Raw genomic sequence first — 55,563 nt, 5'->3', positions numbered from 1 at the left:
ACCGGCACCGCCGAGCACCGGGTGCTCGACCGCGCGGCGTACGTCATCCTGCGCCACCTGGCCGACGCCGGCCCGCAGAACGTCTCCGCGCTCGCCGCCCGGCTCAACCTGGACGGCTCCACGGTGACCCGGCAGGTCTCCGCCCTGCAACGCGATGGCCTCATCGTCCGCGCCCCCGACCCGACGGACGGCCGCGGCACGGTCATCTCCCCCACCCCGGCCGGCCTGCAACGGATGGCGGCCGTGCAGGCCGCCCGCACCCGGCTCTACGGCGACATGCTGGCCGACTGGAACGCCGAGGACCGGGCCGCCCTGGCGACCCTCCTGGGCCGCCTCAACCAGGCCCTGATAAACCGCAACCGCCCCCGCTGAGCGTCAAGATCCGCGCAACTTCACCGATGTTGCTGCCTCCGGCACGGCTGAGGCAGCAACATCGGTGAAGTTGCCCCCACCCCACCTCAGCCTCGCCCGGCCCCTGCTTTCACCGCCACTGCCCGGCTGCCGTACCCATTCGCCGCCAAGATCGCGCAACATCCTGGATGTAGTGGCATCCCCGCCGCCCGACACCACTACAACAAGGATCGAGCACGATCTTGATGGGTGGTGACGCGCGACGGGCGCACACAACAGGCGACGGGCGAGTGCGACCCGCGACGGGCGACGGGCAACGCGCGACAGGCGACGGGCAAGTGCGAGGGCGACGGGCGACGGGCGACGCGCGACAGGCGACAGGCGACAGGCGACGGGCAAGTGCGAGGGGCGAGGGGCGACGCGCGACAGGCAACCCGTCGCGGGCGGCGGGCGCCGACGCGCAGCGGGACTGCCGAGCGCCCCCGGGCGCCGGCCTCGCGGCGGGCGCCCGGGGAAGGGGAACAGCAACAGGAGACGGTGTCAGGCGACCGGTTCGCGGGCCGACTCGGCGTCGCGGTCGGTGCCCGGGGTGACGCGGGGGTCGCCCTCGTCGGCGAAGTAGTCGTCCGGCTCGGTGCCGTCGACGCCCTCGTCGACCTTCGCGGCCCGCAGCGCCAGGGTGACAAGCGCCGCGACGGCCAGGTTCACCAACACCGCCACGATGCCGACGTAGATCGTCCCGGTGGTGTCGAAGCCGAACTCCGACAGCGGGAACGCCGACCCACCGAAGTGCTTCTTCGTCGGGCTGGCCACCTGGTAGAGCATCCACATGCCCAGTCCCATGCCGACCGCCCAGCCGGCGATCAGCCCGGTGCGGTGGAACCAGCGGGTGTAGAGGCCCAGCGCCACCGCCGGCAGCGTCTGAAGGATGATCACGCCGCCGATCAGCTGGAGGTCGATGGAGAACTGCGGGTCGAGGAAGACGATGCAGGCCACCGCGCCGACCTTCACCACCAGCGAGGTGATCTTCGAGACGTTTGCCTCCTGGGCCGGGGAGGCGTCCCGCTTCAGGTACTCCTTGTAGATGTTGCGGGTGAACAGGTTCGCCGCCGCGATCGACATGATCGCCGCCGGTACCAGCGCGCCGATGCCGATGGCCGCGTACGCCACACCGGCGAACCAGTTCGGGAACTGCTGGTCGAACAGCAGCGGGACGATCGTGTTGTTGTCCACCGAGCCGGCCGAGTTACCGGGCAGCGGCTTCACGCCGGCCGCGATGGCCATGTAGCCGAGCAGCGCGATCAGCCCGAGCAGCAGGCTGTACGCGGGCAGCGCCGACATGTTGCGCTTGATCACGTCGCGGTTCCTGCTGGCCAGCACACCCGTGATGCTGTGCGGGTAGAGGAAGAGCGCCAACGCCGAGCCGAGCGCCAGCGTCACGTACTGGAGCTGGTTGTTGCCGTTGAGCAGGATGCCGTCGTTCGGGTTGGGTGACGCGTCGAACTTCGCGTCCGCGGCGGCGAAGATGTCTCCCCAGCCGCCCAGCTTGTACGGCAGGTAGACGACCGCCACCAGGATGACGATGTAGATCAGGCTGTCCTTGACGAAGGCGATCAGCGCCGGGGCGCGCAGCCCCGACTGGTAGGTGTACGCGGCCAGGATCGCGAACGCAATGATGATCGGCAGGTGCCGGGCCAGCGCGTTGTCGCCGGTCACGCCCATCGTCTTGAGCACCGCCTCGATGCCTACCAGCTGCAACGCGATGTACGGCATGGTGGCGACGATGCCGGTGATCGCGATCAGCAGCGCCAGCACCGGCGAGTCGAACCGGTTGCGGACGAAGTCCGCGGGCGTCACGAACCCGTGCCGGTGCGACACCGACCAGAGCCGGACCAGCACCAGGAAGACCAGCGGGTAGATGACGATCGTGTACGGCACGGCGAAGAACCCGGCCGCGCCCGCGCCGAACATCAGCGCCGGCACCGCCACGAAGGTGTACGCCGTGTAGAGGTCACCGCCGACCAGGAACCAGGTGATCCAGCCGCCGAAGCTGCGCCCGCCCAGACCCCACTCGTCCAGGTGGGCCATGTCCTTCGGCGCCCGCCAGCGGGCGGCCACGAAGCCCATCACGCTGACCAGCAGGAACAGGAACGAGAAGACGATGATCTCGGTGAGATGGTCGCGCCACATCAGCGTCCTCCCCGCTTCTTGGTCATCTGGTACACAAGCGTCGTGGTGCCGACGCCGAGCAGGATGAACGCCAGTTGCAGCCAGTAGAAACGCGGGAAGCCGAACACCCGGGGCGAGTCGCCATTGAAGAAGACCGGGATCAGCGGCACCACGATGGGGATGAAGAGCAACCAGTTCCAGGGGCTGTGATCCTTAGCCCTGGTCGGCGCCGTGGTGGGCGCCTCCGGTTCCGGTGCAGCCATCTGACACACCTCCGGGGAGTCGAGGCTCTCGATGTAACGGCCGGAGGCTACGACTCTGTGATGGCGGTCACTGCTCCCGCCCGGAGGGTGCTGCGCCGAGCGGCCGGCCGGCTGCGCCGAACGGCGCGACCGACCGGCCGGGTGGAGGGGGAGGTGGGCGGGCTCAGCCGGCCGGGAGGTGGGCGGTGTCGTTGACCGTGCGTACCGCGACGCCACCGTCGGGCCACATGTCGACAAGTGAGATGCCTGCCGCGTCCAGGAAGAGCCGGTGCAGGAAGCCGTCGCCGGCCGCGAGGGCGTCGCGCAGCACCAGCTTGATCGGCGACACGTGCGAGACGACCACCACGGTCTCCCCGGGGTACGACGTGACGAGCCCGGCGATCACGCGGTGCGCGCGTTCGGCGACGTGGGTGAACGACTCACCCCCGGGCGGGGCGACCCGGGGAGAGGCGAGCCAGGCGTCCATCTCCCCCGCCCACCGTTCGCGTACCTCGGCGAAGGTGCGCCCCTCCCACTCACCGAAGTCGCACTCGATCAGGTCGTCCTCCGTCCGCACCGGCACGCCGCCGAGCGCTTCGGCGATCGCCGCGGCGGTGGCCGTACACCGGGACAGCGGTGAGCTGAGCACTGCCGCGACGGACGGGGCCAGCGCGGCCACCCGGGTGGCGGTGGCCGCGACCTGGGCCCGGCCGCGCTCGGAGAGCGGCACGTCGCCCCGGCCGGAGTACCGCCGCTGCTCGGTGTACTCGGTCTCGCCGTGCCGGACCAGGATCAGACGGGTGGCAGTGAAACTCGGACGCGGTTCCCAGGACGCCGGCGCGGTCGCCGGGTCGCTGCCGGTGGCCGGTGTCGCCGGAGGTTGACCAGTCGTCGGGGTCCGCGCGGGCCGACCGGCGGCGGCGTCCATGGCGGCGTTCGCGAGCGCGTCGGCGTGCCTGTTCTCCTCGCGGGGAATCCACGCGAACCGCACCGCCGTGAACCGGCCCACCAGCCCGGCCGCCTGGGCGGCGAGCGGACGCAGACCGGGGTGCTTGATCTGCCAGCGGCCGCACATCTGCTCGACCACCAGCTTGGAGTCCATCCGGACGTCCACCTCGGCGGCACCCAGCTCGGCGGCGGCCGTCAACCCGGCGATCAGGCCCTGGTACTCGGCGACGTTGTTCGTCGCCGTGCCGAGCGACTCGGAGCGCTCGGCCAGCACCTCGCCGGTCTCCGGGTCGCGCACCACCGCGCCGTAGCCGGCCGGCCCCGGATTGCCCCGGGACCCGCCGTCGGCCTCCACGACGACCACGCGCGGCGCCACGACCTACAGACCCGACTCGTTGGTACGGACCATGATCCGTCGGCAGTCCTCGCAGCGGACCACGTCGTCGGGGGCTGCCTTGCGGATCCGGGCCAGGTCGGCGCCGGACAGCTCCAACCGGCAGCCGCCGCAGCGGCCCGCGGTGAGCAGCGCGGCGCCCAGCCCGGTGTCCTCGCGGATCTTGTCGTAGAGGGCGACCAGGTCGGCCGGGAGGTCGGCGGCGAGCGGCTGACGGGCGCCCCGCTTGAACTCCTCCTCCTTAGCGATCTCGGCGAGCGTGTCGTCGCGACGCTGCTCGGTGGCGGCCCGCTTGTCCCGGGTGTCGGCCAGTCGCTGCTCCACGCCGTCCAGTACGCCCTGGGCGGTTTCCCGCTGCTCCATCAGCTCCAGCTCGGCGTCCTCCAGGTCACCCTGGCGCCGGTTCAGCGAGACCAGCTCGTGCTGGAGCGCCTCCAGCTCCCGGGCCGGGCCGGTGCCGGCCGCCAGTCGGTTCTGGTCCTTCTCCTTGCGGGCACGGACCTGCTCGACGTCCTTCTCCAACCGGGCGATGTCCCGGTCCAGGTCGTCGACCGCCACCTGGGCGCGGACCCGGTCGTCCTCCAGCGACGACAACTCCCGGGCCAGCGCCTCCAGCTCGGCCCGCTCCGGCAGCGAACGCCGGCGGTGGGCGAGCTGGGCGAGATTGGTGTCGATCGCCTGGAGGTCGAGCAGGCGGCGCTGCACCTGGGGGTCAGCCTTCACGGTCGGGCTCCTTGTCGTCCACAACGGGTGCGGCGGCGTGCACGGTCCACGGGTCGGTGTCCAGGTCGGACACCAGCGTCTCGACGTCCAGCGCTTCCCGCAGGAGAGCGGCCAGGTCGTCCAGCCACGGTCGTTCGGTCGCCCAGTGGGCGGCGTCGATCAGGGCGGGACCATCGGCGGCGAGGTGCTCGCCGGCCGGATGGTGCCGCAGGTCGGCGGTGAGGAACGCGTCCACCCCGGCGGCGGTCGCGGCGCCGAGGAAGCTGTCCCCCGACCCGCCGCTGACGGCGAGGGTACGAACCATACGCCCGGGATCCCCCGCGGCGCGAACTCCCCAGGACGTGACGGGGAGCACGGCGGCGGCGTACCGGGTCAGCTCGGCGAGGGTCATCGGGCGGGGCAGCTCACCGATCCGGCCGACGCCCCGGTCGTCGCCTGTCGCGGGCGAGCCGGGCGCCGGCCGTTGCAGCGGGCGGAGCCCGGTCAGGCCGAACCGGGCGGCGAGGGCGTCGGAGACACCCGGGGAGGCCACGTCGGCGTTGGTGTGCGCCACGTGCAGCGCCACCCCGGCACGGATCAGCTGGTGGACGATGCGCCCCTTGAACGTCGTCGGCGCCACCGAGGAGACCCCGCGCAGCAGCAGCGGGTGGTGCGCGACGATCATGTCGGCGCCGGCGGCCAGGGCCTCGGCTACCGTCTCGGGCACCACGTCGACCACGCAGAGCACCAGGCGCACCGGGGCGGCCGGCTCGCCGAGCACCAGGCCCACGCGGTCCCAGTCCTCCGCCCAGGCCGGCGGGTAGCGCCGTTCCAGCTCGGCCACCACGTCGGCCACCGTGGGGGTGGTTCCGATTGTGCTCACGGCGGGCCAGCTTACCGGCGTACGGGCCACCGGGCGGCGACGCCCGGCCCGGCCGCGCCGGGTGGGGCACGCCGCCGGGTGGTCAGGCGACGCGGCAGGAGACGCCGCGCAGCGCGGTCAACGGCAACTGCCACGGGAACGCGTGCAGGTGCTGCTCGCCCGTCCCCGGCGGGTGCAGGGCGACGACGTGGTCACCGAAGAGCACCGTGACACCCCAGTCGGCCAGCCGGGCCACGCCGGCCCGGAACGCCGGATGGGCGGCCATCGCCGCGTTGGTGTACGGCACCGCGATGATGGGGATGCCCTTGCCCTGCGCCTCGACAAGCAACCCGAGGGCGAGTGTGTCGGCGATCCCGGCCACCCACTTGTTGACAGTGTTGACGGTGGCCGGGCAGACGATCATGGCATCGGCCGGTGGCAGGACGTCCGGGTCTCCGGGATTCTTGTAGTGCGTCCGCACCGGGTGGCCGGTCTGTCGGACCAGGGCGGCCTGGTCGACGAACTTGGCCCCGTCCGGTGTGACGACCACACAGACGTCCCAGCCGTCCTGCTGGGCCAGGTCGACCAGGTGCCCCACCCTGCTGGCCAGCGGTGAACCGCAGGCGATGACATAGAGCACCTCGCGGTGCCCGCTGGTGTGCGGTGAACCGGCCATCAGACCGGCTCCGCGCTCATACCCCTACTCCCATGTGCTCAGCCAACTCCGCAATCGGAGAAGGCGGCGCACCACGTGTGCGACGAAGGATGTCCGACATCACCTCGTGCGCGATGGGCCGGCAGCGGATCTCCGACGCGGCGAGCCGGTCACCGCGCAGCAGCGCCTCGCCCGCGTTCGCCACGTCGCCGATCTGGGCGTACCCGCGGGCGATGTCGAGCAGGTGGTGCGCGCGGCGTTCGGGGAGCAACGCGTTGAAGGCGGGCTCCGGGATGCGCAGCTGGTGCACCTCCACCGCCCGACCCCCGTCGCCCAGTTCCACGGCGGCGGCGGCCCGGTGCAGTTCCACGTTCGTCGGGCCGAACGAGGTCCAGTAGTGGTTGTGGTCGCCGCCGAGCCGGGCGGCAGCCTCCGCGGCACCGTTGATCAGGTCGTCGACGCTCGCCGAGTCACCGATGCGCGAGGCCGCCATCGCGCCCTGGAGAAGCAGCATCCCGTAGACGGAGAGCTGGGCCGGGGACACCATGGCGCTGCCGGTGGGCGCCAGCCGGTTGGCGATCTGGACGTTCAGCTCCAGCGCCGGCCGGGCCCGGCCCATCGCGACGAGCGCGTTGCAGACCCGGGTGGTGGCGATGCCGGCCAGCAGCGGGTCGTCGGCCCGCTGGGCAACGGCCATCGACCTGTCGGCGGCCAGCCAGGCCAGCTCGCACTCGCCGAGCTTGCGCAGCACCGACGACGCGATCTGGTAGACCTGCCCGAGCAGGTGGGCCGCCTCCGCCGCGTGTTCACCGCCGTACGCGGCGTCGGCCGCCTGGGCGTCGCGCAGCAGCTTCGGCAGCGCCCGGGTGAGCATCCCGTAGCGGCCGTACTGGTAGGTGAGCCAGGCGTGGTTGACGGCCTTGCGCATGTCGTCGAGCGGCGGCGGGTACGGCGCCGCGTCGAAGTACGCGCTCATCGAGTCGTAGCGTTCCAACGCCGCCCGGATCTCCTGCACCTCGACCTGGTCGATGCAGTTCAGCGCGTCGGCCCGGCGCTCCGGATCCTTGCCCAGGAGCAGTTGGACGTCCATCTGGAGGATGTCGGCGATCTCGTAGAGGACGGAGAACTTGTCCAGCCGGCGGACGCCCCGCTCGACCTTGTCCACCCAACTCTTCGACTTGCCCAGCCGGTCGGCGAAGACCTGCTGCGACATCTTGCGCCGACCCCGCCAGTAGGCCACTCGCCGCCCTATGGGTAGCTCGTCCATCTCCCCATCCCTCCCCTGCCGCCACCGACCCAGGGGGCCGGGACGATGTCCGCGGGTGCGGCGATCCGTCGTGCGTCTTCAGGTTTTCGCTGGTCGCACAGAGTGTGCGTCAGCCGTACAGCCAGTCCTCGTACTTTTCGTGCAAGTTGCATGAGCCGTTCGTCAACCTCAACGATCGTGGGTTACGGCAGTGACGGTGCTCGAACTGCGACCTGGCGTCCGCCGGGCCCGACGAGGGGAGATGGCACACATGTGGGGGAACGTCGGACCGCGCGTCGCCGAACTGTCGCCGTTGGAACGCGTACGGCTGCGCCGGGTCGCCATCCGGTACGCCGTACACGGGTGGGAGGTCACGCCCGGCGCCTGTCTGGCCCGCAGCCGCTTCGTCTGCGGCCGGGCCGGCTGTCCCACGGTGGGTTGCCACCCCGCCCTGGAGAACTGGGAGCTGGCCGCCAGCGCCGACCCGGCCCGGGTGGCGACCTGGTGGCGTAACCGCCCGCACGGCGTACTGCTGCCCACCGGTCGCGCCTTCGACGTGCTGGAGGTGCCCGCCAACCTCGGCCGGCACGTGCTCGACGCGGTGCAGATCCACCCGGCCGGCACCGGCGTCCGCGGTCCGGTGCTTGTCACCCCCACCGGGCGGTGGATGTTCCTGGTCCGCCCCGGCGACCCGCTGCGCCCGGAGCTGGAGCACTGCTTCCACGTGGTCCGGCACGGGCCGGGCTCGTGGATTCCTGCGCCGCCCACCCGGCTGCCGGAGGGGACGGTCCGCTGGGCGGTCGCCCCGGAGCAGGCCCGCTGGCAGCTTCCCGACTCGTACCTCGTGCAGAACACGCTCATCGAGGCGTTGCGGGCCAGCGGCGTGACGCTCGCACCCGACCTGTTCCCCGGTCACCTGCCGCTGCCCCGGCGCGGCATGTGACACCGGCCGAGCCACCGATCCATCAGGTGGCCGACAGCGTCGCCGGGGCGCCGGTCCTCGTTGACAGGGGGACGGCGCGAACGAGCGCCACGAACGGGGGAATGATGTCCACCAACGACAGAGCGTCGCATCCCGGCGGGACGGAACCGCCCCGGCGCGGCAACCCGCGCCACCGCTGGGCCGGCACCCGTCCTTCCGGCTCGCGGCCGGGCCGTCCGCGCCCCACCGGCTCCCGACCCGCTGGCACCCACCGCCCGCTGCGCTAGTCGGTCACGGGCAGGCCGGCGGAGTGGTACTGCCGGGCGTCGTCGGTGATGACGGCATGGGTGTGGTCGTCGAGGCGGTCCAGCCAACCGATACCGGTGACCCCCATGGCCAGGGCGGCGGTCGCGTACGCGTCGGCGACTCCCAGGTCGGTGCCGACAACCGTCACCGATCGCAGCCCACCGGCCGGTGCGCCCCGGCGCGGGTCCAGCACGTGCCGTCCCCGCTCGTAGACGCCGGACGTGGCCACGGCCAGGTCGGTGCCGCTGAGCACCAGGCAGGCCGCCATCGCGTCCCACGGGTGCCGGACGCCGATCCGCCACGGCTCCCCGGACGGGGACAGGCCCCGCACCCGCACGTCGCCGCCGGCGTTCACGCAGTGGTTGCCCGCCCCGGCGGCGAGCAGCCGGTCGGAGGCGACCTGCGCCGCCCAGCCCTTCACGAAGCCGGACGGGTCGAGCCGTCCGGTGGCGTACGCGTCGAAGAACCCGTCGGTGTCGCCCCACAGGTCGGCGCACGCCTCCAGCACGAACCGCAGGTCCGCCGACGCCTCGGAGAGCAGCACCTCACCCCTGTCGAACCGGCACACCTCGCTGTCCGACCGGTACGTGCTGAACCGGGCGTCCACCTCGCGCATCCAGGCGAAGACGTCGTCGGCCAACTCGCGCAGACACTCCGGGGGAAGGTCGTCGGCGAGGTCGAGGGTGATCGTCGTACCCATGATCTGCTCGACCCGGCACAGACCCGGTCGGGTCAGCGCGGCCCGCACGTCAGAACGCCTGCTCGATCGCGGCCCGCAGCGACTTCTTGTAGGCGTCGCTGGTCGAGGTGGCACCGGAGACGGTGTTGAGGTTGGCGCTCTGCTTCTTGACCACCTCGCCACCGCTGCCGTCGTAACTGCTCCGGACGTCGGCGCTGTGGATGTCCGACTCGTCCCCGCTGGGCAGGGACAGCGCGACAGCATCCACGATGCGGGTACCGGAGATGACGATCTGGACCTGGACGGCCCCGTACCTTCCGGACGTGTCGACAGGTGGCCCGGTGACCCGGCGGGTGGTCGACTGCGGCGCCTTGGTGGTGGTCTTCGGCGCGGAGGGTGCCTTCGTGGTCGTCTTCGTGCCCGACGGGCGGGCGGTGCTCTTGCTGGGTTTCGGCGACGTGGGCGCCTCGGGGGCCACCGACGGTGTCGCCGCCCCGTCCGCCTGGTCGGCGGCGGGCGCGACGCCCTGGTCGGCGCCCTGCGGGGTGGGGTTGACCGGTTGGGCGGTCGGCAGGTTCTGGGCGACCTGGCTGGTGCCGGGCGAGCCCTTGAACACCACCAGGGCGGTGGTGCTGGCGGCCAGGCCGGTGATCGCGAGGAGCGCGCGACGCATGGGATGCCCTTCCTACAGCTCGAACGTGGCCAGGTGGATCTGTCGGCGAGGCACTCCGGCCCGGCGCAGCGCGCGCACCGACTGCTCGACCAGCCCGGGCGGCCCGCACAGGTAGACGTCGCGCCGGGCCACGTCGGGCACGAGCTGACGCAGCCCGTCCGGGCTCATGAGCTGGCGGGGGCCGGGATCGTCGCGGGAGCCGATGACGTACCAGAGCGAGGTGTCGCGTTCCTGGGCCAACCAGTCCAGTTCGCGGCTGAGCAGCACGTCGGCGGGTGTGCGGGCCCGGTAGATGAGCGCGGCGCCCGGCGGCAACTCCTCGAGCATCGCCCGGATCGGCGTGATGCCGCTGCCGCCGGCGATCAGCAGCGCCCGCTCCCGGGTGCGGTGCGCGGCCGTGAAGGTGCCGGACGGGCCGGACGCCCAGACCCGGGTGCCCGGTTCCAGGTCGCGCAGGTCCCCGGTGTGCGTGCCTACCACCTTGACGGTGAGTCGCAGCCAGCGGCCGTTCGCGGCGGCGGAGACGGAGAACGGGTGCGACTGCCACCAGCAGCCCCGGGTGAGGAACCGCCAGCGGAAGTACTGACCGCCGAGCATCGCCAGCCGACCCAGCCGCTCGCCGGTCAGGTAGATGGAGATGGTGTCCGGGCTCTCCGCCACTACGTCGGCGACCCGCAGCTTGTAGCGCAAGTTGAACGCCAGCGGCGCGATCAGCCGGCCCCAGAGCAGGGCGGCGACCACCAGCAGGTAGAGGGCGATCCAGCCGGTGCGTACCGGGCCGGGCCGGTAGAGCTGCGCGCCGTGGGTGAACTGGTGCCCGTACCCGAGCAGCAGCACCAGATAACTGGACCGGTGCAGCAGGTGCCACGCCTCGTACGGCAGCGCCCGCCGGATGGCCCGGACGCTGCTGAACCCGACAGCCATCATGATGGCGGCGGCGACGAACGCGGACAGCATGTCCTCGTACTCGCCGAGCAGCAGGCCCACCTCGGCGAGGATCGAGTGGTTCCGCAGGTCGGCGTAGCCGACGAGGATCAGCGACATGTGCGCCAGCACGGCGACCAGCAGGGTGGCGCCGATGTCGCGGTGCCAGCGGGCGATCTGCTCGCCGCCGATCCACCGTTCCAGCACCGGCAGCCGACTCATCATCAACACGTGCACGAGCAGCAGGTAGCCGGCGACCAGACCAGTGATCCGGCCCGCCGCGGTGAGGGTGGCCGCGGTGCTGCGCAGCGACCCGGCGGGCGTGCCCAGCCACCACGGCAGCACGCTGGCGAGCAGGCCGACCACGAGCAGCGCGGCCAGCAGCCGCCGGCCGCCGGGTCCGCGCCGGGCCGGGATCTGCGGGGGTACGGGTGCAGCCGACCGGCCGCCGTGCCGGGACGAGGTCCCGGTGCGGCGGCCGGCGGCGTGGGTGTGCGGGTACGTCACGCGTACAGCTTCATCGGGGCGTACTTCATGCGGGGGAACACCTTCTGCACCTCCGCGTTGGTGAGCCCGAACCGGCCCTGTGCCAGGGAGCCGTACACGTTGAACATGTTGTTGTATTCCGGCACGTCGCCGGAGTCCAGCTTGTCCAGACCGTTCCAGGTGCCCAGCAGCGAGCCGGCCAGCTTCTTGCCGGACAGGACGGTGATCACGCCGCCGTGGCCGTGGTCGGTGCCGCCGCCGTTGGAGCCGACCCGCCGGCCGAACTCGCTGGACACCATGACCGTCACGTCGGCGGCCTGCGGGCCGAGGTCGGTGAAGAACGCGGCCATCGCCTTGGCCAGCTCGTTCAGCCGGCGGTGCAGCTGGCCGCCCTCACGGGTGCCCTGGTTCTCGTGGGTGTCGTAGCCACCCATGCCGACGGTCGCGACCCGGACGTTGGCGCCGCCCTTGATCAGTTGGGCGAGCTGCTGGAACGCCCGGCCGACGCCCTCGTACGTGACGCCCTCGACCGGCTGGTACGGCTTGGCGGCGAGCTTCTGCGCGGTGGCCAGGGCGCCCATGCCCTCCTGCACGGCCTCCTCGACGGGGTGGTTGATCCCGGTGAAGAGCCCCTTGATGGCCTTCTCGGTGGCGGCCCGGAACCGGTCGTCACCGTTGAGCCGCAGCGAGCCGACGTTGTTCAGCGAGATCGCGCCGTTGTTGCCGACGAGCGAGCGCGGCAGCGTGCTGCCGATGCCGACGCTGCGGAACGCGGTGCCCTTGCCGAGGTTGTCGACGAGGCCGTCGAGCCAGCCCCGGCCGCCCGTCTCGTTGGGCAGACCACCCAGGTTGCAGGCGTCCGCCGCCTGGAAGTGGCTGCGCGACAGCCGCTCGTCGGAGACGGCCGGGATGAAGCCCAGCTGGCCGGCCTTGAGCCACTGCTCCAGCGGCTTGAAGGCACTGGTCAGCTTGAAGCCCCGGCTCAGGGCCAGCGAGTCACTGCCGAGCAGCAGGTCGGGGCGGGCCTTGGCGAGCACCGGGTCGTTGTCCGGAGCCACCAGGCTCAGCCCGTCCAGCCCGCCGTAGAGGAAGACGTGGATCAGCGTGCCGGTCTTGGTCGCCGCGAACGACGCCGAGGTGGTGACGAACTGGGCGGTGGCCAGGGCGGTGGCGGTGGCGGCGGCACCGGCGACGAAGGTCCGCCGGGTCACGCCGCGACCGTCCTGCTGGGCCTCCTCCAGGTCCTCCAGGGTGCGGTACCTGTCGGCCTCGGCGGCGTTCTCGGCGGCGACGATGTCCGCCTCGGCACGCAGCAGCGCCTCGGTCGGGTTGTCGGCCAACCGCCGCAGGTCCGGGCATTCGGGGTGCAGGGGGAAAGAGTTGTACACAGTCTTCTCCATCGGGTGCCTCACCGGAGGTGGTGCTGGGGGGAAGCGAGGATCGCCCGCGCGACGGCGGTGATGGCCCCGTTGAACGTGGCGTCGACCTTGGCGGTCGCCGCCACACCGGCCACGCCGAGGATCAGGTTCTTCTCCCTGGTGCTCAGCTTCTGGCCCACCAGGCGCAGGGACAGCGCGTCCACGTACGCGCCGGCCGTCGCCGGCGGCTTGGCGATCAACTTCTCCGGCGCCGTGTACGTGAACACGGTGCGGTAGCCGGCGAGCAGCTCACCTGCCTCGTTCCAGCCGTTGAGCATGGTGCCGGCCGACGTCCACGCGACGTAGACGTCCGGGTAGCCGTCCGGGGTGGGCTGGCCCATCGGGAAGTGGCCCAGCTCGCGCATCTTGTCGTGGATCTGCCGCAGGCCCCTGGCGAACGGGGTGCGCTTGTTGTCGCCGTTGTTGTGCTTCGGCGACGCCTCCGGCGAGACGCCCAGGGTGCGGTACGTGGCGACCAGGTACTCCATCGGCCGGCGCACCTTCTGACCCACGGCCGCCCAGAACTCCGAGGAGCTGAACAGCGTCATCAGCACCGGCTTGATCATGCCGTTGTTGGTGGTGTACGTCTTGGCGAGCCGGTCCACAAGGGACTTCGGCGGGGTGTCCGAGACGAACCGGGTGGCCAGGCTCTGCGCCACGTACTTCGCGGTCGACGGGTGCAGCGCGATGTAGGTGATGTACGCGTCGATGGCCGCTTCGGCCTTCTTCGGGTCCGACGAGTTGTTGGCGTGGGTGAAGCCGAGGATCTTCACCTTGCCGACGTAGTGCTGCTCGGGCCGGAAGACGTACTTGCCGTCCTGGACGCCACGGCCGGTCTGGAGCATGGCGGCCTGCCGGACGTCCGGCTCCTTGTAGCCGCCGTCGACGCCCACCGAGTACAGCTCCAGGTTCTCCCGGGCGAGGTTCTCGTTGATGGCGTCCTTGCGGGAGTCCTTCTGGTTCAGGTAGATCAGCAGCGCCGGGTGCCTGTTCGCGGCGACGAGCATCTCCGGGTAGCTGCCCAGGGCGTGCTTACGCACCACGTCCTTGTCGAAGGAGTTCCGGTACACCTCACCGCCGTCGAAGTCGGCTGCGACGTGCAGGAAGTCGTTCCAGAAGTCGACCATCACCTCGAACAGCTGGCGCTTGGACCAGATCTGCCGGGCGATTGTCGCGTCGACCATCTCCCGCTCCGGCTGGGCGCCCTGGTCGTTGAGCTGGTCCCGCTGGGTGCGCAACTGCTGCACGTCGAGCTTCTGGGTGGGCAGCTCGGCGAGCTTCAGCTCGGCCTTGCTCGGTTCGAGCTTGTCCGGCTCCATCTGGGAGCGGATCCAACCGTCGATGCCGAGCTTCTTGATGTCGGAGACCACGGCGGGCGTGGCGCCGAAGGTGGCCCGCCGGGCCAGGTGCAGGATCGGGTCCTTCGCCAGCACCGTCTTGACCGTCACCTTGGTCTCCGCCGCCGCGGCGGCGGGGCCGGAGAAGGCACGGCCACCGGTGGGCGCGTTCTTCTTCAGCGCCTCACCGGCGCGCGAGCCCATGTAGCTCTCGTTCTGCTCGGTGTAGGTGCGCACCGTGCTGGGCTGCTGGCCGCTGGGCCGCGCCGCGGTGCCGTCGGTGACAGTGCTGCCGGTCGCGTCGCCGGCCGCGTCGTCGCCGAAGAGGCTGCGGATCTGCGGGGTCATGGCGAGCGCCGCGCCACCGGCCACGACGGCGGCGGTACCGCCGAGCGCGACAATGGCCTTGCGCCGGCCGACCTTGCGACCCGGCTCGTCGTCATCGTCCAGGGTGGGCAGTCCGGCGCCCGCGGTACGGGCGGGGGCCGGGCGTCCGAGGCCCTCCGGGCCGACCCACTGCGGCCCACGCGGGGCGGGAGTGGGCTGCGCGTAGCCGTCGGCGTACTGCTCGCGCGGGTCACCCTGCGCCGGGTATCCGCCCTGGTAGGGGTGGGGCGAGTCGTACCCGTACGGCGCGGACGAGGTGTGCTCGGCGTACCCGTCCGCGGTGTGGTGCTGGCGTCCGTCCCAACCGCGGTCGTCCCGCGGTCGACGTGGTGGCACATTCTGGTCGGCCATGTACCAATCCCGATTTCTGATGAGCGCCGGAAGCTGCGACCGGGCAGGTGCGGCAGGTGCGGCGACTGTTGCCTGAGGGGGGTTGCTACGGCAAGGTAACCAAGGCCCCAGGTGCCTTCAAGGCAGCCCGAACGCGCTCGTGGGGGCACTTAAGACAGCCCTCACCACGATGGCCGCCGCGCACGGCCGGCCGGGGTGGACCGCGCACCTTCTCAGCAGGGCGTACGCGCGGCAGCCGGGCACGGATCGGACCGTGGGGGCGTACCCGGCACTTTCCGCGCCGTTCACCACCACAGGCAAACTTAAGGTTCGGATAAGCCAGACGTGAGACGCCCTCGTGCGAGGCAAAAGTAGCAGCAGAGGGTGAGCGTGAGCCGCCGCCGCAACGGGTATGCCGCCGAACCGCTGAACGCGTGAGGGGAAGGCAGCGCCATGCTCAGCAAAGAGGATCAGCGCAGGTTCGACCAGATCACCCGTCAGCTCCGGGAGAGCGACCCGGCATTCTTCGCCCGGCTGGACCACCGGGTCCGGGCCCGGAGGGGCCGTTACCTGATGTTGTTGACGATCGTGCTGTGGGCGTCGCTGCCGGCGATGACCGTGTTCGCCGGCCGGCTCGCCGGGGCGATCTGCGCGGTGGTGCTGGTGGCGAACGCCGCGATCATGTGGCGGTTCCGTCGCCGGTGGACGTGACGGCTCACCTGTCGGCCGGGCCGAACGCCCGGTAGGCGCGGCGCAGCCGTTCGAGCAGTCCCGGCCCGCCGATGCTCGGCGCCGGTGGGCCGAGCTGACGCAGCAGCAGATCGGGACCGGTCGCCAGTCGGGGCGGCCGGTCGGGCAGCGGCACGGGCGGCGACCAGAACCGGTCCGGCGCCTCGGCCATCGGAGTCGCGGACAGGCCGGCGAGCGCACGGGCCGCGCCGGCCGGCGACGCCGGTACGTCCACAGCGGACGCTACGTCGTCCTGGGTGGACGGACCGTCCGGTTCGGGCGGTGGCGGTGTGCCGGTGGCCTCCGCGCGACGGGCGCGCAGCTGGTCGAGCAGGTCCGCCCGGGACCGGCCGCGCCAGTGCAGCAGCTCGAACGGGTCCGCGTCGAACGCCTCGGCCAGGAGATAGAACGTGGCCGCGAGGTGCTTGCACGGCACCGCGAAGTCGGGGCAGTTGCACCGCTGGGTCAGCTCGTCCACGCCGGTCGGGAAGAGCGGCGCACCGGCGGCGACGAACAGCTCCTCCAGTTCGTCGGGGAGGTCCCCGGCGAGCAGCCGCGCGCTGAAGAACGCCTGCCCGGCCAGCTGCGTCTCGATCCGGGACCAGAGCGCGGCCGGGAACGGCGTCAGCGCGATCGACACCTGGTACGGCTGCGGCCGGGAGCCCTGCACCTCGGCGCTCACCCGCCCCGGCGCGACGTCGAGGCGCAGCACCTGACCGGCCCGCGCGTACGACCGGCCCCGGGTCAGCCGGGTGCCGAGCGCGAACGACTCCAGCACCTCCAGGAAGCGCCGCGACCACCAGGACCTGCCGATGGCGCCCCGGGCGCTGCGTGCCCGCAGCCCTCCGTCCACCCGGCGGGGACGGCCGTAGTCGGCGAACCGGTCCGTGCTCATCACTCCACCACCGCGCCGGCCTCCAGGGCGAACAGCTCCCGCAGCTGCCCGGTGGACAGCTCGGTGATCCACTGCTCGCCGGTGCCGACCACCCGTTCGGCGAGACTGCGCTTGTCGGCGATCAGCGCGGCCACCTTCTCCTCCACCGTGCCGGCGCAGACGAACTTGCGCACCTGCACCCGCCGCCGCTGCCCGATCCGGAACGCGCGGTCGGTGGCCTGGTCCTCCACCGCCGGGTTCCACCACCGGTCCACGTGCACCACGTGGTTGGCGGCGGTCAGGGTGAGCCCGGTGCCGCCGGCCTTGAGCGACAGGACGAACAGCGGCGGGCCGTCCGCCGACTGGAAGCGCTGCACGAGGGCGTCCCGTTCGGCCTTGCCGAGCCCGCCGTGCAGGAACAGCACCTCCCGGCCGAACCGGGCCGACAGGTGACCGCGCAGCATCGCGCCGAACTCGGCGTACTGGGTGAACAGCAGCGCCCGCTCCCCCGCCGCGAGGACCTCCTCCAGGATCTCGGTGAGCCGGGCCAGCTTGCCGGAGCGGCCCTCCAGCGCCGAGCCGTCGCGCAGCAGTTGGGCCGGGTGGTTGCAGACCTGCTTGAGCCGGGTCATGGTGGCCAGCACGAGCCCACGTCGTTCGATGCCGTCGCTGGTCTCGATCCGGTTGAGCATGTCGTCGACCACCACCCGGTACAGGGCGGCCTGCTCGGCGGTGAGGTTGCAGAGCACCTCCATCTCCAGCTTCTCCGGCAGGTCGGAGATGATCGACGAGTCGGTCTTGAGCCGGCGCAGCACGAACGGGCCGGTGATCCGGCGCAGCCGCTCGGCGGCCTCGGCGTCACCGTTGCGCTCGATCGGCTCGGCGAACCGCTTGCGGAACGTCGCGGCCGGCCCCAGCAGACCCGGGTTGGCGAACTGCATGATCGACCAGAGGTCGGCGAGCCGGTTCTCCACAGGCGTACCTGTCACCGCCACCCGCTGCCGCGCGGGCAGCGCACGGACCGCCTCGGCCTGCCGCGTCGACGCGTTCTTGATCGCCTGCGCCTCGTCCACCACCACCCGGTGCCAGTCGATGCCGGCCAGGTCGACGGCGTCGCGGGCGGCCACCGAGTAGGTGGTGAGGACCAGGTCCGCGCCGTGCGCGGCCGCGGTGAACTCCGCCCCCCGCGCCCGCTCCGCCCCATGGTGTACGTGCACACGCAGCGTCGGCGTGAACCGTGCCGCCTCGCGCTGCCAGTTGCCGACAAGCGACATCGGACAGACAAGCAGAGTCGGCCCGGCGTCCGGCGGGTCACCGGCGAGCAGCGCCAGCAGTTGGACTGTCTTGCCCAGTCCCATGTCGTCGGCGAGGACACCGCCCAGCCCGAGCGAGCGCAGGAAGGCCAGCCAGGCCAGCCCGCGCCGCTGGTACGGCCGCAACGTGCCCACGAAGCCCGGCGGCGGGTCCAGCGGGGTGAGCCGACGCTCGACCGCACCGGCGAGCAGGTCGCCGAGTGCACCGTCGGCGGTCACCTCCAGCACCGGCAACGCCCCGCTGTCCTCGCCGTCGGTCAGCCCGAGGCGGAGCAGGTCGGCGACTGTCAGCTCCCCCGCCGAGCGGAGCAGACGCAGGCCCGCCGCGAGGCGACCCGGGTCCAGTTCGACCCACCGGCCGCGCAACCGCACCAGCGGGGTCTTCATCTCGGCAAGCGCCGCCAGCTCGTCGGCTGTCAACGGCTGGTCCCCGAGCGCCACCTCCCAGCGGTAGTCGACGAGGGCGTCCAGGCCCACACCGGCGTCGACGCTTGCCACCGTGCCGGGCGCGGTACGGCTGCGGGCGCGCAGCCGGGCGCCGAGCCGCGCCGACCGGCGCTGCCACCAGGAGGGCAGGAGCACCCCGAAACCGGCGGCGTGCAGCACCGGGGCACCCTCGCTGAGGAAGCGGTGCGCGCCGTCGACGTCCAGCTCCATCGCCTCGGGGGCGGCGGTCCGCAGCGCGGAGTCCAGGTCGGGCCAGAGCCGGCTGGCCCGGCCCAGCTCGGCGAGCAGCGTCTCCTGCGGGCTGTTCGTGCGGCCGGCCAGGGTGCCGAGGGTCTGCGGCGCCCGCCAGACCTGCCCGGCGTCGACGTGCAGGCCCGGTTCGTCGGCCGGCTGCAACCCGAACTCCAGCCGCCACCGCCCGCCGGCGGCGGAGTCCACCGGCGGCGGCGGGTCGCCGGCCGGGCGGGTGGCCAGGATCGGCTCGGTGACCTCCTCGGGCGCCGGCTCGACCAGCCGGAAGCTCGCCCGCACCGGGCCGCCCGCGGCGTCGCGCTGCCAGGCGTCCAGCTCGGCACGCAGCGTGTCCAGTGCCGCCGGCTCGACCGTGAAGTCGCGGTGCGGGCCGGCGAGCGCGGCCAGCCAGGCCGGCGCCGGGCCACCCGGGCGCAGCCCCCGCGCCAGGGTGGTGGTCGCGAGGGCGGCCCGCGCGGCGGCGTCGGTGAACGCGTCGAGGGCGTCCGCGACGAGCGCCCCGGCGGTCAGTTCGGCGCCGTCGGCGACGGCTCGGGCGGCGGGCGGCAGGGCCAGCGCCAGCGACCGCGCCCAGCCGGCGTCGGTGCCGGTCAGCAGCGGACGCCACACCGCCCGCGCCGTGACCTGGCCACCGTCCTCGGCCGACACCGGCGCGGTCGAGGAGGCGGTCACGTCGGCGGCAGACTGCGGCGTCGTGCCGACTCCCGGCAGGATCCGACCACGGGTCACCAGGTCGGCGGCGAAGTCGGCCAGCTCGGCCAGGTGGCGCAGGGTCGCCCCGGGCACCGCCGGAAGCTCGTCCAGGGCGCGTAACAGCGGCAGCGCGTCGTCCGGGGCGTACACCAGGACGGGCACCCGCCACGCGGCCAGGGTGAGCCGGCCACGGGCCGGGGGTGCGACGGCGGTCCGGATCAGCTCGGGTGAGTCGGTCGGCGTGCCCGCCCGGGTGGGCAGGGTGATGAGCGCGGTGTCCGGACGGGCCGGCTCGGCGGCGTCGGCGAGGGCGGCGGCCAGGTCGGTGTGGCCGGCGGCGAACGGGTGTGGACGCTCCCGGGGCGGCCGGCCGGAACGGGCCGCGGCGGGCGGCTCGGCGCTGTCCTCGGCCCAGAGGGCGAGGCCGCCGGTCGAGCCGTCGCCGGGCGACCACAGCCCGTGGATGACCAGCACGTACTCCCCCTCGTCGCCGCCCGCGCCCAGAATAGGCGGCCCCGATGATCAGGTGCCGGCACCCGCCTACCGACCACGCCCGGCTCCGGGGCTGCCGGGCGGCCGCACGAGGGCTAGCGTCGGCGCCATGGTGGACCTGGTGGTCATCGGCGGGCTCGGAGTGGATGTGCGGGTGCGGGTGCCCGCGCTGCCGTTGCCGGACGCGGATTCGCACACGGTCGATCCGATCGACCTGCGGATCGGCAACACCGGCGCTGGGGTGGCGCTTGCCGCGACGGCGCTCGGCCTGCGGGTGCGGGTGGTGGACACAGTCGGCGCGGACCCGGCCGGCGACGTGGTCCGGGCGGCGCTGACCCGGGCCGGGGTGTCGGCGGTGCTGACCGAGGACCCGGGCGGCACCCGCCGGTCGGTGAACCTGGTCGACCCGGGCGGACGCCGCACCTCGCTGTACGACCCGCGTCCCTGGCGTGGTGGGCCGCCGTTGGCGCCCGGGGAGGTGGCCGAGCTGGTCCGGGACGCCCGGCACGTCCACCTTTCGATCATGGATTGGACGGTGCCGCTGCTGCACGCCGTGCGGGCCGCGCTCCCGTCGGGCGTGACCCTCTCCACCGACCTGCACGACTGGGACGGCGCGAACCCCTACCACCTGCCGTTCGCCGAGGTCGCCGACCTGGTCCTGGTGAGCGGGGTGCGGCTGGACGGGAGAGCCCCGGCTGTCGCCGACACCTTGGCGCCCCGGACGGTGGTGGTGACCCGGGGCGCGGACGGCGCCGACCTGTACCCGGGCGACGGCTCGGCGGCGCCGGTGCCGCCCGCTGCCGCGCCGGGGCCGGTGGTGGACAGCAACGGGGCCGGCGACGCGTTCGTGGCCGGCCTGGTCGCCGCCCGGCTGCGGGGCCGGCCGCTGGCGGAGGCGGCCCGGTACGCGGCGCGGGTGGCCGCCGCGGCCTGCACCCATGACGGCATGGAGTATCCGGCGGGCCTGTTGCCCACCGACTGACGCGGCGGCCGGTTCAGAGCGCCCCGGTGGTGCCGTCGGTCAACTCCCGCAGGATGTCGGCGTGGCCGGCGTGCCGGGCCGTCTCCTCGATCACGTGCACCAGGATCCAGCGCACCGACACCTCGCCGAGCTGCGGGTGCGGCACCACGTGGTCGAGGTCGAAGCGCGCGACGACCTCGCGGGACACCTCGCAGGCCCGCTCGTACGCCTCGACGAGCCCGGCCACGGTGTCCTGTTCGCCGATGACGAAGCTCGCCACCGCGTCCTCGTCCGAGGTCAGGTAGACGTCGCCGGGTGCGGGCGCCAGCAGGGTCACGAACCAGTTCCGCTCGACGAGGGTCAGGTGCTTGACCAGCCCGGCGAGGGTCGTCGCCGACGGCACCAACCGGCGGCACGCGTCGGCGTCGGCCAGCCCGCGTACCTTGCGCAGCACCACGCCGCGGTGGAAATCGAGGAAGGCGTCGAGCACGGCACGTTCGTCGGCGGTGCGGGCCAGCACCGGGCCGAGCGTCGGATCGATCGTTCGCTCCATCCACCGACCCTAGCGACGCACCGTGCGCCTTCGCTGCCCCGCTATCCGCTGCGGGCGGGCGGCACGGCAGGCAGGATGGGCGCATGGCTTCATCCGTGCAGATCCTGCTCGTCGGCGGCACGGCGGACGGGCAGACCGTCACCGTCGAACTGGACAGCAATGGCCGCCCGCCGCTGACCCACCACCACATCGGGTCCGGTGGCCTGGCCCACGCCGAGATCTACGAGCTGGAGAACGCCCGGGAGGAGTCCCGCGACTGGCGCTACCGGTGGACCGGCCCGGCCATGTGACCGGCCGGATCAGACCCGGGTCAGGGTCTGACCGCGCAGGCTGTCCAGCACGCCACGGGTGACGTCCGAGGTGCCGCGGGCCTGCTCGCAGACCTCCGCGACCCGCCGGGCGGTGGCGTCGGCGCGCTGCTCCCGCTCGTCCCACAGCCTGTCGACCTCGGCCAGCAGCGGCCCCTCGACCTCCCGCTCCACGCCGCGCAGGGCCGGCACGCCGAGACGCTGGGCCAGGTCGAAGACCTTGCCTGCGTACGGCAGCGGCAGGAACGGTGTGCCCACCATCGCCGCGAAGATCAGGAAGTGCAGGCGCATGCCGACGGCCAGGTCGAAGTGGCGCATCAACCCGAGCACCTGCTGCGGCGAGTACGTGCCGTGCAGGATCCGCCCCCGTTCGGCGGCGACCATGTGCGACAGCACCCCGTGGGAGTGCCTGATGTCGTCGCGTTCCATGGGCACGAACAACACGTACGCGTCGATCCGGTGCACCAGGAAGTCACCGATCTGGGCCAGCAACCGGTGGTAGCCGTCCACGTCGAGGCGCTCGGCCGCCCGTCCCGGCTCCCGCACGCTGATGCCGACCAGCCGCTTGCCGGCCGGGACACCCTCCTCGCTCAGCAGGTGGGCGGGGAAGTCGGCCGGCTGGAGGAGGAAGGCCGGGTCGGCGGTGACGGTGATCGGGTTGAGCAGTCCGGCCTCCTCAAGCACCATCCGGGACTCCTGGTCACGGACGGTGACCTGGGTGGCGCTGGCGAGCGTCTCCCGGACCATGCCGGTGTCCACGGTGTCGCTCAGCGGCCCGACCCCCACCGCGTACGTGATCAGGGGCAGGCCACGTTCCTGGGCGACCCGGACGACCCGCAGGTAGCGGCGGGCCTCCCGGTCGTACAGGATCCCGCCGCCGCCCAGAATGAGCAGGTCGAGCTGGGCCAGCACCAGTGCGGAGTCGGTACGGCTGACGCCCTCCCACGGCACCGCCTCGACGTCCGGGTGGGCGGCCCGGGTGTGCTCCGGGTTACGAGAGAAGACGATGATCCGGGCATTCGGCTCCTGCGTCCGCAGATCGGTCAGCAGACCGGTGAGGATCGCCTCGTCGCCGAGATTCCGGCCTCCGTACGAGCCGAGCACACCGATGGTCAGTCCGGCGCCGTGCGTCATCCGTCGCTCCTCCCCAGGTGCGGTCCGCGCGGGTTTCCCGCTGGGCAGGTGAACAGTCCTGCCGGCCAGACCGCTCGGCTCAGCGCGCCGGGTCGATCCGCTTGGCCATCTGCTGCGCGGTGACCTCGAAGCCCAGACTGCGGTACAGCCCGATCGCCACGGTGTTCGTCCCGAAGACGTTCAGCCCCAGCTCGGCGACGCCGAGTCGGGCCAGTTCGTCCTCCATGAGCTGGATCATCCGGCGTGCGTGGCCGCGTCCCTGGTGCGCCGGATCCACCTCGATGTTGTGGATCCAGGCCCGCCGGGTGTCGGTCGCCCCGGCCGCCCCGGGCAGGGTCACCCAGATCCAGCCGACCTCGGTGTCGCCGACCCGGGCCAGGCGCAGCAGGGTCCCCTCGGTGGCCGCGCCCGCGGGCAGCAGCTCCCTCAGCTGGCGTACGGAGTGCTCCAGGGCGGCCTGCGGGGTGAACCCCCGGTGCGCCGCCAGGTCCTCGGCGTAGGCCTGCTCCAGCGGCCCGCGCAACCGGGCGAGGTCCTGCTCCGTCATGGGCGTCAACGTCAGCGTCACCCGACCAACCTTTCCAGTCGCCGTCCCGCACCGTCACGCCGGCCGCTGGGCCGGGTCGACCGCGCGGGGCTCAGGGCGCGGCAGGCGCCGACTCCAGCTGGTACGCCAGGTGTGCCAGGTCGTCGAGGCGCACGTCGCCGTCGAGTCCCTTGAGCGCGGCCGTCGTCGCGCCGGCGGCCCGGCCGGCCTCCAGCCCCACCTCGGCGTCCTCGACGACCAGGCAGCGCGCCGGCGACACGTCGAGCAGCGCGGCGGCGCGCAGGTACCCCTCCGGCGCCGGCTTGCCGACGCTGACGTCCTCGACAGTGACCAGTACCGCGGGCTCGATGCCCACGGCACCGAGACGGGCCCTGGCCAGGCGGGCGTCGGCGCTTGTCACCACCGCCCAGGGCATCCCCAGCCGGGCCAGCGTCAGCAGCAGCTCGTGGGCGCCGGGGGTTGCCGTCACGTCGGACAGGTCGTCGTACTGCAACGCCAGCTGGCGCGCCGACGCGGCGGCGACCGCCGCGTCGTCGAGCCCGGGCAGCAGGCGGCGGACGGTCCGCTCGGCGGGACTGCCGTGCGCGATGGCCAGCGCGGCCCTCGGGTCGGTGCCGTACTCGACTGCCCACCGCTCCCAGGCCCGCTCGACTGCGGCGTCGGAGTCGACGAGGGTGCCGTCCATGTCGAACAGGACGGCCTCGATACCGGACAGGTCCACGATCATCCTCCCCCACCTGCGCTGATCCCCGAGCATAGGCCGAGCGGATTTCGGACCTGGCGGTCCGAACGAGGGGTCCGATGACCGCCAGACGGCAGGCCGGCGTCCCCAGATGATCGTCTGCATGACGACGACACTCGACAACAGGGTCGCCCTGGTGACCGGCGGTTCCCGGGGCATCGGGGCCGGCATCGCGCTGCGCCTGGCCCAGGACGGCGCAGACGTGGTGCTCACCTACCGGCAGGACGCGGAACGGGCCGCGCTCGTGGTGAAGCGGATCGAGGCGCTGGGCCGTCGCGCCCTGGCGATCCGGGCCGACGGTGCCGACCCGACGGCCGTGCCGGGCGCGGTGGAGCGGGCCGCCGCCGAGATGGGCCGGCTGGACATCCTGGTGAACAACGCCGCGGTGTTCCCGTTCGGCGCCACAGCGGAACTCGACATGGTGGAGGTGGAGCAGACCATCGCGGTGAACGTCCGGGCGCCGTACGTCGCCGTGCGGGCGGCGCTGCGACACCTCGGCGACGGCGGAAGGATCATCAGCATCGGCAGCAACGTGGGTGAACGGGCGGTCTTCCCCGGGCTGGCGCTCTACGCGATGAGCAAGACCGCCCTGCTCGGGCTGACCCGGGGCCTGGCCCGCGAGCTGGGTCCCCGCGGCATCACCGTGAACCTGGTCAACCCCGGCCCCACGGACACCGACGCCAACCCGGCGGACGGACCGAACGCGGCGGCCATCGCCGGTTTCACCGCTCTCGGCCGATTCGCCCACCCCACCGACATCGCGGCGACCGTCGCGCATCTGGCCAGCCCCGAGGCGGGCTACGTGACCGGCTCGGTGATCAATGTGGACGGCGGCTTCACCAGCTGAGGCCACCTGTCGGCGCCGGGTGGGGACCCGGCGCCGACCGTCCGCTCGGCGGGGTCACCCGTCGCGGCCCAGCGCCGGACGGACGGCGTCGACGAACGAGATCCGGCGACTGGTCCGCTGCTCGATCGCGGCGAGCCACAGGTCCCGGTGCCTGTCGCGCAGCGGCGTCGCGGCGCCGTCCGGCTCGTCCCCGAACCGGCGCTGGTCGGCGTACTCGGTCGTGATGCTGGCCAGCACCGACCGGGCCGCCGCCGCGACGTCCGCCGGCCCCTCCAGCAACACCAGGTTGTACGCCTCGTCCACGCCGCGCGTCGCCGAGTACGCCTCGTCATAGCCGGATCCCTGCTCGTCCGCGCCGGCCTGTAGCCATCGCCTGTCCAACTGCCGGTACGCCCGGTCACAGGCGCTCAGGAACCCGACGTACGCGTCGCGGCGCAGCTCGTCCCGGCGCGTCGCCCGCGCGTCCGCGCTCTCCAGCCGGGCGACGGCGAGCTGGTGGGCCAGTTGCCGGCGGGTGCTGAACGCGCCGATCAGCCCGGTGAGGGCGGCGGCGGCCAACGTGGACAGCGCGGTGATCAGCGCGACGGCGACGGTGTCCTGCACGCGCCCATCATCGCGTCCACGCTGTCGGCGCCGGCAGGGGGCTTATCGAAAACGGGGTCACGTTCCGTACGTGGCCTTGATACAGTCACGGCTCCCCTTGATCAACAAAGGACGTCGCCATGACCGGTGCCGAACCTGCCGAAAGTCCGTCGCCGGACCCCACCCCGGCCGCGGATCCGACTCCGACACCGGACCAGTCGCCTGCCGCGGAGACTCCGACGGCCGCCGAGGCTGCGCCCGCCGCGACCCCCGGCTGGGCCGCCCCGCCGCCGCCCACCGGCTCTGACCAGACGACCATCGTCGCCGCCGTCGTCGGAGGCGCAGTGGTCCTCCTGCTCGTGGCCTGCCTCGGCCTGGTCGGCGGCATCTTCCTGCTGCGCGGCGACGACACCACCGCGTCCGGCCCGGAAACCACCGCGCCCGTGCGACCCCGCAGCAGCGGCGGCGGTGGCCCGACCGCGAGCATTCCGGCTGAGGAACCCGTCGTGCAGGGCCCGCAGGCCAGCGCGTACCCGGCGGAGAAGATCGAGGACCTGAACCGGGTGTGCGACGAGGACATCTACTACCCGGAGCTGCCCAAACGGGCCGGCAAGGCGCCGCACCCGGTCGTCCTGCTCCTGTCGGACACCCCGGGGATGCGCTACAAGGACGACGGCTACTACTACGACCTGGGTCTGTCCAAGAAGGTCGAACAGACGTGGGCGTCGGAGGACCCCCGCTCGGTGCAGATGGTCGCCTGCCTCGATCGGGTCAGCGCCGGCTCCACGATCCGCACCTGCAAGTTCGACGACCCGAAACCGCAGACCCTGACGCTGGTGCGGACGAGTTGGCGTCTGCGCGTGTACGAGGCAGCGACAGGCCGCAAGCTGCTGGAGAAGACGATGCCCGGCGACGACCAGAAGTGCCCGTACGTCGTCATGGTCGGCGCCGACAAGAAGATCTACGCCGAGGTCAGCGACCGGGCGGCCATCGCGGCGCTGCGCAACCTCGTCACCAGGTAGCCCTGTTCAGCGCGGCGGGTCCTCACCGGTGAGCCCGTCCACCGACTCCCGGATCAGATCGGCGTGCCCGACGTGCCGGGCGTACTCCGGGCCGAGCGTCGCCCGCAGACCGGCGGCGTCCAGCCCGCCGGTCTTCCACGCCAGGGTGGCCCGCTGGCGGTCCAGGGAGCCCAGCAGCCCGCGATCGGCGGCTCGCGATGAGCGTTCTCGTCCGCGTACGTCATGGGGTCCGAGGCTAGCGGTCCCGCTTGTGCTCAACCACGCTCAAGCCGACTGGTCAGCTCGGTCACGATCTCCTCTGTCGGGCGGGTGGCGTCGACGCTGATCAAGAGACCTGCGGCGCGGTAACGGGCCAGGACGGGGGTGCTGTGCTTGTGGTAGACGCCCAATTGATGGGCGACGGCGGCAGGGGCGTCGTCGTCACGATGGAACAACGTGCCACCGCACCTGTCGCAGACACCTTCGACGAGAGTCGGTGACGACTCGATGTGCCAGATCATCCCGCAGCCCCGGCACGTGCGGCGTCCAGTCAAACGCCGCGTTGCCTCGGCATCGGCCAGGACCAGCTCGACCGCTTGAATCCCCAATGTCTCCAGCGCCCGCATCACCGACAGCGTGGGGAACTCCGTCCAGTACACGAAGCCGTCGACCGCGTCGGGTTCGCCAAGCCGGCGCCGCACGATCGCGGCGATGAGCTCGGGCGGTGGCAACTGCTCCGCGTTCATGAACCGACGCAGATCGTCGCCGAGCTCCGATCCCGCAAGCACCGCTGACTGAATCGCGTCCCGAATGGAAATCGAGGGAAGTCCGAGCCGAGCGGCGAGATGACCGGCCACCTCGGCGGTCTCCGTACCAGGTGACCCGATCAGGACCAGCCTGGCCTTTGCCAATGCCACGACTCGATCCTATTCCGCTGGAGTCGACGGCACTGGATCCCCGCCGGTCGGCAGTCATGCCCAGGGCGAGCGCCGTTGCGCAGTCAGCCCAGGATCGCTCGGATAACCGCGGTGTTCCCGTCCAGTTCCAGCAGGTGTACGACCCACCCTCCCGGTTTGGGCTCGGCTCCGGGCTGGTCGCATCCGACCTGCCCGCCGCCGTCGGCGTGTATCGCCACACTGCACCCGGGGCCTGCCAGGAAACCGCCACCGCCGCCCCTGCCATTGGCGTCGGTCAGTCGCACCCTGACACCGCCATCCTCCACGGAGGACGACACCGTCCGCGTGCCGAGCGGGAATGTGACCGAACCGGAGAAGGACACTTTGCAGTCGCCGTCGGCACACGCCGTGTACTTGGTGCCGCCCCCGCTCGGCGCCTGCGTCCTCTGTGCCGCTTTGGGCTGCCGTGACTCGTGCGCGGTGGGGGCGGAAGATGCGGAAGGTTCGGCGTCACGGGGACTTGCGGGGGAAGCAGCGCGGGAGGCGGTCACGGTAGCGGCGGTGTCAGGGCCCGACCACGTGGCACCGGAGGACGATTCCGCCTTGGAGTTGCAGCCGGCTACCGCCAAGACCAGCAGGAGCGCCCCGATCGCCGTGCCGTTGGCGGAGGACAGTCGGCAATGCTGCATGCGCGGAGTCTAATGGCCCGAATTTGCCGGAGCCCTGACGGGGGAACGGCAGGCCGCGACCCGACTCGTTCGTCCCCCAAGGATTGATGCGGCATGAGAGGACGTTGCGTCAGTCTCGGATTTCCATCTCTGTCACCAGGCCCCTGTCCAGGCGGTAGACATGCGTGACGGTGTGGTCGGCGAGCTTCACGCCGCTTTTGTCGTGGACCGTCTGATGAACGGTGACCGCAATGCGGCCGTCGGCCTCCGTGGTGAACGCGGTCGGCGTGACCGTGGGCTCGATCTGGTCCCACTGTCGGCGCCAGTAGGCGCTCACCTCCTCGCGGCCGCGAACGACGCCTCCTTCCCAACCGTTGGGCCACGAGACATCCGGCGTCATGGCGGCCAGCAGCGTGGGAATGTCACGCTCGTTGAAGGCCGCGTAGAGGCTTGTGAGCAGGGCCTGGGAAGTAAGGCCTTTTGGCGAATCCATCGAGCCAGCATGACCGGCGGGACGAAGCCGCTGAAAGTCCTCTTCGCGGCCAGCAGAACACGCGAGAGTCTCACCACGCCGAGGAGCGATCTCCCCGGGGCGGCTTCTGCTGCCCGATGGTGGGCGCGGCAGGTTTCGAACCTGCGACCCCCCGCTTGTAAGGCGGGTGCTCTCCCACTGAGCTACGCGCCCGGAACGCCCCGTGTGGCGGGCCGGTGGCTGGCAAGCTTACCTGCTTGCCGCCGGCCCGGACGCACGGCGTACCCGGTCAGACGGCCGCTTCGGCGATGGCCTGGCGCCAGGCCTGCTGGTCGCGGGCCTCGCCCGGGCCGTTCATCTCGGCGAAGCGCACCACGCCGCCGCGGTCGACGACGAAGGTGCCCCGGTTGGCGATGCCGGCGACGTCGTTGAAGACCCCGTACGCCTGGGCGACGGCGCCGTGCGGCCAGAAGTCGGCCAGCAGGGGGAACTGGTAGCCCTCCCGGTCGGCCCAGACCTTGTGGCTGAACACCGAGTCGACGCTGATCGTCAACACCTGGACGTCGTCGTTCACGTACTGGTCGAGGTTGTCCCGCACCTCGGCCAACTCCCCCTGACAGGTGCCGGTGAAGGCGAAGGGGTAGAAGACCAGCAGCACGGTACGCCGACCACGGAAGTCGGAGAGCCGGACCTGCTGGTTGTTCTGGTCCTTCAACACGAAGTCCGGTGCCTCGGCACCCACCTCGATGGGCATGCGAACTCCCTCGGTCGGGTCAGGGACGGCACCAACCTGCCACACCCGGCGGTACCGACCGCCGGGCGTGTGGGCGGTTGGAGGCTACTTCTTGGCCTTGGCCCCGCGGCGCAGCACCAGGCGGGCGCCGCTCCAGTCCCGGCCGGCGTTGACGGTCGAGGTCTGCTGAAGGCCGGCGGTGGGCGCGGACTCCGCGACCTCGCTCGGCTCGACGTGCCCGTCACGCCCCGCCTTCGGCGTGAGGAGCCACACGACCCCGTTGTCGGCCAGCGGGCCGAGGGCGTCGACGAGAAGCTCGAAGAGATCACCGTCGCCGTCGCGATACCACACCAGCACCGCGTCGACCACCTCGTCGGTGTCCTCGTCGACAAGCTCTCCACAGCGGTCGGTCAGGGCGTCGCGGAGATCCTGGTCGACGTCGTCGTCGTACCCCATCTCCATGACGACCATCCCCGGTTCGATTCCGAACCGGTCCGCCAGGCTGCGTACCCCGTCGGCGGCCTGACCAGCGGTCGCGCTCACTGTCGCGTGCCTCCTCATCTCGTCCCTGCTCGCGGCGTCGGACCGACGCCGTCAGGCAAAGTCCACACACTTGTGCCTCTGCGCGCAAGTGGCGCACCGGGTGGAACGGAATTTACCGTGCCAGCAGCGTACGGGCACCGTCGGTAATGGCTTCCGCGGAGACCAGAACCTGACGTGCTGCCGGACCTAATGGTACAAACGAGTCAACTCCGGCGACTCGACGCGCGGCACCGACATATCCGGCGTCGACAAGCGCCGCGATGACCCCCTCGCCTACCCCACCGGATCGGCGCGTCTCGTCCACCACCAGCACCCGGCCCGTCGCCGAGGACTCCCGGATGATGTCCGCCACCGGCAGCGGCGCCAACCAGCGCAGGTCCACCACGCGGGTGCCCACCCCCTCCTCGGCGAGGACGGCCGCCGCCCGCAGCGACATCCGCACCCCGTTACCGAAGGTGATGATGGTCAGGTCGTCGGCCGAGCCCACCTGGTACACCCGCGCGCGGCCGACCGGTACGTGCCCGGCCACCCACGCCCCCGGCTCCGCATAGCCCGCCAACCACTCACCGTCACCGTCGGCGTAAAGATCACGCGTGTGGTAGAGCGCGATCGGCTCCAGGAACACGCAGACGCTGCCGTCCACCGCCGCGCTCGCCAGGCAGGTCCGCAGCATGGGCGCGGCGTCGTCCGGCCGCGCCGGCACCGCGACCACCAGACCCGGCACATCCCGGAGTACGGCCACCGAGTTGTCGTTGTGGAAGTGCCCGCCGAACCCCTCCTGGTACGCCAACCCGGCCACCCGCACCACCATCGGGTTGCGGAACGCGCCCCGCGAGAAGAACTGCATGGTGGCCGCCTCGCCGCGCAGCTGGTCCTCGGCGTTGTGCAGGTACGCCAGGTACTGGATCTCCGGCACCGGCAGCATGCCGGCCAGCCCCGCGCCCAACCCGAGCCCCAGCACCGACGTCTCGTCGAGCAGGGTGTCGAAGACCCGGGCCGCGCCGAACCGGTCGCGCAACCCCTTGGTCACCCCGTACACGCCGCCCTTGGCGGCCACGTCCTCACCGAAGATCGCCATCTGCGGATGGTCGAGCATCCCGTCGGCGAGCGCCGCGTTGATGCTCTGCGCGAGGGTCAACGGGCCGGCCAGCTCCGGCGGCTTACCCCCGAACGCCTCCTCCCGCGCCGCCGCGCCCGGCCCGCTGGCCCGGGCCGCCGCGTCGGCCACCGCCCGTGCCACCCGCACCGGACGCCGGGGCGCCAGCGCGGCCACCACGTCGGCCGCGGACGCCAGCTTCGGCTCGCCCAGCACCTCCTCGGCCAGCCGGCGTACCTGCCAGCCGGTCTCGTCGTACCGGCCCAGCAGTTCCTCCCCGCTTGCCACGCCGGCCTCGGCGAGCAGCCGCGCGGTGGCGACCACCGGATCCCGGGCCAGGTCCTCGGCAAGTTCGGCGGGGCTGCGGTACGCCGACTCCGCGTCGGCGCCGGCGTGCCCCATCAGCCGGACGGTGCGCAGGTGCAGCACGGCAGGCCGCCGGTGCCGGCGCACCCAGGCCGCCGCCTCGGTCGCCACCGCGTACGTCTGCACCGGGTCGGCCCCGTCGGCGCTGAAGTAGCGGATGCCCGGCCGGGCCCGCAGCGTCGCCTCCACCCAGCCCTGCGGGGAGCGCACGCTGATGCCCAGCCCGTTGTCCTCGCAGACGAAGAGCACCGGAATGCGCAGCCCGGCGTGGTCGTACCAGCCGGCGGTGTTGAACGCGGCGGTGGCGCTCGCGTGGTTGACCGAGGCGTCGCCGAAGGAGCAGACCACGATGGCGTCCGACGGCCACGGGGCGTGCGCGGCACCGGCGCCGCTGCCCACCCGCGCCTCGGGGCCGGTGCGCCGTCCGGCGCTGTCGAGGCGGCGCAGACGCTCCACGGCCAGTCCCATTCCGACCGCCCGGGGCAGGTGCGAGGCGATGGTGGAGGTGGTCGGTACGACGTTCAGGTCGGCACGACCGAACACCTTGTGCCGGCCGCCGGCGATCGGCTCCTGACTGGACGCGACCATGCCGCGCAGCACATCGCGGGCCGCCTCGGCGTACGGCGCGAACCCGCCGGCGGACGGCGCGAACCCGGCCGGCTCAGGCTCGGTGGCCGGGGCCGGGTCGGTGGCCGACTGCCCGTCGACGGCCTGCTCACGGTCGGCGGCCTGCTCACGGTCAGCGGTCGGCTGCTGGTCGGCGACCTGCTGCTGGTCGGTGGCCTGCTGTCGGTCGGCGGCCTGCTTCCCGTCGGCGGCCTGCTCACGGTCGGCGGCCGGTTCGGCGTGGGGGGTGTCGGTCGGCGCGGCATCGGCGGCGGCCTGGGCCGCCCGCACGCAGTAGAACGCCCCGGAGCGGTAGTGCAGCAACGCCGGATCGGTGGGGCGCAGCGCGGCGGCGACCGCCGCGTTGCCCTCGTGCCCGGCCGAGCCGATGGTGTAGAAACCCTCCCCGAAACTACGCAGCCAACGACCGGCGAGGTCGAGCTGGCGGCTGGTCACCTGCGCGTCGAACAACTCCAGCAGGCGCTCGCCGGTCAGCGGGGCGTCATCGGTGACCGGGTCGGCGGGGTCACGCCTGCGCCGCGCGGCGGGCAGCGCCGCCAGCGTCTCCCGGAACCGGTCGTCGAGATCTTGCGGGGTGGTCACGTCCGACAGCATTACCGACGCGGGCCATGCTCGCCCAGTGGGACACGGTCGACGCCCGTCCACTCACGCCGGGTCGCACGGCTCAGGACAGCCGCCGTCGGACACCTTCCACACCAGGTCACGCAGGGTGGACAGCTCCTGGTCACTCAACCCGGCCAGGAGTCGGGAGTCGGACATCACCTCGATCACCCGGTCCCGCACACCCCGGCCGCCATCGGTCACCACTAGCGTCTTCTGCCTGCGGTCGGCCGGATCGGTACGGCGCTCGACCAGGCCGGCCAGCTCCAGCCGGTCGACAAGCGCCGTCACGTTGGACCGGTCACAGCCCAGCCGATCGGCGAGATCGCGCGCCGGCAGTGGACGGTCCGGGTCCAGCTCGTGCAGCGCCCGGGCCGTGGCCGGGGTGAGCCCCAACTCGGCGAACGCGGTGCCCTGCCGGTGACGCAGGGAGGCGGTCAGGTGTGCCATCCGGCGCACCACATCGGCCGCGAGGCCGGCCCGGTCCACCGGTCGACCCGCCGCGGAACCCCCCTCCGGTGCCACCGCCACATCGTACGCGCCGCCCCGACCACCCAGCTCGACGATGAGCTCCGGCCGCGCCGCGCAACATCGGTGAAACTGCTGCCTCCGCACGCCCGGAGGCAGCAGTTTCGGGTTAGTTGCGCGGATCGTGGACCGGGACGGTTGGTCTGCGCCGCCCGCCCGCGGCCATGATCGCGCTGGAACACGGAAGTAGTGGCCTCCCGCCGCCCACGACACCACCAGATCCAGGATCGAGCACGATCTTGGCGGGATCTGGCCGCCTCGACCGGGCCGGGCGAGCCGAGCCGGGCGAGGCGGGCCGGGCGAGGCGGGCCGGGCCGGGCCGGGCGAGCGGGCGAGGCGAGCGGGCCGGGCCGAGCCGGGCGGGCGGGCGCGGCGAGACCGGGCCGGGCCGCGTGGCGGGGCGAGGCGGGCGGCCGGGCGTCAGGCGGGGAGGAACGAGAAGCGGACCTGGCGGGTCGGGTTGTCGCCGTTGGTGTCGACAAGGCAGATGGACTGCCAGGTGCCCAGTGCCAGTCGCCCGTCGAGCACGGGCAGCGTGGCGTACGGCGGGACGAACGCGGGCAGCACGTGGTCGCGGCCGTGGCCGGGTGAGCCGTGCCGGTGCCGCCAGCGGTTGTCGGTGGGCAGCAGCGCGTCGATGGCGGTGAGCAGGTCGTCGTCGGAGCCCGACCCGGTCTCGATGATGGCCAGGCCGGCGGTGGCGTGCGGCACGAAGACGTGCAGCAGGCCGTCGCCCTGGCCGGAGACGAATCCCTGGGCTTCGGCGGTGATGTCCCGGACGGTCGGCCGGGACCCGGTCTGGACGGTGATCACGTCACTGCGCATACGTCGCATTCTGCCGCAGCGCGACCCGCGAGCCACCGCCACAGCGGCCGGAGCCCTCGCCGCCGCGACCCGCGAGCCACCGCCACAGCGGCCGGAGCCCTCGCCGCCGCGACCCGCGAGCCACCGCCACAGCGGCCGGAGCCCACCGGAGTCGCCAGCCACCCCCGCACGCCCGGGTTGCCGGGAGGAGGTCTGGCGGAGCCTGACATCGCCCGCACGGGGCGGGGCCGGCGGCGGGCGGGGCACGGCTGACCGTCGCGCTAAGTTACCGACGGGTACCTGTGTCGCTCATCGCGTCGGGGGGACCTAGACGTGACGAGGGGTGCCACCAGGGGGCAGGATGGCGCTAGAGACCTATCCCACACACAACCGAGGGAACGCCTGTGGCTACGGAACGCAAGCGCCCGGTGATCAGCGACGGCCTACCGAGCCAGCTTCCGGACATCGACCCTGACGAGACAAGCGAATGGGTCGAGTCGCTTGATGGTGTCATCGACGAGCGGGGTGCCAAACGCGCCCGCTACGTCATGCTGCGCCTGCTGGAGCGGGCCCGCGAACGCCAGGTCGGGGTGCCGCCCCTGACCACCACCGACTACATCAACACCATCACGCCGGAGCGCGAGCCGTGGTTCCCGGGCGACGAGCACGTCGAGCGGCGGATCCGGGCGTACGTGCGCTGGAACGCGGCAATGCTGGTGCACCGGGCGCAGCGCCCGGAGATCGGCGTGGGTGGGCACATCTCGACCTTCGCCAGCTCGGCGTCGCTGTACGAGGTGGGCTTCAACCACTTCTTCCGGGGCAAGAACCACCCGGGCGGCGGCGACCAGATCTTCTACCAGGGCCACGCCTCCCCCGGCATGTACGCCCGGGCGTTCCTCGAGGGCCGGCTCAGCGAGCACCAGCTCGACGGGTTCCGCCAGGAGCTGTCCCACCCGGGGGGCGGCCTGCCGTCGTACCCGCACCCGCGGCTCATGCCGGACTTCTGGGAGTTCCCCACGGTCTCGATGGGTCTCGGCGGTCTGAACGCGATCTACCAGGCCCGGTTCAACAGGTACCTGCAGCACCGCGGCATCAAGGACACCTCGCAGCAGCACGTGTGGGCGTTCCTGGGCGACGGCGAGATGGACGAGCCGGAGACTCTCGGCGCCATCGGCGTGGCCGCCCGCGAGGAGCTGGACAACCTCACCTTCGTGATCAACTGCAACCTCCAGCGGCTGGACGGCCCGGTCCGTGGCAACGGCAAGGTCATGCAGGAGCTGGAGGCGTTCTTCCGGGGCGCCGGCTGGAACGTCATCAAGGTGGTCTGGGGCCGTGAGTGGGACCCGCTGCTGGCCGCGGACACCGATGGCGCGCTCGTCAACCTCATGAACACCACGACCGACGGTGACTACCAGACGTACAAGGCCGAGTCCGGCGCGTACGTGCGGGAGCACTTCTTCGGCCGTGACCCGCGCACCCGCAAGATGGTCGAGCCGCTTAGCGACGACGAGATCTGGAACCTCAAGCGGGGTGGGCACGACTACCGCAAGCTCTACGCGGCCTACAAGGCGGCCACCGAGCACACCGGTCAGCCCACCGTCATCCTGGCGAAGACGATCAAGGGCTGGACGCTCGGCTCGCACTTCGAGGGCCGCAACGCGACCCACCAGATGAAGAAGCTGACGCTTGAGGACCTGAAGACCTTCCGCGACCGGCTCTACCTGGACATCCCCGACTCGGCGCTGGAGGACAACCCCTACCTGCCGCCGTACTACAACCCGGGTGAGAAGTCCGAGGAGATCCAGTACCTGAAGGAGCGGCGCGAGCAGCTCGGCGGGTACATGCCGTCGCGGCGGACCAGCACCAAGCGGCTGACCATCCCCGGTCCGGAGCGGTTCGCCGACGTCAAGCGCGGCTCGGGCAAGCAGAAGGTGGCCACCACGATGGCCTTCGTCCGCCTGCTCAAGGACATCATGAAGGACAAGGAGTTCGGCAAGCGCTGGGTGCCGATCATCCCGGACGAGGCCCGTACCTTCGGCCTCGACTCGATCTTCCCGACCGCGAAGATCTACTCGCCGCACGGGCAGCGCTACACCTCGGTCGACCGGGAGCTGTTCCTGTCGTACAAGGAGTCGACGACCGGGCAGATCCTGCACGAGGGCATCAACGAGGCCGGTTCGGTCGCCTCGTTCACCGCCGCGGGCTCGGCGTACGCCACCCACGACGAGCCGATGATCCCGATGTACATCTTCTACTCGATGTTCGGGTTCCAGCGGACCGCCGACGGGCTGTGGGCGGCTGCCGACCAGATGGCGCGGGGCTTCCTGCTCGGCGCGACCGCGGGGCGTACGACGCTCAACGGTGAGGGCCTGCAGCACGAGGATGGCCACTCGCTGCTGATCGCCGCCACCAACCCGGCGGTGGTCGCGTACGACCCGGCGTTCTCCTTCGAGATCGCGCACATCATGGAGAACGGCCTGCACCGGATGTACGGGGACGCGCAGGAGAACGTCTTCTACTACCTGACGGTCTACAACGAGCCGATCCTCCAGCCGGCCGAGCCGGACGGGGTGGACGTGGAGGGCCTGCTCAAGGGCATCTACCGCTACTCGCCCGCGCCGCAGGTCGACGGCCCGAAGGCGAACGTGCTCGCCTCCGGCACCGGTATGCAGTGGGCGCTCAAGGCCCAGCAGCTGCTCGCCCAGGACTGGGGGGTGGCCGCCGAGGTCTGGTCGGTGACCTCCTGGACCGAGCTGCGCCGCGACGCGGTGCAGGCCGAGGAGTACAACCTGCTCAACCCGGGTGCCGACGCGAAGGTTCCGTACATCACGCAGAAGCTCGCCGACGCCGACGGGCCGAAGGTCGCGGTCAGCGACTGGATGCGCGCGGTACCGGACCTGATCTCCCGCTGGGTACCTGGCGACTACACGTCGCTCGGCACCGACGGCTTCGGCATGTCGGACACCCGGCACGCGCTGCGTCGGCACTTCCACGTCGACGCCGAGTCGATCGTGGTGGCCACGCTGCGGCAGCTCGCCCGCAGCGGCGCGGTGCCGGCCACCGTGCCGGCCGAGGCCGCCAAGAAGTACGCGATCGACGACGTCAACGCCGCGCCGGTCGGGGAGACCGGCGGCGACAGCTGACGTCCCCGCACGACGAGAGAAAGGGCCCGGCGCACCCGCGCCGGGCCCTTTTTCGGGTACGACCCCGGCCGGCACCGCCCGGGGAGGGCGTCAGCCGGCACCGCCCGGGAAGGGCGTCAGCCAGCACCGCCCGGGAGGGCGTCAGCCGACGGCGGCCAGGTCGGTCAGGCGGGCCAGCGAGTCTTCCAGGTCGGCGCCCACCCGGCGCAGGCCGAGGCGCAGCAGGGCCGCCTTGACCGGGCCGGCCGGCCAGCGGACGACGATGAGCCGCACGATGGTCCCGCCCTCCTCCTCGTCGGGAGTGAGCTGGACGTAGATCTCGGTGCGCGCCTCCGCACGGGCACCGGCCCCCTTCGCCCGTTCCCGCCAGCCGATCAGGGTCGGCTCCTGATAGGCGATCACCTCGGCCTCATGCGCCGAACCGCGCCCCGCCTGGACCAACTGCCGCCGCCCGAAGCCCTCTCCGGAGAGCACTTCGGCCGCGCGGACTCCCGCCAGCCAGGCCGGCAACTGCTCGGCCCGCTGGACGACGTCCCAGACCACTTCCATCGGCGCCGCCACGTGCGCACTGCGTTCCACGAGGATCATTTCCGTCTTTCCTCCAGTGAGGACATCCCACGATATCGGCACTCTATGCGCTAAATCGGACTTACCTGGACGGGTTTGGAAAAAGACACGCCGATCAACCATTGCGGAATGCATCAGCCCGGCCTATGGCGCATTCATCGACAGCGTCCTAGAGTCCCGAGCACGTTTCACGTTGACCGGGAGGGCGCATGTCGACCGCACCGATGCCCGAGTTCCCCGCCGGCTTCCGCTGGGGCGTCTCCACGTCCGCCCACCAGATCGAGGGTGCCGCCACGGCCGACGGACGCCTACCGTCCATCTGGGACACGTTCGCGCACTCCCCCGGGCGGATCGCCGACGGCAGCAGCGGCGCGGACGCCTGCGACCACTACCACAGGTACGCCGAGGACGTCGCGCTGATGGCCGGGCTGGGCGTCTCCGCGTACCGGTTCTCCATCGCCTGGCCCCGGGTGCAACCCACCGGCTCCGGGCCGGTCAACGCCGCAGGTCTGGACTTCTACGACCGGCTCGTCGACGAACTGCTGGCCGCCGGCGTCGACCCGGTGGCGACTCTCTACCACTGGGACCTGCCCCAGCCCCTGGAGGACGCAGGCGGCTGGCTGAACCGCGACACCGCCGCCCGTTTCGCCGAGTACGCCGACCTGGCCGCCAGCCGGCTCGGGGACCGGGTGCGACTCTGGATCACCCTGAACGAACCCTTCGTCCATATGAGCATGGGGTACGGCATGGGCGTGCACGCCCCCGGCCGGATGCTGCTCTTCGACGCGTTCGGCGTCGCACACCACCAACTGCTCGGGCACGGGCTCGCGGTAGCCGCGCTGCGTGCCCGCACCACCAGCCCGGTGGCGATCGCCAACAACTACTCGCCGGTGCGGGTGCTCGGCGACAGCGACGCCGACCGGGCCGCCGGGAACGCGTACGAGGCTCTGCACAACCGGCTCTTCACTGACCCGCTTCTGGGGCGGGGCTACCCGGACCTGCCCGGCTTCGACCCGGGCCTCGTCCACCCCGGCGACCTCGACACCATCGCCGCGCCGATCGACGTGCTGGGGGTCAACTACTACAACCCCACGGGTGTACGGGCCGCCGAGGAGGGCTCACCGCTCCCGTTCGACCTGGTGCCGCTGGACGGCTACCCGCGTACCGCCTTCGACTGGCCGGTGGCCCCCGACGGGTTGCGCGAGCTGCTCGACTGGCTCCGGGACACGTACGGCGACGCACTGCCGCCCATCGAGATCACCGAGAGCGGCTGCGCGTACGACGACGTGCCGGACGCGGACGGCCGGGTGGCGGACCCGGAGCGGATCGCGTACCTCGACGGGCACCTGCGCGCCGTCCGCGCCGCCATCGACGACGGGGTGGACGTGCGCGGGTACTTCGTCTGGTCGCTGCTCGACAACTGGGAGTGGGCAGAGGGGTTCACCAAGCGCTTCGGCCTGGTGCACGTCGACTACGCCACCCAGAGGCGTACGCCCAAGTCGTCGTACACCTGGCTGCGGGACGTGATCGCGGCCAGCCGGCCGGGGTCGGCGCGGTGACCACTGTCGACCCGACGCCGGCGGCGCTGCCGGCGGCCCTCGCCGAGCCGGCGGTACCGGTGCGGCGCGGCTGGATCGGCCTGATCTTCGCGGCGAACCTGGGCGTCTGGATGGCGTTCTTCACGCCCATCCAGGTGCTGCTGCCGCAGCAGATCGAGCAGATCGCGCCCGGCGACAAGGAGAACATGCTGGCAGTGGTCACCGGCCTGGGCGCGCTGGCCGCGGTGCTCGCCAACCCCCTGGCGGGCGCGCTGTCCGACCGGACCTGCCTGCGGATCGGCGGCCGGGAGTTCGGCAGGCGGCACGTCTGGACGGCGGGCGGGGCGGTGATCGGCGCGGCGGCGCTCGTGCTGCTGGCCCAGCAGCGCACCATCCTCGGGGTCGCCCTGGGCTGGGTCGCCGCCCAGGTGTGCTTCAACGCGATGCTTGCCAGCCTCACGGCCGCCATCCCGGACCGGGTGCCGGTGACGCAGCGCGGCGGGGTCTCCGGCTGGGTGGGCATCCCGCAGGCGCTCGGGCTGGTGCTCGGCGCGGTGCTGGTCACCGCCGTGGTCACCGGCAACGCGGCGGGCTACCTGGCCATCGCGGTGGCCATCCTGCTGCTGTCACTGCCGTTCGCGCTGTTCACACCCGACGAGCCGCTGCCGCGTACGCACCGGCCGGCGCTGCGCGTCCGGGTGTTGCTGACCTCGATGTGGATCAGCCCGCGCCGGCACCCGGACTTCGCCTGGGCGTGGATCACCCGGTTCCTGGTCCAGCTCGGCAACGCCCTGGGCACCCTCTACCTGCTGTACTTCCTCACCGACGGGGTCCGTTACCCCGACCCCGAGGGTGGCCTGCTGGTGCTGATCCTGCTCTACACGCTCGGCATGATGCTGACCGCAGTGGTCGCCGGCCGGCTCTCCGACCGCTCCGGGCGACGCAAGGTCTATGTGATCACCTCCGGGTTGATCATGGCGGTGGCGGCGCTGCTGCTCGCGGTCGCGCCGGTCTGGCCGATGGCGATCGTCGCCGCGCTGCTGCTCGGCGCGGGCTACGGCGTCTACCTCTCGGTCGACGCCGCGCTGATCACCCAGGTGCTCCCCCGGGCCACCGATCGGGCCAAGGACCTCGGCGTGATCAATATCGCCAACTCGGCGCCGCAGGTGCTCGGCCCCGCGCTCTCCGCGCCGCTCGTCGTCCACCTGGGCGGGTATCCGACCCTCTACGCGGTCACCGCCGCGGTCACCCTCATCGGCAGCGTCCTGGTCGTCAAGATCCGGTCGGTCCCCTGAGTCGAGGCCCCTGGCGGAAAGCGCTCGACCGCCGCCGTAGGCTGGGGGACGTGACAGTACGTGTGCGCTTCGCCCCGTCCCCGACCGGTATGTTCCACGTCGGCGGCGCCCGCTCGGCGCTGCAGAACTGGATCTACGCCAAGCAGCAGGGCGGCGTGTTCGTGCTGCGCATCGAGGACACCGACGCGGCGCGCAACAAGCCCGAGTGGACCGAGGGCATCCTCTCCGCGCTGGACTGGATCGGCATCTCCCGGGGCAGCTACGAGGGCCCGCACTTCCAGTCGGAGAACGCCGGCGAGCACCGCGCCGCCGCCGCCCGGCTCTACGAGTCGGGCCGCGCCTACTACTGCGACTGCACCCGCGAGGACGTCCAGGCCCGCACCGGCTCGCAGTACCAGGGCTACGACGGCTACCACCGCGATCTCGGCCTCGGCCCGGGCGAGGGTCGCGCGCTGCGCTTCCGTACGCCCGACGAGGGCCTGACCGTCGTGGTGGACCTGATCCGCGGCGAGCCCACCTTCGAGAACAAGCTCATCGAGGACTTCGTCATCGCCCGGGGCGACGGCTCGCCGGTCTTCCTGCTGGCGAACGTCGTCGACGACATGACCATGGGGATCACGCACGTGATCCGGGCCGAGGAGCACCTGCCAAACACTCCCAAGCAGCAGCTGCTCTGGGACGCCCTCGGGGTCAAGCCGCCGGTCTGGGCGCACGTGCCGGTGGTGGTCAACGAGAAGCGGCAGAAGCTCTCCAAGCGCCGCGACAAGGTGGCCCTGGAGGCGTACCGGGAGGAGGGCTACCTCTCCGGCGCGATGCGCAACTACCTCATGTTGCTCGGCTGGGCGCCCTCCGGCGACCGGGAGATCGTCCCCTGGTCGGTCATCGAGGAGGAGTTCCGGCTGGAGGACGTCAACCCCTCCCCGGCGTTCTTCGACGAGAAGAAGCTGCGCGCGTTCAACGGCGAGTACATCCGCGCGCTGCCGGTGCCCGAGTTCATCGACGCCTGCCAGCCGTGGCTGACCGGCACCGGCACCATCGCGCCGCCGCCGTGGCAGCCCGAGGAGTACGACGCCGACGCGTTCGCCGCCGTCGCGCCGCTGGCCCAGACCCGGATCGCGGTGCTCAGCGAGATCGTGCCGAACGTCGACTTCCTCTTCCTGGCCTCGCCGCTGATCGACGAGGCAGCCTGGACCAAGACGATGAAGGACGGCTCGGCGGAGCTGCTGGACGAGGCAGTCGCGGCCTTCGAGGCGCTGGAGTCCTGGGACGCCGAGTCGCTGAAGTCGACGCTGGAGGCGGTCGGCACCGCGCGCGGCCTCAAGCTCGGCAAGACGCAGGCGCCGGTCCGGGTCGCGGTCACCGGCCGCACCGTGGGCCTCCCGCTGTTCGAGTCGCTCGAGGTGCTCGGCCGCGAGCGCACCCTGACCCGAATCCGCGCCGCCCGCCTCCGCCTGGTCTGACCCGGCCCGGCCCGGCCCGGCGCGACGGAGGGCGGGCGGGGCGGGCTCAGCGGGGTTGGCGGCGGCGGAGGATCAGGGCTGCCGTCAGTGCGGCGAGCACCACGAGGCCGCCCAGCGCCCAGAGCCACGGGCGTGCGCCCGAGTCGGACTGCTCCCCCGCCACCGGGGTCGTGGATGGCGTCGGGCTGGCGGGTGCGGCCGACGCCGGCCCGGCGGAGGGGTTCGCCGCCGGGGGTGATCCGGCAGGGCTCGGCTGGCCGGCGGACGACGGCGTCGCGGACGGGTCGGCGGCGGTGCCGGTGGTGAGGGTGAACCGCACCTCGCCCCGGACCGGGTGCCCGTCGGCGGAGGCGAGCTGGTAGCCGACGGTGTAGAGCCCCGCGGCGGCTGGCTTGAACGGCACCCGTACCCGGCTGCCGTCGAACGTCGGCTGCCCGCCAGCGACCACATTGTCCGGTCCGGTTACTGTGATCTTCGTCGTAGTCGGCGACGGCCTGGCCAAGAACCGCAGCTCGATCCGGGCGGGTGCCGTCGCCACCCGAGCGCCGTCGCGCGGGTCGCTGCCGGTCAGCTCGTTGTGGGCGGCGGCAGGCGTGGCCGGGGCCAACAACGACACACCGAACGCCACGCCGAAGACCACTGGCACGACCCGTCCCAAACGTGTAACCCTGCCCCCCATGAACCCCTCCGTAAGGGTACGATCCGCCCGCTGATCAAACCGCTCCTCATTAGTCGAGCAGAGATCGCAGATAGTTCCAATTACTTGTTCCACAAGCTGCACGCCATCGACGTTCTGCAAGTCTGTGAGGGTGGGCCCGGCCAACCGGTCGGTGCCGTCACCGGCCGACCGATCCGGACGTCGCGACGAAAGCCATCCATCGAACGGGGCGAGGAGGCGGGATGGTCCGACAGATGAGGCGGTGGGCCACCGTGCTGGCGGGCACGTTGGCGGCGGCGCTGCTGTCGCTCGGCACCGCCGGTCCGGCCGCCGCGGCATCGGCTCCGGCGCCCGCCGGGGTGGACATCGCCGGCACGGATCTGCCCGAGCCGCTGCGGCTGCGCGCGGACACACAACCCGACCTCGTGGTCGCGGTCATCGACCAGGTCAACTTCCTCGGCCGCACCGGCGCTCCGACCGGGCCGAAGGCGGCCAACCTCGGTCCGAAGTACACGGTCGTGGTGCTCGTCGGGGACACCCCGAAGCAGACGTACGACCTCTACCCCGAGGCGGCCGGCGGTCCCCGAATCTTCCGGCCCGCGAAGCAGCCGGACGGGCACAAGACGAGCGCCGGCTGGTTCCTCGGCCGGCTCAGCATGTCCGAGACGCTGCGCGCCGCCGGGGTGCCGTTGGAGCGGCAGTTCGACACCGTCAGCGGTGGTGTGGGCGGCGGCGAGCGGGTCCTTCCGGAGGACACTCTCGATCCGGCCAAGGACCTCGACGAGGCACTAGGCGAGTTGCAGCACCTGCTGCTGCTCAACGTCGCGGTGATGCTGACCATCACGATCGGCCTCGCCGGGATCGCGCTGCTGATCCGCCGCCGCACCCGCTGAGCTGAGCCGACCGGCGGGTCGGAGCACGTCACCCGCCGGGCGGCCCCGGGTCAGCACCAGCGGCGCGGCGGGCGCTCCCGGCGGGTGGCCCGCTGACGGGGCCGCACCGGACCGTGCCGGTGGGCCCCGGCCCACCCGGGACGTTCACTGAGGCAACCGGGCGGGACGTCCGACTCCGACTCGGCCAGGGGCGCGGGCTCGGCGGAGCGCTGACGCGGGAGCATGGCCTCGTCGTCGGGGCGGCCGGCGAGCGGCTCGACCGGGTGCGACGGCGTACCGCCCACGGGCCGGCGGTGCTTGGCGGCCGACTGAGGGTCATGGTGCCCCGGCCGGCAGGGCTCGCCCTGGGCGCAGCCGTGTTCGGCCTCCCCGTGCGCCATCCCGGTCTCCTCACGCTCACACTCACCCGCGGGTGCTCCCCCGTGCCCTGCCACCGTACTGGCCGGGGCCGACGGGCCTGCACGGCGTACCCCGCGGTCAGTGCTTCGGACGGCGCGGGAAGATCGTCTCCCAGACCGGGAACGCGACAAGCCAGATCACGATGGCGACGGTGAGCTTGTGGATCCAGCCCACCAGCTCGCGGGTGCGGTCCGCGTCGTTGACCCAGAGGATCGCGGCGCCGAGCAGGGCGCACGCGACGGCCCAGCCGAGCAGCGCCTTGGCCCACTCCCGCCACTCGTGACGGGTACGCGCCCAGCCGTGGCGGGGCGGCCGGACCGGCGGTGGTCCACCGGCGAACCGGTGGGCGAAGCGCTGGTCGGCCCAGCGCACCATCGAGTGCCCGAAGGCCACCGAGAAACCGAGGTAGGCGGCGGCGAGACCGTGGCTGACACCGGCGGTCGCGCCTCGGCGCAGGTCGAGCACCGACGCGGCGAGCAGGGCGAGGTCCACCAGCGGTACGCAGACCAGCAGCGCCGCCCCCAGCCGGGGCCGCCGCAGCGGATAGCGGGCCACCAGCCCGGCGGCGAGCACCACCCAGAACGCGATCTCGCAGCCGATGATCACAGCGACCAGCACGTCGACCTCCCCCCGTCTCACCACAAGCGTCGCCGACCAGGAAGGCGTCGGCCTCGACGTGGGAGAGGAGATCCGGGTCCACCCTTCGACGGACCCGCCGGTGGCGTGCGGCGGCCGGCGCGGGATGCGCGTACCCCTTTCGGCGCATGCCGGGGCCGGCAAGGTCCTCCCCCGGTCGGAGCCCGCGGGCCGACGGCTGTGGTGGGATCGGAGCATGCGACTGCCATCGTGGCTCGGTTCCGGCACACCCGGCCGGGACCTCACGCTGGCCGGCGCGTCGCTCGGCGGTGGCCTGGTGCTGTACGGCCTGGGCATGCAACCGCAGATCAATCCGCACCCGGACGTGCCGCCCGCCCTCTTCCTGGTGCCCCTGCTGGCGGTGTGCGTCGCAGTCGGCCTCCGTCGGGCCGCACCGCGCACCAGCCTGGCCGTGGGGACGGCGGCGCTCGTGGTGGACACGGCGCTTGGCAACTCGCTGGGCACCGTCGTGGTCTACACGCAGGTGCTCTACGACGCCTGCGTGTACGGCCCACCCCGGCTGTGGCGGTGGCTGCTGCGGATCACCGTGGCGCTGAGCCTCATCGGGGTCGCGGCCGGCGTGCTCGGGTTCGGCCAGTGGCGCGGTGCGGCTGTCGGCGTTCCGGTGGTGCTCGCGGGACTGCTGCCGGTGCTGACCGGGATCAGCGTGCGGCAGTACCGCGACCAGGCGGCCGCCGAGCGGGCCCGGGCCGAGCAGACCGCCCGGCTGGTCGAGCTGGACCGCCGGCAGGCGGTGAGCGCCGAACGGGCCCGGATGGCGCGGGAGCTGCACGACGTGGTGGCCAACCACCTGAGCGCGGTGGCCATCCACGCGACCGCCGCGTTGTCGGTGCGCGGGTTGGATCGCGGCCAGGTCGAGTCGGCGTTGCGGGTGATCCGGGAGAGCAGCGTGCAGGGCCTGGCGGAGATGCGGCAGATGATCGAGGTACTGCGGGATCCGGGAACCGGCGGCAGGCCACCGGACGGCGCGCTGGGCGAGACGGTCACCGCGCGGCTCGCCGAGACGGACCGGCTGGTGGAGGGGATCCGGGCCGCCGGCCTGGCGGTACGGGTCCGTACCGACGGCACGCCGGGCCCGCTGCCGGTGGGGGTGGACCTGGCCGCGTACCGGATCGTGCAGGAGTCGCTTACCAACGCGCTCAAGCACGGCGCCGGCGACGCGGAGCTGGTCATCGCGTACCGGCCGGCGGAGGTGGTGGTGACTGTGGAGAATCCGGTGCGCCGGGGCGGGGCGGGACTGCCCGGCGCCGGAGCCGGGCTGATCGGGATGCGGGAACGCGCCACGCTGCTCGCCGGGCGGTTCAGCGCCGGGCCACGGGACGGCCGCTGGCAGGTCCGCGCGTCGCTGCCCACCGGGGTCGACGGGTGAGCGGGCCGGCCGACGTCGAGACGGCGGTGCGGGTGGTGCTGGCGGACGACCAGCCGGCGGTCCGCGCCGGGCTGACGCTCATCCTGGCCGGCGCTCCCGGCGTCGAGGTGGTCGGCGAGGCCGCCGACGGCGACGAGGCGGTCGTGCTGTGCCGGGAGCTGCGCCCGGACGTGGCGGTGCTCGACATCCGGATGCCGCGCCGGGACGGGATCTCCGCGACCCGCGCCATCGTCGCCGAAGGGCTCGCCGACGTGCTGGTGCTCACCACCTTCGACCTGGACGAGTACGTCTTCGGCGCGCTGCGCGCCGGAGCGGCAGGTTTCCTGCTCAAGCACACCGACGCCGCCGGACTGGTCGAGGCGGTGCGGACCGTGGCGCGCGGGGACGGGTTCATCGCGCCCGCCGTGACCCGCCGGTTGATCGCTGCCTTCGCGTCGACCGCGCCTGGCGCCTCGTCGGCCACCCACGCCGCGCTCGGCACGCTCACCCCACGCGAACGGGACGTCCTGGCCTGCCTGGGGCTGGGATTGTCCAACCAGCAGATCGCCGAGCGGCTGACGATGGCGGAGAGCACCACCAAGACACACGTGAGCCGGATCCTGGCGAAGTTGGACCTGCGCAGCCGGGTGCAGGCCGCGATCCTGGCCCAGGAGGTGGGCCTGCCCGCGCCGCCGTGACCGCGCCCACCCCGGCCCGACCGGAAGATCCAGGTCAGCGCGTGTCAGGCTAGGGCGGTGGGTACGTCCGGCGGTGGAGAGCTGACGGCCACGCTGCGCCGGATCGAGCGCGCGGCGGGGGCCCTCGCCACCGCGAGCGTGGCCCGGATGGACGAAACCCTGCCCTGGTTCCGCGCGCTGCCGGCCGACCAGCGGTCCTGGGTGATGCTCGTGGCTCAGGCGGGCGCCCGGTCGCTCGTGCAGTGGTTGCAGGACGGCGGCGGCACGGCGGACAGCACCCAGGAGGTCTCCGACGAGGTCTTCGCCGCCGCCCCGCAGGCCCTGGCCCGGTCGATCACCCTCCAGCAGACCGTGGCGTTGATCAAGGTGACCATCGACGTGGTCGAGGAGCAGGTGTCACACCTGGCCGCCGAGGGCGAGGAGCAGCAACTACGCGAGGCGGTGCTGCGCTTCTCCAGGGAGATCGCGTTCGCCGCCGCGCGGGTGTACGCGCGGGCCGCCGAGTCGCGCGGCGCGTGGGACGCCCGGTTGCAGGCCCTGCTCGTCGACGCGCTGCTGCGGGGCGACTCGCCGGACGTGCTGGCCAGCCGGGCCGCCGCGCTGGGCTGGGCGGACGCGCCACCGGTCGCCGTGGCGGTAGGTCGTTCCCCCGGCGGGGAGGTCTCCGCCGTGCTGCACGTGGTCTACCGCCAGGCCCGCCGGATCGGCGTGGAGGTGATCGGCGGGGTGCACGGTGACCGGCTGGTGATCGTGCTGGGCGGCGCACCGGACCCGTTGGCGGCGACGGCCAACCTGCTGGAGGCGTTCGGGGACGGTCCGGTGGTTGTCGGTCCGGCCGTACCGAGCCTGGACGAGGCGACGGAGTCGGCGCGGGCCGCACTGTCCGGTTTCCGGGCGGCGCCGGCGTGGCCGACCGCCCCCCGACCGGTGCCGGCCGCCGACCTGCTGCCCGAGCGGGCCCTCGCCGGCGACGCGGAGGCCCGCCGCCGGCTGCGGCACGACGTGTACGCGACGCTGGTGCGCGCCGGAGGCGAACTGCTGGGCACCCTTGACGCGTTCCTGGCGGCCGGTGGCACGCTGGAGAGCGCCGCGCGGGCGCTGTTCGTGCACCCGAACACGGTGCGGTACCGGCTGCGCCGGATCGCCGAGGTGACGGGCTTCTCGCCGCTGTCGCCCCGGGACGCGTTCGCGCTCCAGGTGGCGCTGACCGTCGGCCGCCTGGATCCGGTCCCGGTGACCCCGCCCGTCCCGACTCAGACAATGACCCCGACCAACCGGAAAACCGCCCAAACCGATGATGACCCCCGACGATCTTTGTAGGAAACCTCCAACGGTCCTAGTGTGGTTTGGTCGAGGCCGGCACCGCGTCGGCGGCGCTTATCCGGGAGAGTCATAGTCGTGCTCGCCGTACTTAGTCCCGGCCAGGGTTCCCAGAAACCCGGCTTCCTGACCCCCTGGCTCGACCTGACCGGCACCGAGGCGCGACTGCGCTCGTGGTCCGCGCTGGCCGGGGTCGACCTGACGCACCTGGGCACCACCGCCGACGCGGACGAGATCAAGGACACCGCCCGCACCCAGCCGCTGCTCGTCGCCGCCGCGCTGCTCGCCGCCGAGCACCTGCCGCTGCACGACGTGACACTCACCGCCGGCCACAGCGTCGGCGAGCTGGGCGCGGCGGCGCTGGCCGGAGTGCTGACCGCCGACGCCGCGATCACCCTCGCCGGCGTACGCGGCCGGGAGATGGCCGCGGCGTGCGCGCTGGAGCCGACCGGGATGGCGGCCGTGCTCGGCGGTGACCCCGACGAGGTGCTCGCCGCCATCGCGGCGCACGGACTGCACGCCGCCAACCGCAACGGGGCCGGTCAGATCGTCGCCGCCGGCTCGGTCGACGGGCTGGACAAGCTCGCCGCCGAACCGCCGGCGAAGGCCCGGGTCATCCGGCTCCAGGTGGCCGGCGCGTTCCACACCCCGTACATGGCGCCGGCCGAGACCGCGCTTGCCGCTGTCGCCGCCGGGATCACGCCCGCCGACCCGGAACGGATCCTGCTGTCCAACCTCGACGGCACCGCCGTCGAGGACGGCCAGGAGATGGTGCGGCGCCTGGTCCGCCAGGTCACCGCCCCGGTCCGGTGGGACCTGTGCATGCGCGCGCTGGCCGACCTCGGGGTGACCGGGGTGATCGAGCTTCCCCCGGCGGGCACGCTCGCCGGGCTGGTCAAGCGCGAGCTGAAGGGCAACGGAGCCCCGGAGATCGTCACCCTGAACACCCCGGACGACCTGCCCGCCGCCCGCGACCTGATCGCCCGACACGGCACGCCCGGCCAATCGCCCGCCCTCACCGGAGGTCTCTCATGACTGGCAGTCGCATCGTCTCGATGGGGCACTACCAGCCCTCGCGGGTGGTGACCAACGACGACATCGCCCAGCTCGTCGACACCAACGACGAGTGGATCCGGGACCGGGTCGGCATCGTCAGCCGGCGGATCGCCGACAGCGAGACGGTCGCCGACATGGCCGCCGCCGCCGCCGGCAAGGCGCTCGCCAACTCGGGCCTGAGCCCCGCCGACATCGACCTGGTAGTGGTCGCCACCTGCTCCTCGATCGACCGCAGCCCCAACGTGGCCTGCCGGGTCGCCGCGAAGCTGGGCATCACCGCGCCGGGCGCGTTCGACGTCAACACCGCCTGCTCGGGCTTCGCGTACGCGCTGGGCATCGTCGACCACGCCGTCCGGGCCGGCGCGTCGCGCAACGCGATAGTCATCGGCGCGGAGAAGCTCTCCGACTTCACCGACTGGACCGACCGCTCCACCTGCATCATCTTCGCCGACGGCGCCGGTGCCGCGGTGGTGACCGCGAGCGCCGAGGACGAGCCGGCCGGCATCGGTCCGGTGGTCTGGGGTTCGGTGCCGGAGAAGAGCGACGCGGTCCGCATCGAGGGCTGGCGCCCGTACATCCAGCAGGAGGGGCAGGCGGTGTTCCGCTGGGCCACCACCGCGCTGGCGCCGCTGGCCCTGCAGGCGTGCGAGCGCGCCGGGGTGGCCCCGTCGGAGCTTGCCGCGTTCGTGCCGCACCAGGCCAACTCCCGGATCATCGACGGCATCGCCAAGCGGCTCAACATCCCCGACGCGATCATCGCCAAGGACATCGTCGAGTCGGGCAACACCTCGGCGGCGAGCGTCCCGCTGGCCCTGTCCAAGCTGGTCGAGCGGCGGGAGGTGCCCTCGGGCGCACCGGTGCTGCTGTTCGGCTTCGGCGGCGGTCTGACCTACGCCGGTCAGGTCGTCCGCTGTCCCTGAGATCCCCTCGGGCGCGTAACGCGCGCCCAGGAGTGGCGGCCGGCGACGCCGACCGTCGGACAACCCCCGATGAAAGGAACCAACCGCAATGACCCGTGACGAGATCACCACCGGCCTCGCCGAGATCCTCGAAGAGGTTGCCGGGGTGAACCCGGACGACGTGGCCGAGGGGAAGTCCTTCACCGACGACCTCGATGTCGACTCGCTGTCCATGGTCGAGGTCGTCGTGGCCGCCGAGGAGAAGTTCGGCGTCAAGATCCCGGACAACGAGGTGCAGAACCTGAAGACCGTCGGGGACGCCGTCAGCTACATCGAGGCGCAGTCCTGATCATGAGTCGTCCTGACGTCGTCGTCACCGGGCTCGGCGCGACGACCCCGCTTGGCGGGGACGTCGCGTCGACCTGGGACGCCATGCTCGCCGGCCGCTCCGGGGTGAGTGCGCTCACCCAGGAGTGGGCCGAGCAACTGCCGGTCCGGATCGCCGCCCAGCTGGCCGTGGAGCCGTCCGAGGTGCTGGACCGGGTCCGGCTGCGCCGGCTGGACCGTTCCGAGGCGATCGCGCTCATCGCGGCCCAGCAGGCCTGGGCGGATGCCGGCCTGACCGACTCCGGCATCGACGGGGAGCGCCTCGCGGTGAGCGTCGGCTCCGGTATCGGCGGTGCCACCACCCTGCTCGCCCAGGACGACATCCTGGAGGCGTCCGGGCCGCGGCGGGTCTCCCCGCACACCATCCCGATGCTCATGCCCAACGGTCCGGCCGCGTGGGTCGGGCTGGAGCTGGGCGCCAAGGCCGGCGTGCACACGGTGGCCAGCGCCTGCGCCACAGGTGCCGAGGCGATCGCGCTGGGTCTGGACATCATCCGTGCCGGCCGCGCCGACGTGGTGGTGGCCGGCGGCACCGAGGCGGTCATCCACCCGCTGCCGATCGCCGGGTTCAGCTCGATGCGGGCCATGTCGACCCGCAACGACGAGCCGGAGCGCGCCTCCCGCCCGTGGGACACCGGCCGCGACGGCTTCGTCCTCGGCGAGGGCGCGGGCGTCGTGGTGCTGGAGCGGGCCGACCACGCCGCCGCCCGGGGCGCCCGGGTGTACGCGCGTCTGGCCGGCGCCGGCATCACGTCCGACGCGTACGACATCGTGCAGCCGCACGCCGAGGGTGAGGGCGCCATCCGGGCCATCGCCAAGGCGATCGCGGACGCGGACGTGGCCAAGCGGGACATCGTGCACGTCAACGCGCACGCCACCTCGACCCCGGTCGGTGACATGCTGGAGATCGGCGCGCTGCACAAGGCGCTCGGCGATCACCCGGTGCTCGCCGCCACCAAGTCGATGACCGGTCACCTGCTCGGTGCGGCCGGCGCGCTGGAGTCGATCGCCACCATCCTGGCCATCCGGGACGGCGTCGTTCCTCCGACGATCAACCTGGATGACCCGGAGCCCGGCCTCACCCTCGAGGTGGCCGCGCACAAGGCCCGGCACATGGAGATCCCCGCCGCGCTGAACAACGCGTTCGGCTTCGGCGGGCACAACGTGGCTCTCGTGTTCACGCGTCCCTGAGCCTGCCCCGCGACGGGCCTCCTCCGCGCCGGAGGGGGTCCGTCGCGCGTTTTCACGCCCGGTTGCGGGGGTGTTGCCGCGCGACGCGCTCGTTGCCCCGGCGGTAGTTGCCCGTCCAGCGGGCCATCACCAACTGCGGGTCGTCGTCGACCTCGGCGAGGAACTGCGCCGCCCGGGCGCCGCGCAGCGTGCTGGCCACCCGCCCGTGATGGGTGATCACCACCGCGCCGTCCGCCCGGTGTACGAACCCGAATCCCTCTGCCACGCCCATCCGCGAAGGCTGTCAGACCCACCGGGGGCGGGGCGACCCGATTTCGGCTCCGGCGCGGGCCGCGTACCCGATTGACGTCGCCGTCCCGTGCGGCTTTGATGGGCCCACTGAAGATCGACTAACTGGGACTCGCCACCATGGACACTCGTACCCGCGTCGCCACGCTGGGCGCTCTCACTCTCTGCCTGCTGGTCGGTTGCGGCGGGGAGGCCGGCGCTCCCGCCGGGCGGACCAGCGGGCAGCCGGCCCCGCAGGCCACCGGCGAGCCGTGGTACGACGAGGTGGCCGCCGCCCCGTCCAACGGCACCGCGGGCGGTACCGGCTCGCCCTGCCCGGTGCCTGTCTCGTTTCCGCTGGCCGACGGGTGGACGGCGGAGGCGGTCAAGGTCCCCGAGGGCGAGTTGGCGGAACTGGTCGGTGAGGCGCTCACCAGACAGGGCGGCACCACCGCGCGCTGCGAGGTCGACGGGCGGCGTGCCGGCGGCGGGTTCCTGCGGATCTGGACGGCCGATTCGCCGACGCTCGCGCCGCGCGCAGTGCTCGAGGGTTTCGCCGCCGGTGCCGGCGACACCGTCAGCGCTCAGCAGTTCCGCGACGTCCGGGCCGGCGCCTTCGACGCCACCGAGGCCAGCTGGCTGACCACCAGCGAGCTGACCGGGGAGACCTCACGAGCCTGGGCGCTGGCCGTCCAGTCAGCGGGGCAGACCCTGGTCTTCACAGTCAACGAGGGCCTCGTCACCGGACGGGACGACGTCCTGCCGGCGTACCGGCTCGCGGTGCGGGGCCTCGCGACCACGACGTGAGACCGTCCGGGGCGGGCCGGGTCAGTCGCTGACGCAGGTGGTGGCGGGCAGGCCGGGCACCGCCACCGGAGAGCGGCCGCCCGGCCGGGCCTTGCCGGCCAGCACCGCCGCCAGTGCGGTCATCGACGCCCGGGTGGAGGAGTACGTGGCCAGCAGCGTCGGCGACTTCGCCTTGGCCAGCACGTACGGGGTGTCCATGGCGACCGTGACGGCGGCGTCGGCGCGCAGGTCACCGTCACCGTCGCCGTAGCCCACCAGGTGGACCACCGTGCCGCCGCTGGGCTTGACCGCCACGCCTGCCGCGGTCAGCGCTGAGGTGAGGGCCGCCCGGGTGCCGTCCCGGCCGTCCGACGAGGTGACTGTCACCGGTCCGCGTACCGGGCCACCGCAGGCGCCGCGCAGCACGGTGACGGCGCCCGCGGCCAGCGCCTGCGCGGCCGACCGGTGCGCCGGGGCGTTGAGCGTGGACATCGGTGCGGCCGGCACCTCCGCGAGCCGGAACTTCATGGTGAGGACCCGGGTGACCGCCTCGACGAGCCGGGCCCGGGGCAGCGAACCGCCGCGCAGCGCGGCGAGCAGCCCGTCGTACGCCTGGCCGACGTTCGGGGTCATCAGGATGAGGTCGTTGCCGGCGTTCAACGCGCGCACGGCGGCCTCGCCGGGCGCCCAGCGCTTCGCGGGAGCCATGTTCATCCCGTCGGTGATCACCACGCCCTGGAATCCGAGCTGGCCGCGCAGCACGTCGGTGAGCAGCTTGTGCGAGAAGGTCGCCGGGGTGCCCGGGTCGATTGCCCGCGCGTCCAGGTGCCCGGACATGACGGCCATCGCTCCGGCGTCCATGCCTGCGGTGAACGGCGGCCACGCGCCGCTCTTCAGCGCCGCCGCGGACTGGGTGAGCACCGGCAGGTCCTGGTGCGAGTCGTCGGCGCTGTGGCCGTGGCCCGGGAAGTGCTTGAGGGTGGCCGCGACGCCACCGGCCTGGAGGCCCCGGACGGCGCCGCCGACCTGGGCCGCGGCACGCTTCGGGTCCGCCCCGTACGACCGGGAGCCGATCACTGCGCTGCGGGTGGCCAGCACGTCGGCGACCGGGGCGAAGTCGACGTTGATCCCCATGGCGGCGAGTTCGGTGCCGGCGGCCCGCCAGGCGGCCTCGGTGAGCTTCGGGTCACCTGCCGCGCCTGCCGCGAGGGCGCTGGGCAGCACGGTGACGCCGTCGCTGATGCGGGTGACCACGCCGAACTCCTGGTCGGTGCCGACCAGGAAGGGCGCCGGCCCGGTGGCGAGCCGGCCGGCGGCGGCGCGCAGCCCCGTGGTCAGCTCGTGCACCTGCTTCGGGTTGTCGACGTTCGTGGTCTCCTGGTTGCCCTTGGTCGGGTCGTCCGCGCTGAACCCGACCAGGATCAGCCCACCCAGCCGGTACTTGGCGATCATCTGGGCGGGGGTGTCGACACCGGCGAGGGCCTGGTTGCCGGCCGCCGAGCCGGCTGAGACCTTCGTCGCCGAGTCGCCGTACGCGTACGGCATCAGCACCTGGCCGACCAGGTCCTCGTCGGAGAGGGTGGCGGCCAGAGCGGCGGCACGGGCGGCGGGGTCGGCGGGCGGCGTCGTGGCGGGAGCGCTGGGGCCGGCGGGCGTGCCGGTCGGGCCGGGCGTCGGCTCGGGGCCCTTCGGGGTACCCGAGCAGCCGGAGACGAGCAGGGCGGTCAGGGCGGCGACGGCGACGCTGGCGCGTAGCGGGCGAATCGGCACGCCGACCATCCCACCAGTTCCCCCTTATCGGGGCAACTTGACCTTACCGGTCGGCGTCGTGGCCCCCGGTGAGCGCCAGGGTGACGGCCTGGTCAGCCGACCCTGGTGAGCAAGGTCACCGGCGCGCCGTCCCCGGCGTACCGGTAGGGCTCCAGGTCGGTGTCCCACGCGGTGCCGAGCGCCTTGTCCAGAGCGTGCGCCAGCGCCTCCGGGGCACGGGAGCCGGCCATCAGGGCCCGCAACCGGTCCTCGCCGAGCTGGATGTCACCTGCCGCGCCGACGGTGGCCCGGAACAGACCACGGGCCGGCACGTACATGAATCGTTCACCGTCGGCGCCGGGACTCGGCTCCTCGGTGACCTCGAAACGGATCATGGGCCACTGCCGTAGGGCAGCAGCCAGCTCGGCGCCCGTCCCCGGACGACCGGTCCACCCGCATTCGGCCCGGCGGGCGCCGGGATCGACGGGCTGAGCCGTCCACTGCAGGTTGACCGGCGCGGCTAGGACGCGCGCGATCGCCCACTCGACGTGCGAGCACACGGCGAGCGGGGTCGAGTGGACGTATACGACGCCACGCGTTGGCACGGTGACCTCCCGGAGAGCGAGGTGCGTCTTCCCCTACGACCTCGTCCACCCGAGTGGTTGCTGCAACACATGATGACTCCTGTGACTGATGATGCGCCAGGGAATCGGAAAAAACGCCGGGTGGAATAGCCGGACGGGTGGTCTCCGTTGCCTCTCAGGACACCGCGACGACCAGCCTGATGTCGTGGTCATGTACAGTTCCACCGGCGGCTTATGCCGCGTTACACCCTCGCGGGCCGAGTCAGTGTGGTCCGCACACAGCCCCCGGACGTCCAGTCCTCCCGTACGTCTTGCAAGGAGTACCTCCGTGGCGAGCAACACCTCTAAGACCGCGCGCGCGTCCGTCCGGGCCGGCCAGGCTGGCCAGGGTGGCGCCCTCAGCGTGCTGGGCGAGTTCAAGTACCTCATCCCGCTCAACGGCGGCAAGCACGCCTACGTGCGGAACCTGACCAACGGCAAGACCGCGCACCTGCGTACCGACTCCGACGCCTTCGTCGAGGAGATCCGGGTGCTGGCCGCCGCCGGCCACGCCGCCAAGATCCGGGCGGAGATCAACAACCTGGCCACCGCCTACCCGAACGACGGCTGGGAGGCCACCGAGAAGCGCCTGGTCGCGGCCGGCGTCTTCGAGGGCTGACCTCTCCCCCACCACAGCACCGCCGAACCGCCCGCCGGGATGTCCCGGCGGGCGGTTTCGCGTCCGCACCGGCGACCGGCAGCGGTTCAGGCCGGCAGCGGTTCAGGCCGGCAGCGGTTCAGGCCGGCAGCGGTTCAGGCCGGCAGCGGTTCAGGCCGGCAGCGGTTCAGT

General features: G+C 72.6%; 53 protein-coding genes, 1 tRNA gene and 4 pseudogenes (1 of these 58 cut by a window edge). 21 read left to right on the top strand and 37 right to left on the bottom strand.

From position 1 onward, the window contains the following. Positions 1-372: the 3' portion of a MarR family winged helix-turn-helix transcriptional regulator gene (locus ACZ6N8_RS08985; RefSeq protein ID WP_466008705.1), read on the top strand. Its footprint begins 90 nt before the window's first position; 372 of the gene's 462 nt are visible here — the last part of the coding sequence; its start codon lies beyond the left edge, outside the window; its stop codon occupies positions 370-372. Positions 373-891: 519 nt separating this feature from the next. Here ACZ6N8_RS08985 and mctP read toward each other — a convergent pair. From mctP to ACZ6N8_RS08950, 7 genes are all read right to left on the bottom strand, one after another. Then, a complete protein-coding gene (gene mctP, locus ACZ6N8_RS08980; protein WP_466008703.1) occupies positions 892-2,541 on the bottom strand; it encodes a monocarboxylate uptake permease MctP in 1,650 nt (549 codons plus the stop codon). Continuing rightward, entirely contained in the window at positions 2,541-2,783 is a 243-nt protein-coding gene (locus ACZ6N8_RS08975) for a DUF3311 domain-containing protein (RefSeq protein WP_357809713.1), read from the bottom strand. Before ACZ6N8_RS08975 ends, mctP begins: the two co-directional genes overlap by 1 nt. 163 nt (positions 2,784-2,946) lie before the next feature. After that, on the bottom strand, positions 2,947-4,086 hold the full coding sequence (locus ACZ6N8_RS08970) for a bifunctional RNase H/acid phosphatase (RefSeq protein WP_466008701.1): 1,140 nt from the start codon (positions 4,084-4,086) through the stop codon (positions 2,947-2,949). A 3-nt stretch (positions 4,087-4,089) separates the two neighbouring features. Then, positions 4,090-4,827: a zinc ribbon domain-containing protein gene (locus ACZ6N8_RS08965; protein WP_466008699.1), complete on the bottom strand. Its 738-nt coding sequence runs from the start codon at positions 4,825-4,827 to the stop codon at positions 4,090-4,092. Continuing rightward, positions 4,817-5,689, bottom strand: coding sequence for a Nif3-like dinuclear metal center hexameric protein (locus ACZ6N8_RS08960; protein WP_466008698.1), 873 nt, complete (start codon positions 5,687-5,689; stop codon positions 4,817-4,819). The genes ACZ6N8_RS08965 and ACZ6N8_RS08960 overlap by 11 nt, the downstream gene beginning before the upstream one ends. A gap of 82 nt (positions 5,690-5,771) precedes the next feature. Further along, positions 5,772-6,344 (bottom strand): flavoprotein, encoded by a 573-nt coding sequence (locus ACZ6N8_RS08955; RefSeq protein WP_466008696.1) that lies wholly within the window; start codon positions 6,342-6,344, stop codon positions 5,772-5,774. 16 nt (positions 6,345-6,360) lie between these two features. Next, positions 6,361-7,590 carry a helix-turn-helix domain-containing protein gene (locus tag ACZ6N8_RS08950; protein WP_364362455.1) on the bottom strand — a complete coding sequence of 410 codons (1,230 nt, stop codon included), beginning with the start codon at positions 7,588-7,590 and terminating at the stop codon, positions 6,361-6,363. Positions 7,591-7,840: 250 nt separating this feature from the next. Here ACZ6N8_RS08950 and ACZ6N8_RS08945 point away from each other — a divergent pair, with 250 nt between their 5' ends. Then, complete coding sequence (locus ACZ6N8_RS08945) at positions 7,841-8,512, top strand: bifunctional DNA primase/polymerase (RefSeq protein WP_357991213.1); 672 nt, start codon at positions 7,841-7,843, stop codon at positions 8,510-8,512. Between the two features lie 262 nt (positions 8,513-8,774). Here ACZ6N8_RS08945 and ACZ6N8_RS08940 read toward each other — a convergent pair whose 3' ends face one another. From ACZ6N8_RS08940 to ACZ6N8_RS08920, 5 genes are read right to left on the bottom strand one after another with little or no spacing between them, the layout of a single operon-like run. Next, positions 8,775-9,497, bottom strand: a complete 723-nt coding sequence (locus tag ACZ6N8_RS08940; RefSeq protein ID WP_466009160.1) for an FAD:protein FMN transferase — start codon at positions 9,495-9,497, stop codon at positions 8,775-8,777. Between the two features lie 49 nt (positions 9,498-9,546). Continuing rightward, entirely contained in the window at positions 9,547-10,149 is a 603-nt protein-coding gene (locus ACZ6N8_RS08935) for an FMN-binding protein (protein WP_466008695.1), read from the bottom strand. Positions 10,150-10,161: 12 nt separating this feature from the next. Beyond that, positions 10,162-11,580 carry a ferredoxin reductase family protein gene (locus ACZ6N8_RS08930; protein WP_466008694.1) on the bottom strand — a complete coding sequence of 473 codons (1,419 nt, stop codon included), beginning with the start codon at positions 11,578-11,580 and terminating at the stop codon, positions 10,162-10,164. Then, positions 11,577-12,959 (bottom strand): DUF1501 domain-containing protein, encoded by a 1,383-nt coding sequence (locus ACZ6N8_RS08925; protein ID WP_466008693.1) that lies wholly within the window; start codon positions 12,957-12,959, stop codon positions 11,577-11,579. The genes ACZ6N8_RS08930 and ACZ6N8_RS08925 overlap by 4 nt, the downstream gene beginning before the upstream one ends. An 8-nt stretch (positions 12,960-12,967) precedes the next feature. Next, positions 12,968-15,052 carry a DUF1800 domain-containing protein gene (locus ACZ6N8_RS08920; protein ID WP_466008692.1) on the bottom strand — a complete coding sequence of 695 codons (2,085 nt, stop codon included), beginning with the start codon at positions 15,050-15,052 and terminating at the stop codon, positions 12,968-12,970. A 432-nt stretch (positions 15,053-15,484) separates the two neighbouring features. On the opposite strand from ACZ6N8_RS08920, the gene ACZ6N8_RS08915 reads away from it, so the two are divergent. Then, positions 15,485-15,742 (top strand): DUF3040 domain-containing protein, encoded by a 258-nt coding sequence (locus tag ACZ6N8_RS08915; RefSeq protein WP_139586530.1) that lies wholly within the window; start codon positions 15,485-15,487, stop codon positions 15,740-15,742. A gap of 4 nt (positions 15,743-15,746) precedes the next feature. Here ACZ6N8_RS08915 and ACZ6N8_RS08910 read toward each other — a convergent pair whose 3' ends face one another. From ACZ6N8_RS08910 to ACZ6N8_RS08900, 3 genes and pseudogenes are all read right to left on the bottom strand, one after another. Continuing rightward, a complete protein-coding gene (locus ACZ6N8_RS08910; RefSeq protein WP_466008690.1) occupies positions 15,747-16,655 on the bottom strand; it encodes an SWIM zinc finger family protein in 909 nt (302 codons plus the stop codon). Continuing rightward, a pseudogene (locus tag ACZ6N8_RS08905) lies at positions 16,655-19,261 on the bottom strand (DEAD/DEAH box helicase); the annotation flags it as partial. The pseudogene ACZ6N8_RS08905 and the gene ACZ6N8_RS08910, both read right to left, overlap by 1 nt. A gap of 80 nt (positions 19,262-19,341) precedes the next feature. Then, a pseudogene (locus ACZ6N8_RS08900) lies at positions 19,342-19,813 on the bottom strand (ATP-dependent helicase); the annotation flags it as partial. A gap of 127 nt (positions 19,814-19,940) precedes the next feature. Between ACZ6N8_RS08900 and ACZ6N8_RS08895 the strand changes: the two are divergent. Then, entirely contained in the window at positions 19,941-20,813 is an 873-nt protein-coding gene (locus ACZ6N8_RS08895; RefSeq protein ID WP_466008688.1) for a carbohydrate kinase family protein, read from the top strand. 13 nt (positions 20,814-20,826) lie between these two features. On the opposite strand, the gene ACZ6N8_RS08890 is transcribed toward ACZ6N8_RS08895, so the two are convergent. Further along, positions 20,827-21,345, bottom strand: a complete 519-nt coding sequence (locus ACZ6N8_RS08890; protein ID WP_466008687.1) for a DinB family protein — start codon at positions 21,343-21,345, stop codon at positions 20,827-20,829. Between the two features lie 83 nt (positions 21,346-21,428). Here ACZ6N8_RS08890 and ACZ6N8_RS08885 point away from each other — a divergent pair, with 83 nt between their 5' ends. After that, the gene (locus tag ACZ6N8_RS08885; protein WP_357990348.1) at positions 21,429-21,635 is read left to right on the top strand and encodes a hypothetical protein; all 207 of its coding nucleotides are present in this window, start codon (positions 21,429-21,431) and stop codon (positions 21,633-21,635) included. Positions 21,636-21,644: 9 nt separating this feature from the next. Here ACZ6N8_RS08885 and ACZ6N8_RS08880 read toward each other — a convergent pair whose 3' ends face one another. The 3 genes from ACZ6N8_RS08880 to ACZ6N8_RS08870 all read right to left on the bottom strand — a co-directional run bounded on the left by ACZ6N8_RS08880 (position 21,645) and on the right by ACZ6N8_RS08870 (position 24,061). Continuing rightward, the gene (locus ACZ6N8_RS08880) at positions 21,645-22,787 is read right to left on the bottom strand and encodes a polysaccharide pyruvyl transferase family protein (RefSeq protein WP_466008684.1); all 1,143 of its coding nucleotides are present in this window, start codon (positions 22,785-22,787) and stop codon (positions 21,645-21,647) included. Positions 22,788-22,866: 79 nt separating this feature from the next. Next, entirely contained in the window at positions 22,867-23,355 is a 489-nt protein-coding gene (locus ACZ6N8_RS08875) for a GNAT family N-acetyltransferase (protein WP_466008683.1), read from the bottom strand. A gap of 70 nt (positions 23,356-23,425) precedes the next feature. Then, the gene (locus tag ACZ6N8_RS08870) at positions 23,426-24,061 is read right to left on the bottom strand and encodes an HAD-IA family hydrolase (RefSeq protein WP_466008681.1); all 636 of its coding nucleotides are present in this window, start codon (positions 24,059-24,061) and stop codon (positions 23,426-23,428) included. Between the two features lie 118 nt (positions 24,062-24,179). On the opposite strand from ACZ6N8_RS08870, the gene ACZ6N8_RS08865 reads away from it, so the two are divergent. Next, the gene (locus ACZ6N8_RS08865; protein WP_466008679.1) at positions 24,180-24,923 is read left to right on the top strand and encodes an SDR family NAD(P)-dependent oxidoreductase; all 744 of its coding nucleotides are present in this window, start codon (positions 24,180-24,182) and stop codon (positions 24,921-24,923) included. A gap of 54 nt (positions 24,924-24,977) precedes the next feature. Here ACZ6N8_RS08865 and ACZ6N8_RS08860 read toward each other — a convergent pair whose 3' ends face one another. Beyond that, a complete protein-coding gene (locus tag ACZ6N8_RS08860; RefSeq protein ID WP_466008677.1) occupies positions 24,978-25,526 on the bottom strand; it encodes a hypothetical protein in 549 nt (182 codons plus the stop codon). Between the two features lie 119 nt (positions 25,527-25,645). Here ACZ6N8_RS08860 and ACZ6N8_RS08855 point away from each other — a divergent pair, with 119 nt between their 5' ends. Beyond that, positions 25,646-26,527, top strand: coding sequence for a hypothetical protein (locus ACZ6N8_RS08855; RefSeq protein ID WP_466008676.1), 882 nt, complete (start codon positions 25,646-25,648; stop codon positions 26,525-26,527). 6 nt (positions 26,528-26,533) lie between these two features. Here the strand turns inward: ACZ6N8_RS08855 and ACZ6N8_RS08850 are convergent, their stop codons facing one another. The 10 genes and pseudogenes from ACZ6N8_RS08850 to ACZ6N8_RS08805 form a co-directional block, all read right to left on the bottom strand. Further along, a complete protein-coding gene (locus ACZ6N8_RS08850; RefSeq protein ID WP_466008674.1) occupies positions 26,534-26,785 on the bottom strand; it encodes a hypothetical protein in 252 nt (83 codons plus the stop codon). Continuing rightward, complete coding sequence (locus ACZ6N8_RS08845; protein WP_466008672.1) at positions 26,782-27,423, bottom strand: adenylate kinase family protein; 642 nt, start codon at positions 27,421-27,423, stop codon at positions 26,782-26,784. Before ACZ6N8_RS08845 ends, ACZ6N8_RS08850 begins: the two co-directional genes overlap by 4 nt. Before the next feature lie 777 nt (positions 27,424-28,200). Continuing rightward, on the bottom strand, positions 28,201-28,563 hold the full coding sequence (locus tag ACZ6N8_RS08840) for a nuclear transport factor 2 family protein (protein ID WP_466008671.1): 363 nt from the start codon (positions 28,561-28,563) through the stop codon (positions 28,201-28,203). A 117-nt stretch (positions 28,564-28,680) separates the two neighbouring features. Continuing rightward, positions 28,681-28,755, bottom strand: a tRNA-Val gene (locus ACZ6N8_RS08835). Between the two features lie 76 nt (positions 28,756-28,831). Further along, the gene (locus tag ACZ6N8_RS08830) at positions 28,832-29,296 is read right to left on the bottom strand and encodes a peroxiredoxin (protein WP_466008669.1); all 465 of its coding nucleotides are present in this window, start codon (positions 29,294-29,296) and stop codon (positions 28,832-28,834) included. Positions 29,297-29,380: 84 nt separating this feature from the next. Further along, entirely contained in the window at positions 29,381-29,818 is a 438-nt protein-coding gene (locus tag ACZ6N8_RS08825) for a DUF3052 domain-containing protein (protein WP_110565654.1), read from the bottom strand. Positions 29,819-29,930: 112 nt separating this feature from the next. Then, positions 29,931-31,964, bottom strand: a pseudogene (locus ACZ6N8_RS08820) (thiamine pyrophosphate-dependent enzyme); the annotation flags it as partial. Positions 31,965-32,156: 192 nt separating this feature from the next. Further along, a pseudogene (locus ACZ6N8_RS08815) lies at positions 32,157-32,501 on the bottom strand (transketolase); the annotation flags it as partial. Between the two features lie 51 nt (positions 32,502-32,552). After that, positions 32,553-32,957 carry a MarR family winged helix-turn-helix transcriptional regulator gene (locus ACZ6N8_RS08810; protein WP_466009158.1) on the bottom strand — a complete coding sequence of 135 codons (405 nt, stop codon included), beginning with the start codon at positions 32,955-32,957 and terminating at the stop codon, positions 32,553-32,555. 498 nt (positions 32,958-33,455) lie between these two features. After that, positions 33,456-33,860, bottom strand: a complete 405-nt coding sequence (locus ACZ6N8_RS08805) for a YjbQ family protein (RefSeq protein ID WP_364362438.1) — start codon at positions 33,858-33,860, stop codon at positions 33,456-33,458. Positions 33,861-34,243: 383 nt separating this feature from the next. On the opposite strand from ACZ6N8_RS08805, the gene aceE reads away from it, so the two are divergent. After that, positions 34,244-36,982: a pyruvate dehydrogenase (acetyl-transferring), homodimeric type gene (gene aceE / locus ACZ6N8_RS08800; protein ID WP_466008667.1), complete on the top strand. Its 2,739-nt coding sequence runs from the start codon at positions 34,244-34,246 to the stop codon at positions 36,980-36,982. 141 nt (positions 36,983-37,123) lie between these two features. Here aceE and ACZ6N8_RS08795 read toward each other — a convergent pair whose 3' ends face one another. Further along, positions 37,124-37,570 (bottom strand): SRPBCC family protein, encoded by a 447-nt coding sequence (locus tag ACZ6N8_RS08795; RefSeq protein WP_139585931.1) that lies wholly within the window; start codon positions 37,568-37,570, stop codon positions 37,124-37,126. A 188-nt stretch (positions 37,571-37,758) separates the two neighbouring features. Between ACZ6N8_RS08795 and ACZ6N8_RS08790 the strand changes: the two genes are divergently transcribed. The 3 genes from ACZ6N8_RS08790 to gltX are packed head-to-tail and all read left to right on the top strand — an operon-like array spanning position 37,759 to position 41,842. After that, the gene (locus ACZ6N8_RS08790; protein WP_466008666.1) at positions 37,759-39,108 is read left to right on the top strand and encodes a GH1 family beta-glucosidase; all 1,350 of its coding nucleotides are present in this window, start codon (positions 37,759-37,761) and stop codon (positions 39,106-39,108) included. Continuing rightward, the gene (locus ACZ6N8_RS08785) at positions 39,105-40,382 is read left to right on the top strand and encodes an MFS transporter (RefSeq protein WP_466008664.1); all 1,278 of its coding nucleotides are present in this window, start codon (positions 39,105-39,107) and stop codon (positions 40,380-40,382) included. The genes ACZ6N8_RS08790 and ACZ6N8_RS08785 overlap by 4 nt, the downstream gene beginning before the upstream one ends. Before the next feature lie 50 nt (positions 40,383-40,432). After that, positions 40,433-41,842 carry a glutamate--tRNA ligase gene (gene gltX, locus ACZ6N8_RS08780; protein ID WP_466008662.1) on the top strand — a complete coding sequence of 470 codons (1,410 nt, stop codon included), beginning with the start codon at positions 40,433-40,435 and terminating at the stop codon, positions 41,840-41,842. 46 nt (positions 41,843-41,888) lie between these two features. Here gltX and ACZ6N8_RS08775 read toward each other — a convergent pair whose 3' ends face one another. Then, positions 41,889-42,488: a copper resistance CopC family protein gene (locus ACZ6N8_RS08775; protein ID WP_466008660.1), complete on the bottom strand. Its 600-nt coding sequence runs from the start codon at positions 42,486-42,488 to the stop codon at positions 41,889-41,891. A gap of 254 nt (positions 42,489-42,742) precedes the next feature. Between ACZ6N8_RS08775 and ACZ6N8_RS08770 the strand changes: the two genes are divergently transcribed. Continuing rightward, entirely contained in the window at positions 42,743-43,393 is a 651-nt protein-coding gene (locus tag ACZ6N8_RS08770; RefSeq protein WP_466008659.1) for a hypothetical protein, read from the top strand. 50 nt (positions 43,394-43,443) lie between these two features. Here the strand turns inward: ACZ6N8_RS08770 and ACZ6N8_RS08765 are convergent, their stop codons facing one another. Then, positions 43,444-43,773 carry a hypothetical protein gene (locus tag ACZ6N8_RS08765; protein ID WP_357990314.1) on the bottom strand — a complete coding sequence of 110 codons (330 nt, stop codon included), beginning with the start codon at positions 43,771-43,773 and terminating at the stop codon, positions 43,444-43,446. A 97-nt stretch (positions 43,774-43,870) separates the two neighbouring features. Further along, positions 43,871-44,410 carry a hypothetical protein gene (locus ACZ6N8_RS08760; RefSeq protein WP_466008658.1) on the bottom strand — a complete coding sequence of 180 codons (540 nt, stop codon included), beginning with the start codon at positions 44,408-44,410 and terminating at the stop codon, positions 43,871-43,873. Positions 44,411-44,624: 214 nt separating this feature from the next. On the opposite strand from ACZ6N8_RS08760, the gene ACZ6N8_RS08755 reads away from it, so the two are divergent. The 7 genes from ACZ6N8_RS08755 (at position 44,625) to fabF (ending at position 51,348) form a co-directional block, all read left to right on the top strand. Then, the gene (locus ACZ6N8_RS08755; protein ID WP_466008656.1) at positions 44,625-45,818 is read left to right on the top strand and encodes a sensor histidine kinase; all 1,194 of its coding nucleotides are present in this window, start codon (positions 44,625-44,627) and stop codon (positions 45,816-45,818) included. Beyond that, entirely contained in the window at positions 45,815-46,495 is a 681-nt protein-coding gene (locus ACZ6N8_RS08750) for a response regulator (protein WP_466008654.1), read from the top strand. Before ACZ6N8_RS08755 ends, ACZ6N8_RS08750 begins: the two co-directional genes overlap by 4 nt. Before the next feature lie 27 nt (positions 46,496-46,522). Further along, positions 46,523-47,815, top strand: coding sequence for a PucR family transcriptional regulator (locus ACZ6N8_RS08745; protein WP_466009156.1), 1,293 nt, complete (start codon positions 46,523-46,525; stop codon positions 47,813-47,815). Between the two features lie 78 nt (positions 47,816-47,893). Further along, positions 47,894-48,850: an ACP S-malonyltransferase gene (locus ACZ6N8_RS08740; RefSeq protein ID WP_466008652.1), complete on the top strand. Its 957-nt coding sequence runs from the start codon at positions 47,894-47,896 to the stop codon at positions 48,848-48,850. After that, positions 48,847-49,791: a beta-ketoacyl-ACP synthase III gene (locus tag ACZ6N8_RS08735; protein WP_466008650.1), complete on the top strand. Its 945-nt coding sequence runs from the start codon at positions 48,847-48,849 to the stop codon at positions 49,789-49,791. Before ACZ6N8_RS08740 ends, ACZ6N8_RS08735 begins: the two co-directional genes overlap by 4 nt. An 88-nt stretch (positions 49,792-49,879) precedes the next feature. Beyond that, the gene (locus ACZ6N8_RS08730) at positions 49,880-50,119 is read left to right on the top strand and encodes an acyl carrier protein (protein ID WP_053653162.1); all 240 of its coding nucleotides are present in this window, start codon (positions 49,880-49,882) and stop codon (positions 50,117-50,119) included. A gap of 2 nt (positions 50,120-50,121) precedes the next feature. Then, positions 50,122-51,348 carry a beta-ketoacyl-ACP synthase II gene (gene fabF, locus ACZ6N8_RS08725; RefSeq protein ID WP_357990302.1) on the top strand — a complete coding sequence of 409 codons (1,227 nt, stop codon included), beginning with the start codon at positions 50,122-50,124 and terminating at the stop codon, positions 51,346-51,348. A 52-nt stretch (positions 51,349-51,400) separates the two neighbouring features. Here the strand turns inward: fabF and ACZ6N8_RS08720 are convergent, their stop codons facing one another. After that, positions 51,401-51,619, bottom strand: coding sequence for a hypothetical protein (locus ACZ6N8_RS08720; RefSeq protein WP_364362428.1), 219 nt, complete (start codon positions 51,617-51,619; stop codon positions 51,401-51,403). 137 nt (positions 51,620-51,756) lie between these two features. On the opposite strand from ACZ6N8_RS08720, the gene ACZ6N8_RS08715 reads away from it, so the two are divergent. After that, a complete protein-coding gene (locus ACZ6N8_RS08715) occupies positions 51,757-52,422 on the top strand; it encodes a lipoprotein (protein ID WP_466008648.1) in 666 nt (221 codons plus the stop codon). A 21-nt stretch (positions 52,423-52,443) separates the two neighbouring features. On the opposite strand, the gene ACZ6N8_RS08710 is transcribed toward ACZ6N8_RS08715, so the two are convergent. Both ACZ6N8_RS08710 and ACZ6N8_RS08705 read right to left on the bottom strand, forming a co-directional pair. Then, on the bottom strand, positions 52,444-54,180 hold the full coding sequence (locus ACZ6N8_RS08710) for a glycoside hydrolase family 3 protein (RefSeq protein ID WP_466008646.1): 1,737 nt from the start codon (positions 54,178-54,180) through the stop codon (positions 52,444-52,446). Between the two features lie 83 nt (positions 54,181-54,263). After that, positions 54,264-54,755 (bottom strand): DUF3145 domain-containing protein, encoded by a 492-nt coding sequence (locus ACZ6N8_RS08705; RefSeq protein ID WP_357990294.1) that lies wholly within the window; start codon positions 54,753-54,755, stop codon positions 54,264-54,266. 307 nt (positions 54,756-55,062) lie between these two features. On the opposite strand from ACZ6N8_RS08705, the gene ACZ6N8_RS08700 reads away from it, so the two are divergent. Beyond that, positions 55,063-55,392 carry a hypothetical protein gene (locus ACZ6N8_RS08700; RefSeq protein ID WP_466008644.1) on the top strand — a complete coding sequence of 110 codons (330 nt, stop codon included), beginning with the start codon at positions 55,063-55,065 and terminating at the stop codon, positions 55,390-55,392. The last annotated feature ends 171 nt before the right edge of the window (positions 55,393-55,563 follow it).

This window comes from Micromonospora sp. NPDC047521 (assembly GCF_055587305.1).
Note: the sequence above shows the minus strand (reverse complement) of the source record. Positions and strands in the feature narration are given on the sequence as shown.

Coding starts and splice junctions, on each gene's coding strand:
- ACZ6N8_RS08730 (WP_053653162.1), top strand. CDS start 49,880: ATGACCCGTGACGAGATCACCACCGGCCTCGCCGAGATCCTCGAAGAG.
- ACZ6N8_RS08975 (WP_357809713.1), bottom strand. CDS start 2,783: ATGGCTGCACCGGAACCGGAGGCGCCCACCACGGCGCCGACCAGGGCT.
- ACZ6N8_RS08795 (WP_139585931.1), bottom strand. CDS start 37,570: ATGATCCTCGTGGAACGCAGTGCGCACGTGGCGGCGCCGATGGAAGTG.
- ACZ6N8_RS08940 (WP_466009160.1), bottom strand. CDS start 9,497: ATGGGTACGACGATCACCCTCGACCTCGCCGACGACCTTCCCCCGGAG.
- ACZ6N8_RS08915 (WP_139586530.1), top strand. CDS start 15,485: ATGCTCAGCAAAGAGGATCAGCGCAGGTTCGACCAGATCACCCGTCAG.
- ACZ6N8_RS08855 (WP_466008676.1), top strand. CDS start 25,646: ATGACCGGTGCCGAACCTGCCGAAAGTCCGTCGCCGGACCCCACCCCG.
- ACZ6N8_RS08710 (WP_466008646.1), bottom strand. CDS start 54,180: ATGGTCGGCGTGCCGATTCGCCCGCTACGCGCCAGCGTCGCCGTCGCC.
- ACZ6N8_RS08840 (WP_466008671.1), bottom strand. CDS start 28,563: ATGGATTCGCCAAAAGGCCTTACTTCCCAGGCCCTGCTCACAAGCCTC.
- ACZ6N8_RS08865 (WP_466008679.1), top strand. CDS start 24,180: ATGACGACGACACTCGACAACAGGGTCGCCCTGGTGACCGGCGGTTCC.
- ACZ6N8_RS08895 (WP_466008688.1), top strand. CDS start 19,941: ATGGTGGACCTGGTGGTCATCGGCGGGCTCGGAGTGGATGTGCGGGTG.
- ACZ6N8_RS08735 (WP_466008650.1), top strand. CDS start 48,847: ATGACTGGCAGTCGCATCGTCTCGATGGGGCACTACCAGCCCTCGCGG.
- ACZ6N8_RS08950 (WP_364362455.1), bottom strand. CDS start 7,590: ATGGACGAGCTACCCATAGGGCGGCGAGTGGCCTACTGGCGGGGTCGG.
- ACZ6N8_RS08925 (WP_466008693.1), bottom strand. CDS start 12,959: ATGGAGAAGACTGTGTACAACTCTTTCCCCCTGCACCCCGAATGCCCG.
- ACZ6N8_RS08830 (WP_466008669.1), bottom strand. CDS start 29,296: ATGCCCATCGAGGTGGGTGCCGAGGCACCGGACTTCGTGTTGAAGGAC.
- ACZ6N8_RS08945 (WP_357991213.1), top strand. CDS start 7,841: ATGTGGGGGAACGTCGGACCGCGCGTCGCCGAACTGTCGCCGTTGGAA.
- ACZ6N8_RS08715 (WP_466008648.1), top strand. CDS start 51,757: ATGGACACTCGTACCCGCGTCGCCACGCTGGGCGCTCTCACTCTCTGC.
- ACZ6N8_RS08720 (WP_364362428.1), bottom strand. CDS start 51,619: ATGGGCGTGGCAGAGGGATTCGGGTTCGTACACCGGGCGGACGGCGCG.
- ACZ6N8_RS08755 (WP_466008656.1), top strand. CDS start 44,625: ATGCGACTGCCATCGTGGCTCGGTTCCGGCACACCCGGCCGGGACCTC.
- ACZ6N8_RS08870 (WP_466008681.1), bottom strand. CDS start 24,061: ATGATCGTGGACCTGTCCGGTATCGAGGCCGTCCTGTTCGACATGGAC.
- mctP (WP_466008703.1), bottom strand. CDS start 2,541: ATGTGGCGCGACCATCTCACCGAGATCATCGTCTTCTCGTTCCTGTTC.
- ACZ6N8_RS08910 (WP_466008690.1), bottom strand. CDS start 16,655: ATGAGCACGGACCGGTTCGCCGACTACGGCCGTCCCCGCCGGGTGGAC.
- ACZ6N8_RS08880 (WP_466008684.1), bottom strand. CDS start 22,787: ATGACGCACGGCGCCGGACTGACCATCGGTGTGCTCGGCTCGTACGGA.
- ACZ6N8_RS08765 (WP_357990314.1), bottom strand. CDS start 43,773: ATGGCGCACGGGGAGGCCGAACACGGCTGCGCCCAGGGCGAGCCCTGC.
- ACZ6N8_RS08935 (WP_466008695.1), bottom strand. CDS start 10,149: ATGCGTCGCGCGCTCCTCGCGATCACCGGCCTGGCCGCCAGCACCACC.
- ACZ6N8_RS08790 (WP_466008666.1), top strand. CDS start 37,759: ATGTCGACCGCACCGATGCCCGAGTTCCCCGCCGGCTTCCGCTGGGGC.
- ACZ6N8_RS08955 (WP_466008696.1), bottom strand. CDS start 6,344: ATGGCCGGTTCACCGCACACCAGCGGGCACCGCGAGGTGCTCTATGTC.
- ACZ6N8_RS08810 (WP_466009158.1), bottom strand. CDS start 32,957: ATGGCACACCTGACCGCCTCCCTGCGTCACCGGCAGGGCACCGCGTTC.
- fabF (WP_357990302.1), top strand. CDS start 50,122: ATGAGTCGTCCTGACGTCGTCGTCACCGGGCTCGGCGCGACGACCCCG.
- ACZ6N8_RS08920 (WP_466008692.1), bottom strand. CDS start 15,052: ATGGCCGACCAGAATGTGCCACCACGTCGACCGCGGGACGACCGCGGT.
- ACZ6N8_RS08805 (WP_364362438.1), bottom strand. CDS start 33,860: ATGCGCAGTGACGTGATCACCGTCCAGACCGGGTCCCGGCCGACCGTC.
- ACZ6N8_RS08770 (WP_466008659.1), top strand. CDS start 42,743: ATGGTCCGACAGATGAGGCGGTGGGCCACCGTGCTGGCGGGCACGTTG.
- ACZ6N8_RS08890 (WP_466008687.1), bottom strand. CDS start 21,345: ATGGAGCGAACGATCGATCCGACGCTCGGCCCGGTGCTGGCCCGCACC.
- ACZ6N8_RS08885 (WP_357990348.1), top strand. CDS start 21,429: ATGGCTTCATCCGTGCAGATCCTGCTCGTCGGCGGCACGGCGGACGGG.